This window comes from Malikia granosa (assembly GCF_002980595.1).
Taxonomy (GTDB): Bacteria; Pseudomonadota; Gammaproteobacteria; order Burkholderiales; family Burkholderiaceae_C; genus Malikia; species Malikia granosa.
Genome location: NZ_PVLQ01000015.1, coordinates 1 through 56,171 on the forward strand (window position 1 = coordinate 1; position 56,171 = coordinate 56,171).

At 68.9% G+C, this 56,171-nt stretch carries 51 protein-coding genes and 1 riboswitch (1 of these 52 running past the window's edge); of the genes, 30 read left to right on the plus strand and 21 right to left on the minus strand.

What is annotated here, in order from left to right; all coding sequences use genetic code 11:
• Nucleotides 1-16: 16 nt before the first annotated feature.
• Entirely contained in the window at nt 17-868 is an 852-nt protein-coding gene (gene panC, locus C6P64_RS05035) for a pantoate--beta-alanine ligase (protein WP_105747503.1), read from the minus strand.
• A gap of 53 nt (nt 869-921) precedes the next feature.
• On the minus strand, nt 922-1,797 hold the full coding sequence (gene panB / locus C6P64_RS05040) for a 3-methyl-2-oxobutanoate hydroxymethyltransferase (RefSeq protein ID WP_105747504.1): 876 nt from the start codon (nt 1,795-1,797) through the stop codon (nt 922-924).
• A 213-nt stretch (nt 1,798-2,010) separates the two neighbouring features.
• Here panB and nadA point away from each other — a divergent pair, with 213 nt between their 5' ends.
• Both nadA and pabB read left to right on the plus strand, forming a co-directional pair.
• A complete protein-coding gene (nadA, locus tag C6P64_RS05045) occupies nt 2,011-3,108 on the plus strand; it encodes a quinolinate synthase NadA (RefSeq protein WP_105747505.1) in 1,098 nt (365 codons plus the stop codon).
• Nucleotides 3,105-4,877, plus strand: a complete 1,773-nt coding sequence (pabB, locus tag C6P64_RS05050) for an aminodeoxychorismate synthase component I (protein WP_105747506.1) — start codon at nt 3,105-3,107, stop codon at nt 4,875-4,877. Before nadA ends, pabB begins: the two co-directional genes overlap by 4 nt.
• On the opposite strand, the gene panD is transcribed toward pabB, so the two are convergent.
• Complete coding sequence (gene panD / locus C6P64_RS05055; protein ID WP_105747507.1) at nt 4,878-5,258, minus strand: aspartate 1-decarboxylase; 381 nt, start codon at nt 5,256-5,258, stop codon at nt 4,878-4,880.
• A gap of 91 nt (nt 5,259-5,349) precedes the next feature.
• Nucleotides 5,350-7,269 carry a phosphomethylpyrimidine synthase ThiC gene (thiC, locus tag C6P64_RS05060; RefSeq protein WP_105747508.1) on the minus strand — a complete coding sequence of 640 codons (1,920 nt, stop codon included), beginning with the start codon at nt 7,267-7,269 and terminating at the stop codon, nt 5,350-5,352.
• A gap of 96 nt (nt 7,270-7,365) precedes the next feature.
• Nucleotides 7,366-7,470: riboswitch (TPP riboswitch) on the minus strand.
• A 141-nt stretch (nt 7,471-7,611) separates the two neighbouring features.
• On the opposite strand from thiC, the gene C6P64_RS05065 reads away from it, so the two are divergent.
• On the plus strand, nt 7,612-7,995 hold the full coding sequence (locus C6P64_RS05065) for an MAPEG family protein (protein WP_105747509.1): 384 nt from the start codon (nt 7,612-7,614) through the stop codon (nt 7,993-7,995).
• Between the two features lie 36 nt (nt 7,996-8,031).
• Here the strand turns inward: C6P64_RS05065 and C6P64_RS05070 are convergent, their stop codons facing one another.
• From C6P64_RS05070 to C6P64_RS05090, 5 genes are read right to left on the minus strand one after another with little or no spacing between them, the layout of a single operon-like run.
• The gene (locus C6P64_RS05070) at nt 8,032-8,484 is read right to left on the minus strand and encodes a PaaI family thioesterase (RefSeq protein WP_105747510.1); all 453 of its coding nucleotides are present in this window, start codon (nt 8,482-8,484) and stop codon (nt 8,032-8,034) included.
• Nucleotides 8,481-9,332, minus strand: coding sequence for a fumarylacetoacetate hydrolase family protein (locus C6P64_RS05075; RefSeq protein WP_105747511.1), 852 nt, complete (start codon nt 9,330-9,332; stop codon nt 8,481-8,483). The genes C6P64_RS05070 and C6P64_RS05075 overlap by 4 nt, the downstream gene beginning before the upstream one ends.
• Before the next feature lie 30 nt (nt 9,333-9,362).
• On the minus strand, nt 9,363-10,115 hold the full coding sequence (locus C6P64_RS05080; RefSeq protein WP_105747512.1) for an IclR family transcriptional regulator: 753 nt from the start codon (nt 10,113-10,115) through the stop codon (nt 9,363-9,365).
• A gap of 17 nt (nt 10,116-10,132) precedes the next feature.
• Entirely contained in the window at nt 10,133-11,638 is a 1,506-nt protein-coding gene (gene mhpA, locus C6P64_RS05085; RefSeq protein ID WP_105747513.1) for a bifunctional 3-(3-hydroxy-phenyl)propionate/3-hydroxycinnamic acid hydroxylase MhpA, read from the minus strand.
• Nucleotides 11,635-12,150 carry a VOC family protein gene (locus tag C6P64_RS05090; protein WP_105747564.1) on the minus strand — a complete coding sequence of 172 codons (516 nt, stop codon included), beginning with the start codon at nt 12,148-12,150 and terminating at the stop codon, nt 11,635-11,637. Before C6P64_RS05090 ends, mhpA begins: the two co-directional genes overlap by 4 nt.
• Nucleotides 12,151-12,341: 191 nt before the next feature.
• On the opposite strand from C6P64_RS05090, the gene C6P64_RS05095 reads away from it, so the two are divergent.
• From C6P64_RS05095 to C6P64_RS05105, 3 genes are read left to right on the plus strand one after another with little or no spacing between them, the layout of a single operon-like run.
• Nucleotides 12,342-13,319, plus strand: coding sequence for a Bug family tripartite tricarboxylate transporter substrate binding protein (locus C6P64_RS05095; RefSeq protein ID WP_105747514.1), 978 nt, complete (start codon nt 12,342-12,344; stop codon nt 13,317-13,319).
• 3 nt (nt 13,320-13,322) lie between these two features.
• A complete protein-coding gene (locus C6P64_RS05100) occupies nt 13,323-13,700 on the plus strand; it encodes a nuclear transport factor 2 family protein (RefSeq protein ID WP_105747515.1) in 378 nt (125 codons plus the stop codon).
• Nucleotides 13,701-13,741: 41 nt separating this feature from the next.
• Entirely contained in the window at nt 13,742-14,266 is a 525-nt protein-coding gene (locus tag C6P64_RS05105) for a carboxymuconolactone decarboxylase family protein (protein ID WP_105747516.1), read from the plus strand.
• A 99-nt stretch (nt 14,267-14,365) separates the two neighbouring features.
• On the opposite strand, the gene hepT is transcribed toward C6P64_RS05105, so the two are convergent.
• The 5 genes from hepT to metG all read right to left on the minus strand — a co-directional run bounded on the left by hepT (nt 14,366) and on the right by metG (nt 19,761).
• Nucleotides 14,366-14,782: a type VII toxin-antitoxin system HepT family RNase toxin gene (gene hepT, locus C6P64_RS05110; protein WP_105747517.1), complete on the minus strand. Its 417-nt coding sequence runs from the start codon at nt 14,780-14,782 to the stop codon at nt 14,366-14,368.
• Between the two features lie 32 nt (nt 14,783-14,814).
• A complete protein-coding gene (gene nadB, locus C6P64_RS05115; RefSeq protein ID WP_105747518.1) occupies nt 14,815-16,431 on the minus strand; it encodes an L-aspartate oxidase in 1,617 nt (538 codons plus the stop codon).
• 11 nt (nt 16,432-16,442) lie between these two features.
• Nucleotides 16,443-17,303 (minus strand): segregation and condensation protein A, encoded by an 861-nt coding sequence (locus tag C6P64_RS05120; RefSeq protein WP_105747519.1) that lies wholly within the window; start codon nt 17,301-17,303, stop codon nt 16,443-16,445.
• Nucleotides 17,304-17,321: 18 nt separating this feature from the next.
• Entirely contained in the window at nt 17,322-17,534 is a 213-nt protein-coding gene (locus C6P64_RS05125) for a DUF3460 family protein (RefSeq protein WP_105747520.1), read from the minus strand.
• Nucleotides 17,535-17,685: 151 nt separating this feature from the next.
• A complete protein-coding gene (gene metG, locus C6P64_RS05130; RefSeq protein ID WP_105747521.1) occupies nt 17,686-19,761 on the minus strand; it encodes a methionine--tRNA ligase in 2,076 nt (691 codons plus the stop codon).
• A gap of 125 nt (nt 19,762-19,886) precedes the next feature.
• On the opposite strand from metG, the gene apbC reads away from it, so the two are divergent.
• The 12 genes from apbC to C6P64_RS05190 all read left to right on the plus strand — a co-directional run bounded on the left by apbC (nt 19,887) and on the right by C6P64_RS05190 (nt 31,796).
• Complete coding sequence (gene apbC / locus C6P64_RS05135) at nt 19,887-20,999, plus strand: iron-sulfur cluster carrier protein ApbC (protein ID WP_425436728.1); 1,113 nt, start codon at nt 19,887-19,889, stop codon at nt 20,997-20,999.
• 3 nt (nt 21,000-21,002) lie between these two features.
• Nucleotides 21,003-21,617: a DUF3305 domain-containing protein gene (locus tag C6P64_RS05140; protein WP_105747523.1), complete on the plus strand. Its 615-nt coding sequence runs from the start codon at nt 21,003-21,005 to the stop codon at nt 21,615-21,617.
• Nucleotides 21,614-22,288 (plus strand): DUF3306 domain-containing protein, encoded by a 675-nt coding sequence (locus tag C6P64_RS05145; protein ID WP_105747524.1) that lies wholly within the window; start codon nt 21,614-21,616, stop codon nt 22,286-22,288. The genes C6P64_RS05140 and C6P64_RS05145 overlap by 4 nt, the downstream gene beginning before the upstream one ends.
• Nucleotides 22,285-24,402 (plus strand): 4Fe-4S dicluster domain-containing protein, encoded by a 2,118-nt coding sequence (locus C6P64_RS05150; protein ID WP_105747525.1) that lies wholly within the window; start codon nt 22,285-22,287, stop codon nt 24,400-24,402. The genes C6P64_RS05145 and C6P64_RS05150 overlap by 4 nt, the downstream gene beginning before the upstream one ends.
• A gap of 17 nt (nt 24,403-24,419) precedes the next feature.
• Nucleotides 24,420-25,022, plus strand: a complete 603-nt coding sequence (locus C6P64_RS05155; RefSeq protein WP_245911629.1) for a TorD/DmsD family molecular chaperone — start codon at nt 24,420-24,422, stop codon at nt 25,020-25,022.
• A 138-nt stretch (nt 25,023-25,160) separates the two neighbouring features.
• Nucleotides 25,161-25,373, plus strand: a complete 213-nt coding sequence (locus C6P64_RS05160) for a formate dehydrogenase (protein WP_105747527.1) — start codon at nt 25,161-25,163, stop codon at nt 25,371-25,373.
• A 56-nt stretch (nt 25,374-25,429) separates the two neighbouring features.
• Nucleotides 25,430-28,399, plus strand: a complete 2,970-nt coding sequence (locus C6P64_RS05165) for a formate dehydrogenase subunit alpha (RefSeq protein WP_105747528.1) — start codon at nt 25,430-25,432, stop codon at nt 28,397-28,399.
• Between the two features lies 1 nt (nt 28,400).
• Nucleotides 28,401-29,012, plus strand: a complete 612-nt coding sequence (fdh3B, locus tag C6P64_RS05170; RefSeq protein WP_105747529.1) for a formate dehydrogenase FDH3 subunit beta — start codon at nt 28,401-28,403, stop codon at nt 29,010-29,012.
• A complete protein-coding gene (locus C6P64_RS05175; protein ID WP_105747530.1) occupies nt 29,009-29,251 on the plus strand; it encodes a hypothetical protein in 243 nt (80 codons plus the stop codon). Before fdh3B ends, C6P64_RS05175 begins: the two co-directional genes overlap by 4 nt.
• Before the next feature lie 13 nt (nt 29,252-29,264).
• Complete coding sequence (locus tag C6P64_RS05180) at nt 29,265-30,494, plus strand: formate dehydrogenase subunit gamma (RefSeq protein ID WP_105747531.1); 1,230 nt, start codon at nt 29,265-29,267, stop codon at nt 30,492-30,494.
• Entirely contained in the window at nt 30,491-30,847 is a 357-nt protein-coding gene (locus tag C6P64_RS05185; RefSeq protein WP_105747532.1) for a hypothetical protein, read from the plus strand. The genes C6P64_RS05180 and C6P64_RS05185 overlap by 4 nt, the downstream gene beginning before the upstream one ends.
• 76 nt (nt 30,848-30,923) lie before the next feature.
• Entirely contained in the window at nt 30,924-31,796 is an 873-nt protein-coding gene (locus C6P64_RS05190; protein ID WP_105747565.1) for a formate dehydrogenase accessory sulfurtransferase FdhD, read from the plus strand.
• Nucleotides 31,797-31,839: 43 nt separating this feature from the next.
• On the opposite strand, the gene C6P64_RS05195 is transcribed toward C6P64_RS05190, so the two are convergent.
• Both C6P64_RS05195 and C6P64_RS05200 read right to left on the minus strand, forming a co-directional pair.
• Entirely contained in the window at nt 31,840-32,739 is a 900-nt protein-coding gene (locus C6P64_RS05195; RefSeq protein WP_105747533.1) for an SH3 domain-containing protein, read from the minus strand.
• 55 nt (nt 32,740-32,794) lie between these two features.
• Nucleotides 32,795-33,892, minus strand: a complete 1,098-nt coding sequence (locus C6P64_RS05200) for an extracellular catalytic domain type 2 short-chain-length polyhydroxyalkanoate depolymerase (RefSeq protein WP_245911630.1) — start codon at nt 33,890-33,892, stop codon at nt 32,795-32,797.
• A 212-nt stretch (nt 33,893-34,104) separates the two neighbouring features.
• Between C6P64_RS05200 and C6P64_RS05205 the strand changes: the two genes are divergently transcribed.
• The 5 genes from C6P64_RS05205 (at nt 34,105) to C6P64_RS05220 (ending at nt 40,059) form a co-directional block, all read left to right on the plus strand.
• On the plus strand, nt 34,105-35,412 hold the full coding sequence (locus C6P64_RS05205) for a replication-associated recombination protein A (RefSeq protein ID WP_105747535.1): 1,308 nt from the start codon (nt 34,105-34,107) through the stop codon (nt 35,410-35,412).
• Nucleotides 35,409-35,570 (plus strand): hypothetical protein, encoded by a 162-nt coding sequence (locus C6P64_RS18160; protein ID WP_170073044.1) that lies wholly within the window; start codon nt 35,409-35,411, stop codon nt 35,568-35,570. The genes C6P64_RS05205 and C6P64_RS18160 overlap by 4 nt, the downstream gene beginning before the upstream one ends.
• A 46-nt stretch (nt 35,571-35,616) precedes the next feature.
• Nucleotides 35,617-37,161: a lysine--tRNA ligase gene (gene lysS, locus C6P64_RS05210; RefSeq protein WP_105747536.1), complete on the plus strand. Its 1,545-nt coding sequence runs from the start codon at nt 35,617-35,619 to the stop codon at nt 37,159-37,161.
• A 104-nt stretch (nt 37,162-37,265) separates the two neighbouring features.
• The gene (locus C6P64_RS05215; RefSeq protein WP_105747537.1) at nt 37,266-38,810 is read left to right on the plus strand and encodes a methyl-accepting chemotaxis protein; all 1,545 of its coding nucleotides are present in this window, start codon (nt 37,266-37,268) and stop codon (nt 38,808-38,810) included.
• A 214-nt stretch (nt 38,811-39,024) separates the two neighbouring features.
• Nucleotides 39,025-40,059 carry a hypothetical protein gene (locus C6P64_RS05220; RefSeq protein WP_105747538.1) on the plus strand — a complete coding sequence of 345 codons (1,035 nt, stop codon included), beginning with the start codon at nt 39,025-39,027 and terminating at the stop codon, nt 40,057-40,059.
• 57 nt (nt 40,060-40,116) lie between these two features.
• On the opposite strand, the gene rpoH is transcribed toward C6P64_RS05220, so the two are convergent.
• The 5 genes from rpoH to C6P64_RS05245 form a co-directional block, all read right to left on the minus strand.
• The gene (rpoH, locus tag C6P64_RS05225; protein WP_105747539.1) at nt 40,117-41,061 is read right to left on the minus strand and encodes an RNA polymerase sigma factor RpoH; all 945 of its coding nucleotides are present in this window, start codon (nt 41,059-41,061) and stop codon (nt 40,117-40,119) included.
• A 131-nt stretch (nt 41,062-41,192) separates the two neighbouring features.
• A complete protein-coding gene (locus tag C6P64_RS05230) occupies nt 41,193-43,046 on the minus strand; it encodes a TRAP transporter large permease subunit (protein WP_245911631.1) in 1,854 nt (617 codons plus the stop codon).
• Nucleotides 43,047-43,048: 2 nt separating this feature from the next.
• Nucleotides 43,049-44,080, minus strand: coding sequence for a TRAP transporter substrate-binding protein (locus C6P64_RS05235; RefSeq protein ID WP_105747540.1), 1,032 nt, complete (start codon nt 44,078-44,080; stop codon nt 43,049-43,051).
• A gap of 14 nt (nt 44,081-44,094) precedes the next feature.
• Nucleotides 44,095-44,994: a TRAP transporter TatT component family protein gene (locus C6P64_RS05240; protein ID WP_105747541.1), complete on the minus strand. Its 900-nt coding sequence runs from the start codon at nt 44,992-44,994 to the stop codon at nt 44,095-44,097.
• A 177-nt stretch (nt 44,995-45,171) separates the two neighbouring features.
• Entirely contained in the window at nt 45,172-46,455 is a 1,284-nt protein-coding gene (locus C6P64_RS05245) for a chloride channel protein (RefSeq protein WP_105747542.1), read from the minus strand.
• 122 nt (nt 46,456-46,577) lie between these two features.
• Between C6P64_RS05245 and C6P64_RS05250 the strand changes: the two genes are divergently transcribed.
• The 7 genes from C6P64_RS05250 to C6P64_RS05280 all read left to right on the plus strand — a co-directional run.
• A complete protein-coding gene (locus C6P64_RS05250; RefSeq protein ID WP_245911632.1) occupies nt 46,578-47,546 on the plus strand; it encodes a hypothetical protein in 969 nt (322 codons plus the stop codon).
• A gap of 10 nt (nt 47,547-47,556) precedes the next feature.
• Nucleotides 47,557-48,102: an RNA 2',3'-cyclic phosphodiesterase gene (thpR, locus tag C6P64_RS05255; RefSeq protein WP_105747543.1), complete on the plus strand. Its 546-nt coding sequence runs from the start codon at nt 47,557-47,559 to the stop codon at nt 48,100-48,102.
• The gene (locus C6P64_RS05260) at nt 48,099-49,577 is read left to right on the plus strand and encodes an efflux transporter outer membrane subunit (protein WP_245911633.1); all 1,479 of its coding nucleotides are present in this window, start codon (nt 48,099-48,101) and stop codon (nt 49,575-49,577) included. Before thpR ends, C6P64_RS05260 begins: the two co-directional genes overlap by 4 nt.
• Before the next feature lie 5 nt (nt 49,578-49,582).
• Nucleotides 49,583-50,881 carry an efflux RND transporter periplasmic adaptor subunit gene (locus C6P64_RS05265; RefSeq protein WP_105747544.1) on the plus strand — a complete coding sequence of 433 codons (1,299 nt, stop codon included), beginning with the start codon at nt 49,583-49,585 and terminating at the stop codon, nt 50,879-50,881.
• On the plus strand, nt 50,878-51,660 hold the full coding sequence (locus C6P64_RS05270; protein ID WP_105747545.1) for an ABC transporter ATP-binding protein: 783 nt from the start codon (nt 50,878-50,880) through the stop codon (nt 51,658-51,660). The genes C6P64_RS05265 and C6P64_RS05270 overlap by 4 nt, the downstream gene beginning before the upstream one ends.
• Nucleotides 51,660-52,874: an ABC transporter permease gene (locus tag C6P64_RS05275; RefSeq protein WP_105747546.1), complete on the plus strand. Its 1,215-nt coding sequence runs from the start codon at nt 51,660-51,662 to the stop codon at nt 52,872-52,874. Before C6P64_RS05270 ends, C6P64_RS05275 begins: the two co-directional genes overlap by 1 nt.
• 198 nt (nt 52,875-53,072) lie before the next feature.
• Nucleotides 53,073-56,171: the 5' portion of a response regulator gene (locus C6P64_RS05280; protein WP_105747547.1), read on the plus strand. 870 nt of this gene lie beyond the right edge of the window; only the first 3,099 of its 3,969 coding nucleotides appear in the window; its start codon is at nt 53,073-53,075; its stop codon lies beyond the right edge, outside the window.

The following is a 56,171-nucleotide window of genomic DNA, read 5'->3' on the forward strand; positions in this document are numbered from 1 at the left end:
ATTGTGTTAACAGGCCCTAGAACTCGAGGTTGTCGATCAGGCGGGTGCTGCCCAGCCGTGCCGCGCCCAGCGCGACCAGCTCGCCGGGCTGGAACTCGTGGCCCTGCGGGACCTGCAGGTCGACGCGGCGGCGCACCGTCAGGTAGTCGGGCTGCCAGCCGCGCGCGGCCAGCGCCTGCATCGCCTGCTGCTCGAGCGGGGCCAGGTTGTGCTCGCCGCCGAGCACGGCCGCGATCAGGGATTTCAGCGCGAGCGAGAGCTGGGTTGCCTCGCTGCGCTCGGCCTCGGACAGGTAGCCGTTGCGCGAGCTCAGGGCCAGGCCGCTGGCGGCGCGCTCGGTGTCGACGCCATGCACCGTCACCGGCAGCGCGAACTGCTGCACCAGCTGGCGGATCACCATCAGCTGCTGGTAGTCCTTCTTGCCGAACACCGCGTGGCGCTGGCCCTTGGCCTCGCTGAACACGCACTGGAACAGCTTCATGACCACGGTGCTGACGCCGGTGAAGAAGCCCGGGCGGAAATGGCCTTCGAGGATGTCGCCTAGCGCTGCCGGCGCGTGGACCTTGAAGGTCTGCGGCTGCGGGTAGAGCTCCTTTTCCGACGGCGCGAACACGATGTCGCAGCCTGCTGCTTCGAGCTTGGCGCAGTCGGCTTCCAGCGTGCGCGGGTAGCTGTCGAAGTCCTCGTGCGGCAGGAACTGGAGCCGGTTGACGAAGATGCTGGCGACGGTCACGTCGCCCAGCTGGCGGGCATGGCGGACCAGCGCCAGGTGGCCGTCGTGCAGGTTGCCCATGGTCGGCACGAAGGCGGGCGAATCGAAGCGGGCCAGCTGCTGGCGCAGCTCGGCGAGGGTATGGATGACTTGCATGGAGTCTGTGAGCGGAGTCGGTCTGGAGGCGACGGAATGAGGGGTGGCCGGGTTTACCAGGCGTGCAGCCGGTTGTCGGGGAAGCTGCCGTCCTTGACGGCGGCGACATAGGCGGCCATCGCGTCGCGCACGCTGTCGTTGCCGGCCATGAAGTTGCGCACGAACTTGGGCGTCTTGCCCAGGCCCATGCCGAGCATGTCGTGCATCACGAGCACCTGGCCGGCCGTGCCATTGCCCGAACCGATGCCGATGGTGTGGCAGCGCGACAGCTCGGGCGTCAGTTCGGCCGCGAGCAGCGCCGGCACCATCTCGAGTACCAGCATGTCGGCGCCGGCATCCTGCAGTGCCAGCGCATCGCGGCGCAGCCGCTGGGCGTCGCTGTCGCTGCGGCCCTGGACGCGGTAGCCGCCCAGTGCATGCACTGTCTGCGGCGTCAGTCCGAGGTGGCCGCAGACCGGGATGCCGCGCTCGACCAGGAAGGCCACGGTCTCGGTGGTCCAGCCGCCGCCCTCGAGCTTGATCATGTGCGCGCCCGCATGCATCAGCGCCGAGGCGCTGCGGATGGCCTGTTCCTTCGATTCCTGGTAGCTGCCGAAGGGCAGGTCGGCAACGATCCAGGCCGTGCCCTGGACCCGGCGCAGGCCGCGCGCGACGCTCTCGGTGTGATAGCACATGGTCTCGAGCGTGACCCCGACGGTGCTGGAGAGGCCCTGGCAGACCATGCCGAGCGAGTCGCCGATCAGCAGGGTCTCGACCCCGGCGCTGTCGGCCGCGGCGGCGAAGGTGGCGTCGTAGGCGGTCAGCATGGTGATTTTCTCGCCACGCTCGCGCATCTCGTGCAGGCGCGGCAGGCTGACCGGCTTGCGCTGCGGCAGCGAAGCAGCCGTGGGCAGGGTGCCGTAGGGGGTGCTGGCTAGCGTCTCGCTCATGTGTGAATTTCTTCCGATTGTGTCCCGTGAGGCCCAAAGTCTAGTCTATCCGTGGGCGCTTCTGCCGCAGCAGCTTCTTGTCCGCTGCGCCACGCGGGCGCCGCCGATGCGGGACAATAGCGGTCCAGAGCGGTCGTCGATTCCGGAGGGCGTACCGCATGCATGGCCGGCTCCCGCTGCCGGCAGCCAAAGCCCAACAGAGAGCATAGAGAGATGGACAAGGTCATCGAGGTCGATTACGAGCAGCCGGCTTGCACCACGCGCCATGCCTGGGCGCGCGTGCCCGAAGAGCCGAGCCAGCAGGAGCGCGCCGCGCTCAAGGACAAGATCCGCCGCCTGCTGAAGGAAAAGAACGCGGTCCTGGTGTCGCACTACTATGTGCACCCGGACCTGCAGGACCTGGCCGAGGAGACCGGCGGCATCGTCAGCGACAGCCTGGAGATGGCGCGCTTCGGCCGCGACCACGCGGCGCAGACCCTGGTGGTGTCGGGCGTGCGCTTCATGGGCGAGACGGCCAAGATCCTCTCGCCCGAGAAGACCATCCTGATGCCCGACCTCGACGCCAACTGCTCGCTCGACCTGGGCTGCCCGGTCGATGACTTCGCGGCCTTCTGCGACCAGCACCCGGACCGCACGGTGGTGGTCTATGCCAACACCAGCGCGGCGGTCAAGGCCAGGTCCGACTGGCTGGTGACCTCGAGCTGCGCGCTCGAGATCGTCAGCGCCTTGAAGGACAAGGGTCACAAGATCCTGTGGGCACCCGACAAGCACCTGGGCGGCTACATCCAGCGCGAGACCGGCGCCGACATGCTGATGTGGCAGGGCTCGTGCATCGTGCATGACGAGTTCAAGGCCTTCGAGCTCGAGGCGCTGATCCAGCAGCATCCGGGCGCCAAGGTACTGGTGCACCCCGAGAGCCCGGCCGAGGTGGTCGCGCTGGCCGATGCGGTCGGCTCGACCTCGGCGATCCTGAACGCCGCCAGGACCATGGACGCCAAGGAGTTCATCGTCGCGACCGACAACGGCATGATGCACAAGCTGCGCCAGCTCAACCCGGGCAAGACCTTCATCGAGGCGCCGACCGCCGGCAACAGCGCGACCTGCAAGAGCTGCGCGCACTGCCCCTGGATGGCGATGAACAGCCTGGCCGGCGTCGCGCGCGTGCTCGAGACCGGCCTCAACGAGATCCACGTCGACCCCGAGCTGATCCCGCGCGCGCGCCAGCCGATCGACCGCATGCTGGCCTTCACCGCCGCGCACAAGGCTGGCCAGGACGCCGGCGCGCTGGTGCCCAACATCGGCGCGGCATGACGGCGGTTGCCGTCACGGCGCTGATCGACTTCGCCCAGCCGCAGGGCGCAGCGGGCGAGCGCCTGCGCTACGCCTTCGGCGCGCCGCTGCGCCTGCTGCAGGCCGACACGCTGGCCGAGGTCAAGCCGCTGCTGGAACAGGTGCAGGCCGAGGCGCTGGCCGGGCGCTGGTGCCTGGGCCATGTCGCCTACGAGGCCGCGCCGGCCTTCGACGCGGCGCTGCGCGTCCATCCGGCCACGGGGCCGCTGGCCTGGTTCGCGGTCTTCGATGCCGCGCTGCCCTGGCCGGAGGATGAACTGCTGCCGTCCGGCGCCGCTGCAGCCGTCCAGCAGCCGGTCAAGATCCGCTGGGACAGCGGCCCCGAGCGCGCGGCCTTCACGCGCGACATCGAGGCGATCCAGGCCGCGATCGCCGCCGGCGACTGCTACCAGATCAACCACACGGCCCAGCTCGAGGGCCAGCTGCTGCAGGGCAGCCCGCTCGCGCTGTACGCGGCCTTGCGCCGGGCCCAGCCGGGCGGCTATTCGGCCTTCCTCGATACGGGGACGCGCCAGCTGCTGTCGGTCTCGCCCGAGCTGTTCTTCGACTGGGACGGCTCGAAGTTGCTGGTGCGCCCGATGAAGGGCACGGCCGTGCGCGGCGCCACGCCCGAGCAGGACCAGGCCCATGCCGACGCCTTGCTCAGCTCCGCCAAGGAGCGGGCCGAGAACGTCATGATCGTCGACCTGATCCGCAACGACCTGTCGCGCATCGCGTTGCCGCATTCGGTCAAGGTGCCGCGCCTGTTCCACCGCGAGGCGTTGCCGACCATCTGGCAGATGACCTCGGACGTGACGGCCGACAGCCGGCCCGGCACCACCCTGGCCGATGTCTTCGGCGCGCTGTTTCCCTGCGGCTCGATCACGGGCGCGCCCAAGGTGCAGGCCATGCGGCTGATCCATGAGCTCGAGCCGGTGCCGCGCGGCGCCTATTGCGGCGCCATCGGCGTGCTGCGACCGGGTGGCCACGCGACCTTCAACGTCGCGATCCGCACCGTGACGGCGCAGGGCCAGCGCTTAAGCTGCGGCATCGGCAGCGGCATCACCTCGGGTGCCACCGCCGAGGGCGAATGGCAGGAATGGCGCCACAAGCTCGCCTTCCTCGATCGGGCCAGCGAGCCGTTCGAGCTGCTCGAGACGCTGGCGCTGGCCGACGGCCAGCTGCGCCATCGGTCCGAGCACCTGGCGCGGCTGCAGCGCGCCGCCGACCATTTCGGCTATCCGCTCGACCAGGCGGCCTTGCTGGCCCAGCTGCAAGCGCTGGTGGCGGCCCATCCGCAAGGGCTGTGGCGGGTGCGCCTGCTGCTCGACGCGCAGGGCAGGGCCCAGGTCCAGGCCTTCGCGATGGAGGCCAGCCCGGCCCAGGTCACGCTGGCGCTGGCGCCGCAGCCCTTCGAGGCCGCACAGGGCGAGTTCGTGCGCTACAAGACCACGCGCCGCGCGCACTACGACGCGGCTGCGCCGACGCAGCCGGGGGTGTTCGATGCCATCCTGTGGAACTCGCGCGGCGAGCTGACCGAGTGCACGCGCGGCAATCTCGCGCTGCAGATCGACGGCCAATGGCTGACGCCAGCGCTGTCCTGTGGCCTGCTCGACGGCGTCGGGCGCGAGACCGCGCTGCGCGAGGGCCGGCTGCAGGAGGCCGTGCTGCGGGTCGAGGACCTGCAGCGCGCGACCGGCCTGGCCTTCCTCAACAGCCTGCGCGGCTGGATTCCGGCCCGGCTGGCCTGATCACATCTGCTGCACCGCGACCTTGTCGCGCAGCTCGACCTGCTGGTTCTGGTCGTTGACGAACACCAGCTTGGGCTTGTGGCTGGCGATCTGGTCCTCGTGCACCTGGGCGAAGGCCGCGATGATCAGCAGGTCGCCGACGGCGGCGCGGCGCGCCGCCGAGCCGTTGACCGAGATCATGCCGGTGCCGCGCTGGCCCTTGATCGCATAGGTCACGAAACGCTCGCCGTTGTCGACGTTCCAGATATGGATCTGCTCGTTCTCGACAATGCCGGAAGCATCGAGCAGGTCCTCGTCGATCGCGCAGGAGCCTTCGTAGTGCAGTTCGGCATGCGTGGTCTTGACGCGGTGGATCTTGGATTTGAGCAGGGTACGGAACATGGTGGTCTCTGGCAAATGGAGCGCTATTTTGACAGAAGCGCAGAAACGGACCGCCTTGACGGTCCGTTTCCTTGCAAAAGCCTGACGCGGATCAGACCTGGCGGTAGACCTCGGCGCCCATCTTGACGAACTCGATCGCCTTGACTTCCATGCCCTTCTCGATCGCCTGCGACTCGGCCAGACCCTGCTTGGCCGCGAAGTCGCGCACATCCTGCGTGATCTTCATCGAGCAGAAATGCGGGCCGCACATCGAGCAGAAATGCGCCACCTTGGCCGACTCCTTGGGCAGGGTCTCGTCGTGGAACTCGCGCGCCTTGTCGGGATCGAGGCCGAGGTTGAACTGGTCGTCCCAGCGGAACTCGAAGCGCGCCTTCGAGAGCGCGTTGTCGCGGATCTGCGCGCCCGGGTGGCCCTTGGCCAGGTCGGCGGCATGGGCGGCGAGCTTGTAGGTGATGATGCCGGTCTTGACGTCGTCCTTGTCGGGCAGGCCCAGGTGCTCCTTGGGCGTCACGTAGCACAGCATGGCGCAGCCGTACCAGCCGATGGTCGCGGCGCCGATGCCGCTGGTGATGTGGTCGTAGCCCGGCGCGATGTCGGTGGTCAGCGGGCCCAGGGTGTAGAAGGGCGCTTCACTGCACTGCTCGAGCTGCAGGTCCATGTTCTCCTTGATCAGGTGCAGTGGCACATGGCCTGGGCCCTCGATCATCACCTGCACATCGTGCTTCCAGGCGATCTGGGTCAGCTCGCCCAGGGTCTTGAGTTCGCCCAGTTGCGCCTCGTCGTTGGCGTCGTAGATCGAGCCCGGACGCAGGCCGTCGCCCAGGGAGAAGGCCACGTCATAGGCCTTCATGATCTCGCAGATCTCCTCGAAATGGGTGTAGAGGAAGTTCTCCTGGTGATGCGCCAGGCACCACTTGGCCATGATGGAGCCGCCGCGGCTGACGATGCCGGTCATGCGGTCGGCGGTCAGCGGCACGTAGCGCAGCAGCACGCCGGCGTGGATGGTGAAGTAGTCCACGCCTTGCTCGGCCTGCTCGATCAGCGTGTCCTTGAAGATTTCCCAGGTCAGGTCCTCGGCCTTGCCATTGACCTTTTCGAGTGCCTGGTAGATCGGCACGGTACCGATCGGCACCGGAGAGTTGCGGACGATCCACTCGCGCGTCTCGTGGATGTTCTTGCCGGTCGAGAGGTCCATCACCGTGTCGCCGCCCCAGCGGATGGCCCAGGTCATCTTGTCGACTTCCTCGTTGATCGAGCTGCCGAGCGCCGAGTTGCCGATGTTGGCGTTGATCTTGACCAGGAAGTTGCGGCCGATGATCATCGGCTCGGATTCGGGGTGGTTGATGTTGTTCGGGATGATGGCGCGGCCGCGCGCGATCTCGCTGCGCACGAACTCGGGCGTGATCTCGGCCGGGATGCTGGCGCCAAAGGATTGGCCCGGGTGCTGGCGGGTCAGCAGGCGCGCCATCTTCTCGCCCGTCGGGCCGCTGCGTTTCAGCGACTCGACATATTCCTGGCGCTTGAGATTCTCGCGGATGGCGACGAACTCCATCTCGGGCGTGATGATGCCGCGACGCGCATAGTGCATCTGCGTCACGTTGGCGCCGGCCTTGGCGCGGCGCGGCTGGCGCTGCAGGCCGGGGAAGCGCAGCTCGTCGAGCCTGGGGTCGGCGGCGCGCGCGCGGCCGAACTCGCTGCTCAGGTCGGCCAGCAGCTCGGTGTCGCCGCGCTCTGCTATCCAGTTGGCGCGCAATGCGGCCAGGCCGGAGCGGATGTCGATCTGTGCGTCGGGGTCGGTGTAGGGACCCGAGCAGTCGTAGACGGTGACCGGCGGGTTCTTCTCGCCGCCGAAGCCGGTCGGCGTGTCGGACTGCACGATCTCGCGCATCGGTACCCGGAGGTCGGGGCGCGAACCCTGGACGTAGATCTTGCGCGAGTTTGGCAGCGGCGCGATGGCGGCCGAATCCACCTGGGCCGAGGCGGCGAGGAATTTGTCAGCGGGGGCGTTCATGGGGCGGGTCTCCTTCGGTGTGACGGGTTTGCTCCGAAGGTCGCCCCGCTGGCTGGATGGGTTGCCGGCGCAAGCCAGGCCTGGTCATCCGAGACCAAGGGGTAAGACAGCTCTTCTTCCGCCGGTATGAACCGGATCAAGTTCGCGGGTTTGGCGCTGGCCATCTCAGCCCGCAATATGCGGACACCCCGGAGCAGTTGCCATTGTAAGCATTTGCCCACCACTGCGGGGGACGGCTGCCTGGCTGCTGCTCTGGAAGATGGGGGATTCGCTGCCAGCGGTCCAGAATCTCCCAACGGCCCCGACAATCGCGAGTCAACATTGCAACAGGAGTATCCCGCGATGAAATGGTCCTACCTCTGCCTGCTGGTCGCGGGCCTGCTGCCGGTGGTCTGCGCTGGCATCGCCAAGGCCGGCCTCAAGGGCTACGACAACCACAACCCGCGTGCCTGGCTGGCCCAGGTCACGGGATTCCGGGCGCGCGCCAATGCCGCCCAGGCCAACAGTTTCGAGGCCTTCCCGTTCTTTGCCTCGGGCGTGCTGCTGGCGCTGCATGCCGGCGTCGACCCAGTGCGGGTGGACGCGCTGGCGATTGCCTTCGTGCTGGCCCGCCTGGGCTATATCGCCTGCTATCTGGCCGACAAGGCCACGCTGCGTTCGCTGGTCTGGACGGTGGGCATGGGCTGCGTGGTGGCGCTGCATGTGGGCGCGTTGCTGGTGGGGTGAGGGGGCGGACCCCTGGCCCTACACCAGCCCCCGGTTCTAGCGTGCCGGGACCAGCATGATTTTGCAGACCGTCACGGCGGTCGCGATTTCCTTGCCGTCCTGCAGCAGCGTGCCCATGACATGGCAGACCTCGCGCCCGCGCCGCAGCAGGCGGGCTTCCCCCGTCAGCTGGCCGGCCATGGCCGGGCGCAGGAAGGACACGTTCAGGTTCAGCGTGGCCACGCCCTGTCCGGCGCCCAGGGTGGCGTCGACCAGGCTGGCCGTCAGGTCGTCCAGCATCGCGCTGAGCATGCCGCCCTGGACCTGGCCCGCCGGATTCAGGAAGTCGGCCCCGGCCTGATAGGTCGAGGTCAGCGTGCCGGCTGCCGCATCCACGCCCTGCAGGCGGCTGTCCAGCAGATCCAGCACCGGCGCCCTGGCCGCTTCGCCGCGCAACATGCGGCTCAGATAGCCGCTGGCGTCAGCGGTGGCGAAAGGTCCCGTGCTCATGCGTCGTCGCGGATGCCGTTGCGCAGCGTGCCGATGGCATCGACCACGATCTCGCAGATGTCGCCGGGCTTCATGAAGATCTGCGGGCTGCGCTTGTTGCCCACGCCGCCCGGGGTGCCGGTGACGATCACGTCGCCGGGCGATAGCGGGGTGAAGCTGGAGATGTAGGCGATCTGGCGCGGGATGCTGTGGATCATCTTGTCGGTGGTGGTGTCCTGCAGCACCTGGCCGTTCAGGATGGTCTGCATGTGCATGACCTGGCCGGGGGCGATCTCGTCGCTGCTGACCAGCCAGGGGCCGAAGCCGCCGGTCCTGTAGAAGTTCTTGCCTGGCGTCCACTGCGAGGTGGCAACCTGCCAGTCGCGCACCGAGCCGTCGTTGTAGCAGCTGTAGCCGGCAATGTGGTCCCAGGCGTCCTCTTCCTGGATGCGGCGGCCGCCCTTGCCGATCACGATCGCGATCTCGGCCTCGTAGTCGAGGCGGTGCGATTCGGCCGGGCGCAGGATGTCCTGGCCATGCGCCACCTGCGACTCGGGCAGGCGCAGGAAGATCGCGGGCGCCTCGGTCACCTTGTGGCCGGTCTCCTGCACATGCTCGCCGTAGTTCAGGCCGATGCAGAAGATCTGGCCCGGGTTCGGGATCACGGGCAGCAGCTCGAGCTGCGAGAACTTGAGCGTGGGCTGGTGGGTCTTAGCCGCTTCGGCCGCAGCGCCCAGCAGGTCCTTGGCGATCAGGGTCTTGAGGTCAGGCGCCTGGGTGCCGAGGATGGGAGTCAGGTCGAGCACCTCGTCGCCGTCGACGATGCCGTAGGAGGGGACGCCCTGGTTCAGGAAGCTGATGAGTTTCATGGTCTGGTTTTCAAGTGGAGAAGGAAAGGGTCAGCGCAGCCGGGCGGCGATTTCCTGCGCGGCGCGCTGGATCAGCGGGGTGAGCTTGTCGAGGTCGATCACCGCCATGCGCTGCACCGTGGTCACGAGCGAGAGGGCGCCGATCACGCTGCCGTCGGCGTCGTGCAGCGGCACCGCCAGGGCGGCGAGCTGGGGCTCGAGTTCACCGTTCGAGAAGTAGCGGCCGTCCTTGCGGATCTGGCTGTAGTAGCGCCGAAACGTGGGCCAGTCGGTCGGCAGTCCCGCGGCGGCCACTTCGTCCCGATGGCTGTCGAGCAGCCGGTGCAGCTGGGGCGTGGGCAGGCCGGCCAGGATCACCTTGGCGGCCCCGCCCAGGAACAGCGGCCGTGGCCGGCCCCGGCCGTAGCTCAGGTCCGCCGGCATGCTGCCGTACTCGCGGTGGGTGTCGAGCAGCTGGTCGCCGTACAGGCTGGAGACCACGCAATCGAAGCCGGTCTGCTTCACCAGCTCGCGCATGAAGGGAATGCCGCGCTGCAGCACCGGATCGGCCTGGCGGATGTAGTGGTCCAGCACGACGATGCGCGGCCCCAGCGTGAACTGCGCGTCCGGCCCGCGCCGCAGCAGGCCCGCGTCGCCGAGCGTCTTCACGTAGCGGTAGCTGGTCGGCAGGGACACGCCCAGCGCCTCGCTGATGTCCTCGGCGCTCCAGTGCAGGCGCTGGTCGGAGAACAGGTCGAGCACGCTGAGCATGCGCGCGAGGCTGGAGTCGGCTTTGTCGGTCATGGGTGGTCAGGAAAACATCAGTGGACGAGAGCTGCCGCAGCGGGCAGACAGGCACTGATGCTATCGAGCTCGCTGCTCGAGCGGGCCACCCCCATCAGGTAGCGGTCCGGGCGCAGCATCACGGCGCGCACGCCATGCTGCTCGAGCCAGGCCTGCAGTTCCGGGTCTCTGGCCGGCAGCCGGACCAGGCCCTGGGCCTGCCAGCGCGCCTCGGTGTCCTCGCTCACACCCGACAGCACCGACTCGTCGCCGATGACCGCGAAGTTCAGTCCCAGCGCGGCATCGAGCCGGCGGCCATCGGCCAGCAAGGGCTGCGGGAACACCTGCGCCACCGGTGCCTGCTCGCCCTGCCAGATGCCGGGGCCCAGGCGCGGGGCCGGGAACTGAAAGATCTCGGGCTGGCCGGCCTTGAAGCGGGCATCGCGCTCGCGCGCGGCCTGCGGGTCGGTGGTCTGGATGATGTCGCCGAGCTTGACCGCCAGCTCGATGAAGGCGTGCACATGCGGCGAGCGTTCGCTCTCGTAGCTGTCGAGCAGTGCCGGGTCGGCGCGGCCGCGCAGCACGGCATCGAGCTTCCAGGCCAGGTTCGAGGCATCCCGGATGGCCGCGCACATGCCCTGACCCAGGAAGGGCGGGGTCTGGTGCGCGGCATCGCCGGCCAGCAGCAGGCGACCCTGGCGCCAGTCCTCGGCGATGAGCGAGCGGAAGGTGTAGATCACGGCGCGCTCGATGTCGGCCTGCTCGGGCGTGACCCACTTGGCCACCAGCCGCCACAGCGTGTCGGGCTGGACCAACTGCTCGGGGTCGTCGCCCGGCATCAGCATGATTTCCCAGCGGCGACGCTTGCCCGTGACGTTGCAGTAGGTCATGGGGCGGGCCGGGTCGCAGTGCTGCACCGTGTGGTCGGGCAGGCTGGGCACCTCGGTCTTGAGCTGGACGTCGAACACCAGCCAGGACTGTTGCAGTCCCAGGTCCTTCATGGTCGAACCCATCACCTTGCGCACCATCGAGCGGGCGCCGTCGCAGCCGACGACATAGCGCGCCCGCACCGCCTGGGACTGCCCGGCTTGCAGGTCGGTCACCTGCAGGGTGGCGACGTCGGCACCGTCCTCGATCGCCGTGACCTCGTGGCGGGTGCGCACCTGTACCCGGGGGTAGCGGCGCAGGCCGTCGCGCAGCACGGCTTCGAGTTCGGGCTGGTGGAAATAGTGGTTGTTGGCGCAGCCGTGCGGGCCGCGCGCGCTGGTGCCGGCGCGGATCAGCAGGGTTTCGCCGGCGGCATTGTTGAAATGCATGCCCTTGAGCCCCGGGCGCGAGATGGCCTCGACCTCGGAGCGCAGGCCGGCGGTCTCGAACACGCGCATGACTTCGCCGTCGAAGTGGATGGCGCGCGGTAGCGGATAGATGCCGGCCTCGCGCTCGAGCACCAGTACCGACAGACCGTACTGGCCCAGCAGGTTGGCCAGCGTCGCACCCGCCGGGCCATAGCCGATGATGGCCACGTCGTAAACCGTGTTGTTCATGCCTGGTATCCCATGAGTTGCTCCATCTCGGCCTGCCACTGGGCGCGGCTGCGGAACTTGGGCCGGCTGCGTGCCAGCGCTTCGGCGGCGGCCAGCACGGCTTCGTCGCTCTGGGACAGGTCGATCGGCTCGCGCAGCGGCTGCTCACAGTACCAGGGCATGTCCAGGAACACCTCCAGCCGATTGCCTTCCGGATCGCGGAAGTAGATCGACACCGCGTTGCCATGGGTGGCGCTGACGAGTTCGCTCACGTCCGGCTCGGCTGACACGCGGCGCTGCACTTCGCGCAGCGTGGCCAGGTCAGGCACGCGCAGCGAGATCTGGTTGATCACGCTGAATGACAGGTCAGCCGGGCGGCCGCTGGCCAGCACGATCTGGTGGTGCTCGGACGGGTCGCGGCTCAGGAACACCAGCTGCACCGGACCCAGGTCGCCGCGATCGGTCTCGAAGAAGCACAGCACTTCCTTGTAGAAGCGCGCCATGCGTTCCAGATCCTGCACATAGAAGCCCATGTGGCTGAACACCAGCGACTGGCGCTGACTGAAGGGACGGGTCACTGCTATCTCCTCTTAAGAATTTGAGAAATTCTATGATTTAAAAATCATAAAAAACTAGTGGATTATCCTAATATGAGAAAAAACAGTTTTTTAGAGAATGTGACCTGACCGCTAGCCACTACCCAACCGATACAGGAGACTTCTGCATGAACCGCATCACCCGCCGCCTGGGCCTGGCCGCCCTGACCCTGGCCTGTCTCAGTGCCTGGCCTGCCTTGGCGCAGGACTACCCGAGCAAGCCGATCCGGATCATTGCGCCATTCCCCGCGGGCACCGGACCTGATGCCAACACCCGCGAGATCGCCACCGAATTGGGCAAGGTGCTGGGCAGCTCGGTGATCGTGGAGAACCGCCCGGGCGCGTCCAGCATGATCGGCATGGAAGCTGCGGCCAAGGCAGCCCCCGATGGCTACACCCTGGTGATGGGGCCGACCACCGCCCTGTCGGTGGTGCCCCACCTCTACAGCAAGGTGCCCTACAAGGCCGACCGCGATTTCACCCCGGTCAGCATCGTCGGCCTGCTCAACACCGCCTTGACCGCCCACCCCAGCGTGAAGGAGGGCAGCGCCAAGGAGCTGATCGAGCGCCTGAAGAAGCAACCGGGCTCGGTGGTCGCCGCGACCTCGGGCATCGGCAGCTATTCGCATCTGGCAGGGGAGTGGTTTGCCGCCAATGCCGGGGTCAAGATCGATTTCGTGCCCTACAACACCAGCAGCCCCTACGGCGACCTGGTCGGCGGCCAGGTGCAGGTGATCTTCGATGCGCTGCCGGCAGCGATCGGCAATGTCAAGGCCGGCAAGCTCAAGATCCTGGCCATCACTGGCAAGAGCCGTCACCCGAACTTCCCGGAGGTGCCGACCTTTGCCGAGGCCGGACTGCCCGACTACAGCCCCACCGCCTGGATCGGCCTGTTTGCCCCGGCCGGCACGCCAGCGCCTGTCGTCAACAAGCTGGCCGATGCGATGCAGAAGGCCACGGCGCAGAACCCCAACCTGATCGCCAAGTGGCGCTCCTATGGCGGCGAGCTCAAGGCGCAGACGTCGGCCGAGTTCACGGCCTTCCTCAAGCAGGACAGCCAGCTCTGGGGCCAGGCCATCCGTGGCACCGGCATCAAGCTGGACTGAGCCATGAGCAGCGTTCCCATGCTGCTGGCGCTGGAGGAGCGCCGTCGGCAGGCGCTGTTGGCGGGCGACCTGCCCGCCTTGCAGCGGCTGCTGGCCGAAGGGCTGGTCTACGTGCATTCCACCGGAGCCTGCGACCGGCGCGACAGCTACCTGGCCAAGCTCGCGGGCGGCAGCCTGCGCTACCTCGAGCTCGATTTCTCCGAGCTGCAGGTGCAGCTCCTGCAGCAGGCGGCGACGGTCAGCGGCCGCATGAGCGCCCTGGTCAGCAAGGACGGCCAGCGCAAGAGCGTCGCCAGCCTGTTCATGACGGTCTGGGCGTGCGGCGCCGACGGCGAATGGCGCCTGCACGCACACCAGGGCACGCCCCTGCCTGCGGCCTGAGGCCGGCGCGCCACATGCCGAGGCATTCCAAGGTATCCGCGATGCAATCCCGCCTTCCCCTGCCCGAAACCAGCCGCTTCGATGCCGCGCAGCGCGCGGTGCATGACTCGATCCTGTCGACCCGCGGCAACCTCAGCGGCCCCTTCCTGGCCTGGATGCACAGCCCGGCGCTGGCCTCGCCCGCCGAAAAGCTCGGGGCCTTCTGCCGCTACCAGACCGGGTTCGCGCTGGTCGAGTCCGAGCTGCTGATCCTGTGCGTGGCAGCGCATTTCCACTGCCCGGGCGAGCAGCAGATCCACGAGCCGATCGCGCTGCAGGCCGGGCTGTCGCCCGAGGCGATCGCGAACATCCGCGCTGCTGCCAGCCCCGTACTCACGGACGAGCGCCAGCGCCTGCTGCATCGGCTGGCGACCGAACTGCTCGCTACCCACCGCATCGGCGACGCGCTGTACCGCCAGGGCATTGCCGCCTTTGGCGAGCGCGGCATGGTCGAGCTGGTCGGCATCGTCGGCTACTACGCCTTTGTGGCGATGACGCTCAATGCCTTCGAGATGCGGCTGGCCTGACGGCGTCTGGGGCTGGCTGAAGCGTTCAGCAGGCGGCTAGCACCTGCTGTATCGCTGCTATGGATTGGGCCGGCTGGCCGGTGCGCGCGGCCAGATCGCTCATGCAGCGTCGCGCCGGATCAACGCAGCGCTGTAGTCCAGGAACTCACCGAGGTGCTGTGTGATCACGCGCGCGGTGATGGGTAGCAGCAGGCTCTGGTAGTCGTGCACCGCCAGGTTGCGGAATCCGACCATTTTCTGCAGCGAATTGGCCAGCTTCGCTTCGATCCAGCCGGCGCGCGCCAGCAGTTCAAACACGTCACGTGAGCTCTGGGGTAGTCCGAGCTTCTCGCGCCGGACCAGGTGCTGCCCCATGTCGAGCGCCGCTTCGCAGGCGCGCTGGATGTTGAGTACCGCGGCATCCTGGCGCGTGTAGTCGGTGTCGAAATGCTCGCCGGCGGCCGCGTATTCCTCGCGTGCGCGACTCACGCTACGCTCGATCAGCGCTGCTTTGTGGGCCAGCACTTCGTCAGTCATCGGTCTTCCTGACCTGGTAGAGCACTCTTATTTCAGGGCACCAGCACCGTCGGCACTGCCTCGGCCAGCAGCTCGGGGTAGTCGCGGCTGAAGTGCAGGCCGCGGCTTTCCTTGCGCGCCTGGGCCGAGCGCACGATCAGGTCGGCCACCTGCAGCAGGTTGCGCAGCTCGAGCAGGTCGCGCGAGACATGGTAGCTTTTGTAGAACTCGGCGATCTCGGCCTGCAGCAGCGCGATGCGGCGCGCGGCGCGCTCGAGCCGCTTGGTCGAGCGCACGATACCGACATAGTCCCACATGAAGCGGCGCAGCTCGTCCCAGTTGTGCGATAGCACGACCTGCTCGTCGGCGTCGATCACGCGGCTGTCGTCCCAGGGCTTGATGGCCGGGATCTCGGCCACCGGCTGGGCGGCCATGTCGGCCACCGCGGCGCGCGCGAACACCATGCACTCGAGCAGCGAGTTGCTGGCCAGCCGGTTGGCGCCATGCAGGCCGGTGCAGCTGGCCTCGCCGACCACGTAGAGGCCGGCCAGGTCGGTGCGCGCATTGAGGTCGGTGACGACACCGCCGCAGGTGTAGTGCGCCGCCGGCACGACCGGGATCGGCTCCTGGGTGATGTCGATGCCGAGCTCGGCGCAGCGCGCCAGGATGTTGGGGAAATGCTCGTGCAGGAACTCCGGGCTCTGGTGCGAGATGTCGAGGTAGACGCAGTCCAGGCCGTGCTTCTTCATCTCGAAGTCGATCGCGCGCGCGACCACGTCGCGCGGCGCGAGCTCGGCGCGCTCGTCATGCGCCGGCATGAAGCGGGTGCCGTCGGGCAGCTTGAGCAGGCCGCCTTCGCCGCGCACCGCCTCGCTGATCAGGAAGCTCTTGGCGTCGGGGTGGTACAGGCAGGTCGGGTGGAACTGGATGAATTCCATGTTGCCGACCCGGCAGCCGGCACGCCAGGCCGCCGCGATGCCGTCGCCGGTCGCGGTGTCGGGGTTGGAGGTGTAGAGATAGACCTTGCCCGCGCCGCCGGTGCACAGCACGGTGTGCGGCGCGACGAAGGCCTCGACCTCGTCGGTGTCCTCGTTGAAGGCGTAGGCGCCCAGGCAGCGGCGCTCCGCGCCGACGCCGTCCGAGCTGCCCACGGCATGCTTGTCGCTCAGGATCAGGTCGGCCAGCACATGGCTCTCGAACACCTGGACATTGGGCGCCAGCCGCACGCGGTCGATCAGGGTGTGCTGGACCGCCGCGCCGGTCGCGTCGGCCGCATGCACGATGCGACGGTGGCTGTGGCCGCCCTCGCGCGTCAGGTGCAGCTCGCCGTCATGCTGGGTGAACTCGGTGCCCATCGCGCGCAGCCAGGCGATCGCCTCGGGCGCGTGCTCGACCGTGAAGCGGGTCGCGGCCGGGTCGCACAGGCCGGCGCCAGCGACGAAGGTGTCCTGCACATGGGCTTCGAAGCTGTCGTCGTCGGCCAGCACGGCCGCGATGCCGCCCTGCGCCCAGCCGCTTGAGCCGTCGGCGATGGTGCGCTTGGTCAGGATGGCGACCTGCAGATGGGGCGGCAGCAGCAGGGCGGTGCTCAGGCCGGCCAGGCCGCTGCCGACGATGACGACGTCGAAGCGGCGGGTGGTGGGGGCGGACGGGTGTGGGGTGGCGTTCATGGTGGCAAGCTTCAGGCCGGCGTGTAGGCCAGCCGGACATAGATGGGGGCGAAGGCTTCGGCCTGGGTGATCTCGATCAGGGTTTCCTTGGCCAGCTCAAGCATCGCGATGAAGGTGACGACCAGCACCGGAATGCCCTGGTCGAGTTCGAACAGCTCGGCGAATTCGACGAAGCGCCGGCCCTGCAGCCGGCGCAGCACCAGGCTCATGTGCTCGCGCACCGAGAGCGCCTCGCGGCTGATCCTGTGGTGCTGCACCAGCTTGGCGCGGCGCAGGATGTCGCGCCAGGCCTGTTGCAACTCGGCCGGGCTCACGTCCGGCAGTCGCAGGTCCTGCGCTTGCTCGACATGGACGCAAGCGGCCAGGAAGTCGCGCCCGAGCTGTGGCACCTCGGCCAGCTGGCGCGAGGCGATCTTGATCTGTTCGTACTCGAGCAGCCGGCGCACCAGCTCGGCGCGCGGGTCCTCGACTTCCTCGCCGGCGGCGGCCTGGCGCTGTGGCAGCAGCATGCGCGACTTGATCTCGATCAGCATCGCGGCCATCAGCAGGTATTCGCTCGCCAGCTCGAGGTTGCGCGCGCGCACCTGCTCGACATAGCCCAGGTACTGGCGCGTGAGCTCGGCCATCGGGATGTCGAGGATGTTGAAGTTCTGGCGCCGGATCAGGTACAGCAGCAGGTCGAGCGGGCCCTCGAAGGCGTCCAGGAAGACCTCGAGCGCGTCGGGCGGGATGTAGAGATCGGTCGGCAGCGCGAACAGCGGCTCGCCGTACAGGCGTGCAAAGGCCACCGGATCGACCGGTCCGGGCGCGCCGCTAGGCCGGTCGGCCAAGGCTTCGGGCAGCTTGTCGTCCAGGGTGGGCGCGTCGTTCATTCAGGCCCGCGCCGGGGTTCAGCGCAGCGTCGGTTCGGTCTGGTAGACGTAGGGTTGCTGCTTGACGCGGCCTTCGTTGGCGTCGGCATTCCAGTCACGGTCCACGCTTTGCTCCCACAGCAGGGCGCGGCCTTCGCGTTGCTGGGCGTCGAGTTCGGGCCGCTTGGCCTTGAGCGATTCGATGAACTGCGTGGCTTCGGAGGTGTAGTGGGGGCGTGCGAAGAGGCTCATGTCAGTATCGGACCACGGTGTGAAAAATGGGATTCTACCCAGCGGCCCGTTCATGGGCCAGCCAGGGTTTTGCCAATCGCTTGGCGCCAGGCTCGGGAGCTGGCGCCGCTGGAGCCGCCCCGGTCCTGGGGCCGGAGGCGGTCACGACGGTTCAGTGGATGCGCATGCCCGGCTGCGCGCCCGGCCAGGGCTGCAGCACATGGATGCCGGGTTGCGCCTTCTCGTCGGCGTGGCTGGCGGCCAGCACCATGCCCTCGCTGACACCGAACTTCATCTTGCGCGGCGCCAGGTTGGCGACCATCACGGTCAGCTTGCCGATCAGGTCCTCGGGCTTGTACATGCTGGCGATGCCGGAAAACACGTTGCGCGTGCGGCCCTCGCCGACGTCGAGCGTCAGGCGCAGCAGCTTGGTCGAGCCCTCGACCGGCTCGCAGTTCTCGATGCGCGCGATGCGCAGGTCGACCTTGGCGAAGTCGTCGATCGAGATGGTCGGCGCGATCTCCTCGCCGCCCGGGATCAGCTTTTCCGGCTCGGGCGCGGCCGGCGGCTCGAACAGGGCTTCGAGCAGCTTGATGTCGACGCGCTGCATCAGGTGCTGGTAGTTGCCGATGACATGGCCGGCGCCCAGCACGCGGGTCGCGTTGTCGAAGTCCAGCGGCACGCATTGCAGGAAGGCCTCGACGTTGGCGGCCAGCGCCGGCAGCACCGGCTTGAGCAAGGCGGTCAGCACGCGGAAGGCCTCGACGCAGGTGGTGCAGACATCCTGCAGCCGGGCTTCCATGCCTTCCTTCTTGGCCAGCTCCCAGGGCTTGTTGGCGTCGACATACTCGTTGACGCGGTCGGCCAGCGCCATCACCTCGCGGATCGCCTTGCCGTACTCGCGCTCGGCGTAGAGTTCGACGATAGCCGGTACCGCGGTCTGCAGCTGATCGAGCAGGGTCTCGCCGTCGGGCGAGATGGCCGCCAGCTGGCCGCCGAAGCGCTTGGACAGGAAGCCGGCCGCGCGCGACGCGATGTTGATGTACTTGCCGACCAGATCCGAGTTGACGCGGGCCGCGAAGTCGTCCGGGTTGAAGTCGACGTCCTCGTTGCGGCTGTTGAGCTTGGCCGCCAGGTAGTAGCGCAGCCACTCGGGGTTCATGCCCAGTTTCAGGTACTTGAGCGGGTCGATGCCGGTGCCGCGGCTCTTGCTCATCTTCTCGCCGCCGTTGACGGTGATGAAGCCGTGCACATTGATCTGGCTCGGGGTCTTGCGGCCGCTGAAATGCAGCATCGCGGGCCAGAACAGGGTGTGGAAGTAGGTGATGTCCTTGCCGATGAAGTGCACCTGCTCGACCGCCGGGTCGGCGATGTAGCGGTCGTAGTCGACGCCGATCTTGCCCAGGTAGTTCTTCAGCGAGGCCAGGTAGCCGATCGGCGCGTCGAGCCAGACGTAGAAATACTTGCGCGGCGAGCCCTCGGGCAGGTCGGGAATCTCGATGCCGAAGTAGGGCGCGTCGCGGCTGATGTCCCAGTCGCCCAGGCCACCATTGCCTTCCTCGTCCTTGGCGAACCATTCCTTGATCTTGTTGAGCACCTCGGGCTGCAGCCGGCCCGGCTCGGAAGTCCAGTTCTCGAGGAACTCGATGCAGCGCGGGTCGCTGAGCTTGAAGAAGTAGTGCTCGGAGGTGCGCAGCACCGGCGTCGCGCCCGACAGCGCCGAGTAGGGGCTCTTGAGCTCGGTCGGCGCGTAGACCGCGCCGCAGCTCTCGCAGCTGTCGCCGTACTGGTCCTTGGCGCCGCATTTCGGGCATTCGCCCTTGATGAAGCGATCCGGCAGGAACATGCTCTTCTCGGGGTCGAAGAACTGCTCGATGGTCTTGCTGCTGATCAGGCCGTTGGCTTTCAGGTCGCGGTAGATCTGCTGCGCGAGCTCGTGGTTCTCGGGGCCGTCGGTGCTGTGCCAGTTGTCGAACCTGACGTTGAAGCCGTCGAGGTACTGCGCGCGGCCGGCCGCGATGTTGGCGACGAATTGCTGCGGCGTGATGCCGGCCTTCTCGGCCGCGATCATGATCGGCGCGCCATGCGCGTCGTCGGCGCCGACGAAATGCACCTCGTGGCCCTGCAGGCGGCGCAGGCGCACCCAGATGTCGGCCTGGATGTACTCCATGATGTGGCCGATGTGGAAGTTGCCGTTGGCGTAGGGCAGGGCGGTGGTGACGAAGAAGCGGCGATTCGGACTGGGCATGCGGTTTGAACCTGTCGGCGTTGACTAATCCGATGATTTTATCGGTGCGCGCCCTGCGATTGCCCTGGTCCGCGCTGGGGGCATGGGTATCGGGCCTGAGGCGGGATGCGGGCACAATCGCTTCCATGTTCAGCTGGAGAAAAAACTTGGCCATCGACCAACAGGCGCTGCTGGCAGCGCTGCAAACCGTCATCGACCCCAACACCGGCCGCGACTTCGTGTCCAGCAAGGCCTTGAAGAACCTGCAAGTCAAGGGCGACAGCGTCGCCTTCGAGGTCGAGCTCGGCTATCCGGCACAAAGCCAGATCCCGGCGCTGCGCGAGGCGCTGGTCCAGGCCGCGCGCGGCGTCGCCGGCGTCGGCAATGTCTCGGTGTCCATCCACAGCAAGGTGACCGCGCACCAGGTCCAGCGCGGCGTGCAATTGCTCCCGGGCGTCAAGAACATCATCGCGGTGGCCTCCGGCAAGGGCGGCGTGGGCAAGAGCACCACCGCAGCCAACCTGGCGCTGGCGCTGGCCGCCGAGGGCGCGCGCGTCGGCATCTTGGATGCCGACATCTACGGCCCGAGCCAGCCCACCATGATGGGCATCACCGGCCGCCCCGAGAGCCTGGACGGCAAGCTGATGGAGCCGCTGCGCAACTACGGCGTGCAGGTCAACTCGATCGGCTTCCTGGTCGACAAGGACGAGGCCATGATCTGGCGCGGCCCGATGGCGACCCAGGCGCTGGACCAGCTGTTGCGCCAGACCAACTGGGACGACCTCGACTATCTGATCGTCGACATGCCGCCCGGCACCGGCGACATCCAGCTATCTTTAAGCCAGCGCGTGCCGATCACCGGCGCCGTCATCGTCACCACGCCGCAGGACATCGCGCTGCTCGACGCGCGCAAGGGCGTCAGGATGTTCGAGAAGGTCGGCGTGCCCATCCTGGGAGTGGTCGAGAACATGGCAGTCCATGTCTGCTCCAACTGCGGCCATGTCGAGCATTTGTTCGGCGCCGATGGCGGCCAGCGCATGGCGGCCGAGCTCGGCCTCGACTACCTGGGCGCGCTGCCGCTGAAGCTGCAGATCCGCGAGCAGGCCGACAGCGGCTGTCCGACCGTGGTCGCCGATCCCGATGGCGAGGTCGCCGGCCTGTACAAGGCGGTGGCGCGCCAGGTCGCGGTCAAGGTCGCGCAGCGGGCCAAGGACTTTTCGTCCAAGTTCCCGACCATCACCATCTCCAAGGACAGCTGAACCATGCAGGCCGGCGCGCCGAACCGGGTCGAGGTCGCCGTGGTGATGCGGCGCGAGCCCGTCAGCGGTCCGATGAGCCGCTGGCAGAGCTGGCGCTGGGTGCTGGCCGATGTGTTGAGCGGCGAGGCACTGTTGTCGCTCGATGCGCAGGATCTGCCGGCTGCTGCCGGTCCGCTGCCGCTCGAGTCCGCGGCCGGCGCATCGGGCGCGTCGGATCAGGCCAGCCACTGGCTCTATCCGGGTCTGGCGCTCGAGCTTCATCCCGACGATCTCGAGGGCTACTACCTCAACCTGAGCTCGCCCCAGCCCTGTTGCTGGGTGATGTGGCGGCCCGATGAGGCCGTGCTGCCCGATGGCTCTCCCGCGCCGCTGCCGCAGATCGCGACCCTGAGCTACCACGACGCCGGCCGCTGGCTCGACGCGCAGGAGCGGGTCGACCAGGTGCCGGCGCCGGCGGCTGTCGTCGCCTGGCTGGCGGCCTATGTCGAGGCGCGCTACCGGCCCGAGCCCAAGCGCCGCCAGCGGCCCGCCAGCTTCCAGCCGCTGGCCGACCGCTTCGGCAATCCGGTCAGCATCAGCACCGGGGAGCGCCGCCGCCGTGGCGGCAATGCCGCATGACGGGGGACTCCGACGGCTTCCTGGGCCGCTGGGCCAAGCGCAAGGCGCAGGCGCGCTCGGGCGCGCCGCTGCCGCCCGAGCCTGAGTTCGCACCCACAGCGCCTGCGCCCAGGCCCCCAGTTCCGGCATCAGTCCCGGCTTCGTTCCAGGCCCGCGCGACACCGGCCCCAGGCAGCCTTGCCGCCGACCCCGCCGCCTCGCCTGGATCTGCCGGATCGACCGGCCAGGCGGAACCAGCGCTGCCAGCACCCACCCTGCATGACGCGCGGCAGCTCACGCCGGACTCCGACTTCCGGCCCTTCGTCGCGCGCGCGGTCGCGCCCGAGGTCCGCAACGCCGCCTTCAAGCAGCTGTTCAGCGATCCGCATTTCAACGTGATGGACGGTCTCGACATCTACATCGACGACTACTCCAAGCCCGACCCGCTGCCGCTGGCGCTCGCGCGCGAGTTGCTCGAGGCGCATTTCCCGACGCCGTCCAGTACCCGCGCTGCCGCTGCTGCGCCTGACCCCGCCAGTCAGCCAGCGCCGCTGGCCGAGGCGGCTGCCCCCAGTGCCAGCCAGGCCAGCGCCGCCGCCCGGCCCGAGCCCCACCAGGCAGCTGCCGACGCGCTCGATCCCGCACCCGAAGCACCCGCAAGGGCCCAGCCGTCTTCCGATCCCGCCCCATGACCACCCTGATCTGCAACTGCAACCGCACCCTCCCGCTCGACGTGCCGGCCTTGGGTCGCGCCTTGGGCGAAACACTGGTCGAGCACAGCACCCTGTGCCGGCGCGAGGCCCCCGCCTTCCAGCGCGCAGTCAGGGATGGCAGTCCGCAACCCCTGGTGGTCGCCTGCACCCAGGAGCGCCGCCTGTTCAACGAGCTGGCGGCGCAGACCGAAGGTGCGCCCGAGTCGCGTCCGATCCGCTTCGTCAACCTGCGCGAGACCGGCGGCTGGGGCCGCGAGGGCAAGCAGGCCAGCCCGAAGATGGCGGCGCTGCTCGCGCTGGCCCGGCTGCCCGAGCCCGATCCGGTGCCGAGCGTGAGCTTTCGCAGCGAGGGCCGGCTGCTCGTGATCGGTCCGCTCGAGCGCGCCGAGGCGCTGGCCGAGCGGCTCGACGACGCGCTCGAGCTGACCCTGTTTGCCACCGGCGGCGCCGGGCGCCAGGAGCGGCGCCATCCGGTGCTGGCCGGCCAGCTGCAGCGCCTGAGCGGACGGCTCGGCGCCTTCGAGCTCGAATGGAGCGCGAACAATCCCATCGCGCTCGACCTCTGCACCCGCTGCAACGCCTGCATCGATGCCTGCCCCGAAGGCGCGATCGGCCTCGACTACCAGGTCGACCTGCAGGCCTGCAGCGGCCACCGCGACTGCGTGCGCGTCTGCGAGGCGGCCGGCGCGATCGACTTCCAGCGCGCGCCGCAGTCCCAGAGCGAGCGCTTCGACCTGGTGCTGGACCTGCGCGAGACCCCGGCCTTCAGCCAGCACCAGAAGCCGCAAGGCTATTTCCACCTGCCGCCCAAGGCCGATGCCGAGAAGCAGCTCGCCGCGCTGCTGAGCCTGCGCGAGCTGGTCGGCGAGTTCGAGCAGCCGCGCTTCGTCCAGTACCAGTCCCGCCTGTGCGCCCATGGCCGCAACGGCAAGACCGGCTGCAGCGCCTGCATCGACATCTGTTCGGCCTCCGCCATTTCCAGCCGCAGCAGCGGCGCCGACCGGGCGCGGGCCCAGATCCAGGTCGATCCGCACCTGTGCGCCGGCTGCGGCGCCTGCAGCACGGTCTGCCCGAGCGGGGCGCTGTCCTACGGCTACCCCAGCCTGGCGCACCAGGGCGACAAGCTGCGCCGCCTGCTCTCCACCTATGCCCGCGCGGGCGGGCGCGATGCCGTCCTGCTGCTGCACAGCGACGAGGCCGGCAGCCGTCTGATCGACGACTGGGGCCGCGCCGCCCGGCTCGACCGCAGCCTCAACGGCGTGCCGGCGCGCGTGCTGCCCTGGCCGCTGCGCCATGTCGCCAGCCTCGGCATCGAGTTCTGGCTCTCCGCCATCGCGCAGGGCGCCAGCCAGGTCTGGCTGCTGGCCACCGACGCCGAAGCACCCGACTACCTGCGCGCGCTGCGCGAGCAGCTCGAAGTCGCCCAGTCGCTGCTGGCCGGACTGGGCTATGCCGGCGAGCATTTCCGCCTGCTGCAGGCGCGTGATGCGCGCGACATCGCCGCGCTCGACGCCGAGGCGCAAGCCGCGCCGGCGCAGGGCGTGCGCGAGCCGGCCCGCTTCGCGCTGCAGGCCGACAAGCGCGCCACCCTCGAGATGGCGCTCGAACAGCTGCAGCGCCAGGCGCCGCTGGCCCGGCTGCCGCAGGCCATCCCCTTGCCGGCGGCGGCACCGCTGGGCACCGTGCGCGTCGATGCCGATGCCTGCACGCTGTGCCTGAGCTGCGTCAGCGCCTGCCCGGCCGGCGCGCTGCAGGACAACCCCGGCCAGCCCCAGCTGCGCTTCACCGAGAAGAACTGCCTGCAATGCGGCCTGTGCGTGCGCACCTGCCCCGAGCAGGCGATCACGCTCGAGCCGCGCCTGCTGCTCGAGCCCAGCCGGCGCGAGCCGCGCGTGGTCGCCGAGCAGGCGGCCTTCCACTGCATCCGCTGTCACAAGCCCTTCGGCACCGAGCGCGGCATCGCCGCCATGATCGCGCGGCTCGGCGCGCACCCGATGTTCCAGGGCGCTGCCGCCGACCGGCTCAAGATGTGCGGCGACTGCCGCGTCATCGACATCCACACCGGGCCCGAGTCCCGCATTACCGACCTGTGAGCCCCGCGATGAACCCCATGCCCCAGTCCTCCGCCCTCGACGAGGAAACCGCCCGCGCCGAGCTCTACGGCTTGCTGGCTGCGCTGTTCTACGCGCCGCCCGCGCCCGAGCTGCTGGCGCAACTGCGCGTGGCTCCGACCGAGGCGCCCAGCGCCGGCGCCTACCTCGAGGAACCCTGGCGCGCGCTGGTCGGCGCCGCCCGCGCCGCCGATGATGCCGCGATCCAGGACGAGTTCGATGCGCTGTTTGGCGGCGTCGGCAAGCCGGCGGTCAGCGTCTACGGCTCCGAGTACCTGAGCGGTTTCCTGAACGAGAAGCCGCTGGCCGCGCTGCGCGAGGACCTGGCCCGGCTCGGCCTGGCGCGCGACGCCGCCATGCCCGAGACCGAGGACCACTTCGCCTGCCTGTGCGAGGTGATGCGCTACCTGATCGCGGGCGACGAGGTCGAGGTCTGCAACCTGACCCAGCAGCAGGCCTTCTTCGCGCGCCATCTCCAGCCCTGGACCGAGCGCCTGTGCGACGCGCTCGCGGCGCAAGCCCTGCCTTTCTATGCCGCGCTGGCGGGCTTCACGCGCGCCTTCATGGCCGTCGAGGCCCAGGGCTTCGACCTGCTCGACTGAGGCGATCCCGGGCCGCCGAGCCCGCTTTGCTGCAGCGCAGGATTGCCGCCGGTCCCGGCCAGCGCTACAGTAACATATGGATGCCGTGCATAAGTGTGGTCACGGCCATTGCAGTCTCGCAGGCTGCCGGAGAACCATATGAAGAACGATTCCTCCAATTCCGGCTTCAGCCGCCGGCGCTGGTTTGCCGGCGCCGGCACGGTGGGTGCCGTCGCGGCCGTGGCCGCCGTCCTGCCCGGCACCGGCCTGGTCGCCAAGGACGCCAGTCCGTCCGATCCGGCCCAGCCCGAGCCGAGCGGCTACCGGCTCTCGGCCCATGTCCAGCGCTACTACCAGACCACTCGTCTCTGAGCTGGCCTCCTTCCGCAGGCCTGAGCAGGCCTCTCATCCACGGGCGAGGTGATTCCATGATGTTGACCCGAAAGACCACTCGCGGCGCCAGCGGCGCAACTTCCCATGGCGGCGCCCTGGTGCAGCGCCTGCAGCACGGCCTGGCGCAGGCGCTGCCGACGATGGACCGGCGCGGTTTCCTGCGCCGCTCCGGCCTGGGCCTGGGCGTCGGCCTGGCGGCTGGCCAGCTCAGCCTGGTGCGCAAGGCCGAGGCCGCCGCTGATGCCAAGGCCGATGGCGCGCGCAAGATCGAGGTGCGCCGCACCGTCTGCAGCCATTGCTCGGTCGGCTGCGCCGTCGATGCCGTGGTCGACAACGGCGTCTGGGTGCGCCAGGAGCCGGTGTTCGACTCGCCGATCAACCTCGGCTCGCATTGCGCCAAGGGCGCCTCGCTGCGCGAGCATGGTCATGGCGAATACCGGCTGCGCTACCCGATGAAGCTGGTCAAGGGCAAGTACCAGCGCATCAGCTGGGACCAGGCGCTGAGCGAGATCTCCGACAAGATGAAGGCGCTGCGCGCGGCCAGCGGCCCCGACAGCGTCTACTTCATCGGCTCGTCCAAGCACAGCAACGAGCAGGCCTATCTGCTGCGCAAGTTCGTCAGCTTCTGGGGCACCAACAACTGCGACCACCAGGCGCGCATCTGCCACTCGACCACCGTCGCCGGCGTGGCCAACACCTGGGGCTACGGCGCGATGACCAACTCGTACAACGACATGCAGAACAGCAAGGTCGCGTTGTACATCGGCTCCAACGCCGCCGAGGCGCACCCGGTCTCGATGCTGCACATGCTGCACGCCAAGGAGCATGGCTGCAAGATGATCGTGGTCGATCCGCGCTTCACCCGCACCGCGGCCAAGGCTGACGAGTACGTGCGCATCCGCTCCGGCTCCGACATTCCCTTCCTGTTCGGCATCCTGCACCACATCTTCAAGAACGGCTGGGAAGACAAGGCCTACATCAAGGACCGGGTCTGGGGCATGGACAAGGTGCGCGACGAGGTGTTGTCCAAGTGGACGCCCGACAAGGTCGAGGAGGCCTGCGGCGTCAAGGAGGAGCAGGTGCTGCGCGTCGCCACCCTGCTGCACCAGCACCGCCCCGGCACCGTCGTCTGGTGCATGGGCCAGACCCAGCACACCATCGGCAACGCCATCGTGCGGGCCTCCTGCCTGCTGCAGCTGGCGCTGGGCAACATCGGCAAGAGCGGCGGCGGCACCAACATCTTCCGTGGCCACGACAACGTGCAGGGCGCGACCGACGTCGGCCCCAACCCCGACTCGCTGCCGGGCTACTACGGCCTGGCCGAAGGTTCGTGGAAGCATTTCGCTGCCGCCTGGGGCGTCGATTACGAGTGGATCAAGGCCCAGTACGCCGAAGGCCAGATGACCAAGCCCGGCATCACGGTCTCGCGCTGGATCGACGGCGTGCTCGAGAAGAACGAGCATATCGACCAGGGCCCGAACCTGCGCGGCGTCTTCTACTGGGGCCATGCACCCAACTCGCAGATGCGCGGCCTCGAGATGAAGCGCGCGATGGACAAGCTCGACCTGCTGGTGGTGGTCGATCCCTATCCGTCCGCCACCGCCGCGATGGCGGCCATGCCGGGCGATGCCGCCGACCTCAATCCCGACCGCGCGGTCTACCTGCTGCCGGCGGCGACCCAGTTCGAGACCAGCGGCTCCTGCACCGCGTCCAACCGCTCGCTGCAGTGGCGCGAGAAGGTGATCGACCCGCTGTGGGAGAGCCGCAGCGACCACATGATCATGTACCAGCTGGCGCAGAAGCTCGGCTTCGACCAGGAGCTGGTCAAGAACGTCAAGCTGCAGCAGGTCAAGGGCCAGGACGAGCCGGTGATCGAGGACATCCTGCGCGAGATCAACCGCTGCGTCTGGACCATCGGCTACACCGGCCAGAGCCCGGAGCGTCTCAAGGCGCACATGCGCAACATGCACGCCTTCGACGTCAAGACGCTCAAGTGCAAGGGCAAGGTGGTCGATGCCGAGACCGGCTACGACCTGACGGGCGACTATTTCGGCCTGCCCTGGCCTTGCTACGGCACGCCCGAGCTCAAGCACCCGGGATCGCCCAACCTCTACGACACCTCGGTGCACGTGATGGAGGGTGGCGGCAACTTCCGCGCCAACTTCGGCGTCGAGAAGGACGGCGTCAGCCTGCTGGCCGAGGACGGCTCGCACTCCAAGGGCGCCGACATCACGACCGGCTACCCCGAGCTCGACCATGTGCTGCTCAAGAAGCTGGGCTGGTGGGACGAGCTCACCGACGCCGAGAAGGCCAAGGCCGAGGGCAAGAACTGGAAGACCGACTCCAGCGGCGGCATGATCCGCGTCTTCATGCAGAACCACGGCTGCCACCCGTTCGGCAACGCCAAGGCGCGCGCCGTGGTCTGGAACTTCCCCGACGCGATCCCGCAGCACCGCGAGCCGATCTTTGGCATCCGGCCCGACCTGGTCGCCAAGTATCCGACCCATGACGACCAGAAGAACCGCTGGCGCCTGCCCATCCTCTACAAGTCGCTGCAGCAGAAGAACGTCGAGGAGAAGCTGCACGAGAAGTTCCCGCTCATCATGACTTCGGGCCGCCTCGTCGAGTACGAGGGCGGCGGCGAGGAAACCCGCTCCAACCCCTGGCTGGCCGAGCTGCAGCAGGAGATGTTCGTCGAGATCAACCCGGCCACCGCCGCCGCGCGCGGCATCCGCAATGGCGGCCGGGTCTGGGTCAGCAGCCCGACCGGCGCGCGGCTCAACGTGCAGGCGCTGGTGACCGAGCGCGTCGCGCCCGACACCGTGTTCCTGCCCTTCCACTTCTCGGGCCGCTGGCAGGGCAAGGACCTGCTCGAGCATTACCCCGAGGGCGCGCACCCGATCGTGCGCGGCGAGGCGGTCAACACCGCGACCGGCTATGGCTACGACATCGTGACCATGATGCAGGAAACCAAGACGCAGATCTGCAACGTCGAAAGGGCTTGAGATGGCACGCATGAAATTCATTTGTGACGCCGAGCGCTGCATCGAGTGCAACGGCTGCGTCACCGCCTGCAAGAACGAGCACGAGGTGCCCTGGGGCGTCAACCGCCGCCGCGTCGTCACCCTCAATGACGGCGTGCCGGGCGAGAAATCGATCTCGGTCGCCTGCATGCACTGCAGCGACGCGCCCTGCATGGCGGTCTGCCCGGTGCAATGCTTCTACCGCACCGACGAGGGCGTGGTGCTGCACGACAAGGATGTCTGCATCGGCTGCGGCTACTGCAGCTACGCCTGTCCCTTCGGCGCGCCGCAGTTCCCGGGCCAGGGCACTTTCGGCGTGCGCGGCAAGATGGACAAGTGCACCTTCTGCGCCGGCGGTCCGGAGGAGAACGGCAGCCAGGCCGAGTTCGAGAAATACGGCCGCAACCGCCTGGCCGAAGGCAAGCTGCCGGCCTGCGCCGAGATGTGCTCGACCAAGGCGCTGCTCGCGGGCGACGGCGACGTGGTGGCCGACATCTTCCGCACCCGGGTGGTGCAGCGCGGCAAGGGCGCCGAGGTCTGGGGCTGGGGCACCGCCTACGGCAGCAAGCCGGCCAAGCCAGGAGACGCCTCATGAAGCCGAAGCTGCTGACCCTGGGCGCCTTGTGCGCCGCCTTCGCGCTGTCGGCCTGCGGCGAAAAGCCGCAGCAGCTCGGCGGCGGCATCAAGTCCGACCAGCCAGCCCATCAGGGCGTGGGCCAGAGTCCCTATGCGCAGCCGGGTTGGCAGGCGGGCGATGCCAACGGCTGGACCCAGCAGCTGCGCGCCCGCGCCCAGTACGGCCAGAACGAGTACAGCCGCACCAGCCAGCCCTGAACCGGAGCGAGCCATGAACCGGATTTCCTTCCATGCCCACGCGCCGCTGCGCGCCGGCCTGCTCGCCGCGCTGCTGCTGACGGGCGGTGCAGTGCTGGCCGCCGAGCCAGGGCCAGCGGCTGCAGCGGCGCCTGCGCCCGTTGCCGCGCCGGCCCCGCTGGCTGGCACGCCTGCCATCCGCAGCGCCAACATCCTGACGCTGCAGGATGCCAGCGCCGAGCCCGGCTATGCCGAGCAGAGCAATGCCCAGCGCGCCCAGGTCCAGCCCGGCAACAACGCGCCGGTCTGGCGCCAGGTCGGGCAGGGCGTCAGCGGCACGGTCAACATGCCCTATGCCGAATATGGCACCCTGATCCAGCCCACGGTGCAGTATCCGGGTGTGCGCAAGGCCAGCGCCGGCGAGGCCTGGCGCCAGCTGCGCAACCAGGTGCTGCTGCCCTACGGCGCCGCCCTGCTGCTGATCGTCGCGCTTGCGCTCGGGCTGTTCTACTTCGCCAAGGGGCCGCTCGGCCAGGAGCATCCGCCGGGCCAGGGCCAGCCGATCGAGCGCTTCACGCCCTTCGAGCGTGCCGCACACTGGAGCAACGCTGCCGCCTTCCTGACGCTGGCGCTGTCGGGGCTCGTGATGGCGTTCGGCAAGTTCTTCCTGCTGCCGGTGCTGGGCAGCACGCTGTTCGGCTGGCTGGCCTATGCGCTGAAGAACCTGCACAACTTCATCGGGCCGCTGTACGCGGTCTCGCTGCTGGTGATGATCGCGACCTTCGTCAAGGACAACATCGCCAACCGGGCCGATTTCCAGTGGCTGCTGCGCGCGGGCGGCATGCTGGGCCAGGGACAGGTACCCTCGCACCGCTTCAACGCCGGCGAGAAGGGCATCTTCTGGTGGGCCGTGACCATTCCCGGCCTGCTGCTGGTCGCCTCGGGCCTGGTGCTCGACAAGCTGGTGCCGGGGCTGGACTATTTCCGCGCCGACATGCAGCTCGCGCACATGGTCCATGCCGCGCTGGCGCTGCTGTCCTGTGCGCTGATCGCAGGCCATATCTACATGGGCACGGTCGGTACGCGCGGCGCCTACCGCGCCATGAGGACCGGCTATGTCGAGCCCGGCTGGGCCCGCGAGCACCACGAGCTCTGGTACCAGGACATCCAGTCCGGCAAGATCCCGGCCCAGCGCAGCCAGAAGGCTGCCGCCCGGCCGCAGGTGCCGATCTCCGTGAATCCCGTCTCCAGGAGCCCGTCATGACAGCGACACCCGCGAAACTTCTCCTGCTGCTGGCCTGCCTGCCGATCGCCGCGCTGGCCAAGCTGCCGACGCCCGAGCTCAGTCCGGAGGAGCAGGCCAAGGCCGCCGAGACCAAGGCCAAGGCGGCGCATCAGGCCAAGGTCGATGGCTACCAGACCTGCCTGGCCTCCGAGAAGGCGGCGGCGCATTACTTCAAGACCCATCCCCAGGCGGCCAAGCCGGCGGCAGCGCCCGCCTGCACCGACCCGGGTCCCTTTGTCGCACCCGCACCGGCGCCTGCTGCGGCCAGCGCAGCGGCAGCCCCCGCTGCCCCGCCCGCACCGGCGGCCAAGACCAGTGCCAAGAAGCCCTGAGGTGGAAGGAGCCTTCATTGCCGCCAGCGCTGACGGTGCGAGCGCTGCCGCCGCATCGAGTCCGGCGCCCAAGGGCCTGCCGCGCCAGCCCAGGCTGAGCCAGGCCAGCGCGCCGCAGACCTGCCAGGTCACGGTGCATGACGAATTCGGCCAGGCGCGTGAGATCGCGATTCCGGCCGAGCGCGACCTCACCATCTATGTCGACAAGCGCGAGTTGGTCACGCTGATGACGCTGGGCGCCCATCCCGAGTGGCTGGTGCTGGGCTATCTGCGCAACCAGCGCCTGCTGCGCTCGGTCGACGAGATCGAGTCGATCACGGTCGACTGGGAGGTCGGTGCCGCCGCGGTCAAGACCCGCCACGGCATCGCGGCGATCGAGGACCGCACTTCGCGCCGCGTGGTTACGACCGGCTGCGGCCAGGGCAGCGTCTTCGGTGGCCTGATGGACGAGGTCGACCGCATCGAGCTGCCGCCCGAGGCCCGGCTGCGCCAGTCCGACCTGTACGCGATCGTGCGCCAGATCCGGCAGCAGGACTCGGTCTACAAGCGCTCGGGCTCGGTCCATGGCTGCGCGCTGTTTCGCGGCCCCGAGCTGCTGCTGTTCGTCGAGGATGTCGGGCGCCACAACGCGGTCGACACCATCGCGGGCTGGATGTGGCTGCAGGACCCGGCAGCGATGCAGGGCTTCGACAAGGCCTTCTACACCACCGGCCGGCTGACCAGCGAGATGGTGATCAAGTCGGCCCAGATGGGGATTCCGGTCGTGGTCTCGCGCAGCGGCACGACCCAGATGGGGCTGGCCGTGGCCGAGCAGGTCGGGCTGTGCGCGATCGGCCGCGCGACCAACGAGCGCTTCCTGTGCTTCTCGCATCCGCAGCGGCTGCTGCGCGATGTCGAGCCCGGCAGCGAGCCGGCGCGCTCGGCGGCGCGTCTGGCGCAGCCGGCCTGAAGCGCGCGCCGTCCCGCTGGCCTGGCGCCCGACCGCCATCCGCTCAGCAGCGGATCGGACGGCGCTTCTGGGTATAGACCTCCTCCCAGATCTCGGTCTCGACATAGTGGTTCTTGTCGATCTGGTCGGCCACCTCGTAGAGCGAGAACTGCATGTTCTGCAGCTCGGCCAGCAGGTCTTCCAGCGGCCGTTTCTCGCCCAGTCGCTCGGCCACCTGATGTCCGAGCAACTGCATCACGTCGATGGTCATCGGCATCACGTAGAGCATGTTGTCCTTGATGCCGGTCATCAGCTCGCGGTCGTACAGCTCCTCGTCCCAGTGCGCCAGGGTGGTGCCTGGGCCGTAGTCGGTCTCGACCCGGTAGTTGGCCAGCGCTGGCAGCCTGGCCACGGACGCGGGCGTGAAGCGGCCGGTCTGCGGGTCGAACAGGGTCAGCCAGCGCTCCCAGCCCATGCCCAGCGTGTGGCCGATCTCGTGGATCAAGGTGCCGGCGATCTCGACATCGCTGAAGATGCCGAGGAAGTTGGTGTTGAACTCGACCGCGCCGTAGACCACGCCCTTCTCGGCATAGGGTTTCCAGGCCCGCGCGATGGTGTTGCCGAAGCTCGTGAAGACGCCGATCCGGATCACGATCGACTGCTGCGGGATCAGGTAGCGGTTCCAGAAGTTGCAGGCCAGCCGGGCCAGGGCCTCGAGCTTGCCGCTGCTGTCCGAGGTGATCTTGTAGGTGATCAGCGTGGTCTTGGCTACCGGAGCCGCCGGTTCGAGGTAGGCGCTGTAGCACCAGCCCTCGAGCGCGCCGCAGCGGATGTAGAACCATTTCTGCTCGACCTTGAGTTTCTCGACCTTTTCGCCGCGCGGCAGCACGCCGACTATCGAGCCCTTGAGTTCGGGGCGCTGGCGCACGTTGAGCGCCGTGGCGGTGACCTGGTACTGGTTCATGCGGATACTCCTCGGTTGAGACAGGCTGGCTCCATGGCCGGCGGCTGGCGACAGCTCAATTCCCGGTTGGCGCCTGGGTCAGGCGGTAGACCATCTGCATGATGGCCTTCATCTGCGGCGCCGACTTGTAGGCGTAGTGGCTGCCGCTGTAGCCCCACCAGTCCCAGCAGCCCTTGGGGTTGTAGGGCCTGGAGGCCGACGGGTTGACCTGGGGGTAGAGCACCAGCATGTGGTTGCTGTCGGCCCAGCGGTTGTAGCCGGCCTCGGTGTAGAAGCGGTCGCCCACCGACTCGGCCGACTGCGCGCAGCCGTGCAGCGCGACATGCACCTTGCAGCCCGCCCCCGCCTCGCTGCAGCTCTGCGGCACATAGAGGTAGCCGGTGTCGGCCATGCTGGTGGCGCTGTTGGCATAGGCGCGCTGGTCGAAGGCGACGATCTGGCCCCTGGGCTTGTCAGCCGCTGCGCTCAACGGGCCGTAGATCTGCTGCAGCAGGGCGCCGGCCTGGTCGTAGGACTGCTCGTGCCCCTTGTCGCCGACCTCGCAGTGGCTGATGTAGGGGCTCTCGTTGGCCGCGCAGTCGTTGCCCTGGCCCGGGGCGATCACCGCGTGGCCGGCCGGAAAGTCGTTCACGTACTTGAGGTTCTGCGGCTTGACCCCGACCTGTTCCAGGAAGGCCACCGTGGCATCGACCGCCGGCTGGCGCTGGATCTTGTCCTCGGTGCCGCTGAACACGTAGACCCGGTCGTCCGCCAGGTGGCTGAGCGGATCGATCTTGCGCGCGCGCGCGAAGTCCTTGGCAAAGCCGGCCATGATGGCCGGGTTGGGCGGGAAGAAGGGCACCTGGCCCATGCAGAGGCTGGCGTAGGCGATGTTGTTGGCCGCGCAGTAGTAGGGCCCGCCCGCGATCACGCCAGCGCCGACGATGTCCTTCGAATAGGCCACTTGCAGCTGCACCGCCATGTAGGCCCCGGACGAGAGCCCCGAGACCGAGGTCTGGGTCGGGTCGGCGCCATAGGCCTCGAGTGCTGGTGCCTTGGGCTCGGCCAGCGCGCCGGCGCACAGCAGCGGCAGGCAGAGGGCGGCCAGCATCCGGCCCAGTCCGGGCTTCTGGCCGCAGGGGCTTGCCGTGGTGGTCTTTGTCGGTGATTTCATGTGTTTTCCTCCCTGGCGGGACGATGCGGCAGCCGGCTGCCTTCACGTCCTGGGGCGTCGATGAAAAGGGACACCCGCCGGTCATCCTAATGGGATAAGGTAGATCTGACAATCTTTGGCTGGGTGATGCCGAGAGCCCTCGTTTTCTTTTTCCGCCTGGACTGGTCCGCCGGATAATCTGGGTTTATCCATGCTCCTGAAGGGAGCCTGCCATGTCCGATCTGTTTGCCCAAGAGCCCGTAGCTCCCCTGGCTGAAGCCCTTCGCCCCAAGACCTTGGACGAGGTCATTGGTCAGTCGCATTTGCTGGGTGACGGCAAGCCCCTGAGGCTGGCCTTCCAGTCGGGCAAGCCGCACTCGATGATCTTCTGGGGGCCGCCGGGTGTCGGCAAGACCACCTTGGCCCGGCTCACTGCCACCGCCTTCAAGTGCGAGTTCATCGCCCTGTCCGCGGTGTTCTCGGGTGTGAAGGACATCCGTGCGGCCATGGAGCAGGCCCAGCAGAACCTGGCCATGGGCAAGCACACGATCCTGTTCGTCGACGAGATTCACCGCTTCAACAAGTCGCAGCAGGATGCGCTGTTGCCCTATGCGGAAAGCGGTCTGGTCACCTTCATTGGCGCCACCACCGAGAACCCGTCCTTCGAGGTGAACTCGGCCTTGCTGTCGCGCGCCCAGGTCTATGTGCTGCAGTCGCTGTCCGACGAGGAACTCAAGCAGTTGCTGCAACGGGCGCAGGAGAAGGCGCTGGGCGGGCTGGAGTTCGACGACCTGGCGCGGGACACCATCATCGGCTATGCGGACGGCGATGCCAGACGATTCCTGAACCTGCTGGAACAGTGCCAGACGGCTGCCGGTGCCGCCGGCGTGAAGAAGATCGATGCCGACTTCGTGCAGAACGCCCTGACCTTGAATTCAAGGCGTTTCGACAAGGGAGGCGACAGCTTCTATGACCAGATCTCGGCCTTGCACAAGTCGGTGCGGGGCTCCCATCCGGACGCCGCGCTCTACTGGCTGACCCGGATGCTGGACGGCGGGGCCGATGCGCGCTATCTGGCGCGGCGCATCGTGCGCATGGCCTGGGAGGACATCGGCCTGGCCGATCCCAGGGCCATGCAGATCGCCAACGATGCGGCACTGACCTATGAGCGGCTGGGCAGCCCCGAGGGCGAGCTGGCGCTGGGCCAGGCCGTGATCTACCTGGCCGTCGCGGCCAAGAGCAATGCGGGCTACAAGGCCTACAACGCTGCCAAGGCCTTCGTGAAGCAGGACAAGAGCAGGGAGGTGCCGGTCCATCTGCGCAATGCGCCCACGAAGCTGATGAAGGAACTGGGCTACGGCCACGAATACCGCTATGCCCATGACGAGCCCAATGCCTATGCGGCGGGCGAGACCTACCTGCCCGACGGCATGGCCGAGCCGGGCTGGTATCAGCCGGTGCCCAGGGGGCTGGAGCTCAAGATCGGCGAGAAGCTGGCGCTGCTGAAGCAATGGGATGAGGCGGCCTGGAGGGATAAATGACAGATGTCGGCTTCGCGTCCGGCAAGAGCTACCTGCCCAAGGGCCCGTCAAGTCCCTGCTTCCACCGTCCGGTCGAGCGCGGACTCGAGATCCGGATCGTAGCCAAGCTGTGCGAGCGGCAAGAGTTGAACCGCCTGCCGCGCGAAAAATTAGAATAGATGGTTTGTGCGCAGGCCGCGCACGCCGCAACCCCCATCCAGCCCCATGACGCAAGAACACCACGCCCCCCAGGCCGAAGACCACAACCAGCTGATCGCCGAGCGCCGCGAGAAGCTCAAGGGCCTGCGCGAAGCGCAAGCCGCCGGTGGGGGCGCTGCCTTCCCGAACGACTTCAAGCCGCAGCACCGTGCCGAGCAACTGCAGGCCGAATACGGCCACCTGAGCAACGAGCTGCTCGAGCCGTTGAAGGTGCGCGTCAGCGTGGCCGGCCGCATGATGCTCAAGCGCGTGATGGGCAAGGCCAGCTTCGCGACCGTGCAGGACTCGTCCTTCGGCCCGACCGGCGGCCGCATCCAGGCCTACATCAACAACGAGGGCGTCGGGGCCGAGGTGCACGCCGCCTTCAAGCACTGGGACCTGGGCGACATCATCGCGATCGAGGGCGAGCTGTTCAAGACCCGCACCGGCGAGCTCACCGTCAAGGCCGACAAGATCCGCATGCTGACCAAGAGCCTGCGTCCGATGCCCGACAAGTTCCACGGCATGCAGGACCAGGAGATGAAGTACCGCCAGCGCTATGTCGACCTGATGATGGACGAGCAGGCACGCAAGCGCTTCATGGCGCGCAGCCTGGCTGTGACCAGCATCCGCGAGTTCATGGTGCAGAACGACTTCCTGGAAGTCGAGACGCCGATGCTGCACCCGATCCCGGGCGGCGCCAATGCACGTCCCTTCGTGACGCACCACAACGCGCTCGAGCAGGACATGTACCTGCGCATCGCGCCCGAGCTTTACCTGAAGCGCCTGCTGGTCGGCGGCTTCGAGCGCGTGTTCGAGATCAACCGCAACTTCCGCAACGAAGGCATCAGCGTGCGCCACAACCCCGAGTTCACCATGATGGAGTTCTACGCGGGCTACTGGAACTACCTCGACCTGATGGTGTTCACCGAGGAGCTGATCCGCCATGCCGCCCAGCGCGTCTGCGGCGGCGCCAAGCTGAGCTACCAGGGCCGCGATGTCGACCTGGAAGCACCGTTCGAGCGCCTCACCATCCGCGAGGCCATCCTCAAGCACACCGAGGCCGGCGACCAGGTTGACGACCGCGACTGGCTGATCGCGCAGCTGCGCAAGCTCGGCATGGACCCGGTCAAGGACCGCCTGGACAGCCGCAGCCTGGCCGGCCTGCAGGTGATGTACTTCGAGGAGACGGTCGAGGACAAGCTCTGGAACCCGACCTTCATCTGCAACCACCCGACCGAGATCTCGCCGCTGGCGCGCGCCAGCGACAACGATCCGAGCGTGACCGAGCGCTTCGAGCTCTACATCACCGGCCGCGAAGTCGGCAACGGCTTCTCCGAGCTCAACGACGCCGAGGACCAGGCCGCGCGCTTCCACGCCCAGGTCTCGAACAAGGATGCCGGCGACGACGAGGCGATGTACTACGACCACGACTTCGTGCGCGCGCTCGAGCACGGCATGCCGCCGGCCGGCGGCTGCGGCATCGGCATCGACCGCCTGATCATGCTGCTGACCGACAGCCCGAGCATCCGCGACGTGGTGCTGTTCCCGGCGCTGCGCCGCGAGAGCTGATCGCTGCGGCCGGCCATCCCTGGCGGGTGGCCGTTTCACGCCCATGCAGGGGATCGGTCCCCAGGATTTCTTAGAATGACCCTTTTCATATCTGGGGCATTGCCATGCATGGGGCGAAATACAGAATCTGGGTCCAACTGCTGCTGACCATCGCGGCAGCCCTGGTCGTGGTCTGGTCGGGCGTGATCGTCTGGCAAGGTTATGCCTACCGCGAGGCCGCGATCAAGCAGGCCGAGGATTATTCGCTCAGCATGCACAGCGCCACCATGGCCGGCCTGACCGGCATGATGGTGACCGGCACGGTCGCGCAGCGCGACGTGTTCCTCGACCAGGTCAAGCAGCTCGGCACCATTCGCGATGTGCGGGTGCTGCGCGGCGACAGCGTGATCCAGACCTTCGGTCCCGGCAACGACAAGGATGACCGCCAGCCCGATGCCGCCGAGCAATGGGTGCTGAAGAACGGCCAGCCGCTGGTCCAGGTCGAGACCGATGCCCAGGGCGAGTACCTGCGGGCGATCCGACCCGCCCTGGCCAAGCCCAACTACCTGGGCAAGAACTGCATGCAATGCCACCTGGTGCCGGAGAACACGGTGCTCGGCGTCGTCGGCATGAAGGTGTCGCTGGAAAAGGTCAATGCCGAGCTGGCCGACCAGCGCTTCAAGTCGATCCTGATGGCGGTCATCACCAGCATCCCGGTGCTGATGCTGATCTATCCCTTCATTCGCCGCGTCGTGACGCAGCCGCTGGCGCAGGGGGTCGAGGTGGCCAAGGGCATCGCCGACGGGGACCTGACGCAGGCGATCAAGGTCGATTCGGGCAACGAGATCGGCGAGCTGCAGCAATCGCTCAAGGACATGAACGCCAGCCTGGTCCGTGTCGTGGGGCAGGTGCGTGCCGGCACCGACACGATCTACCAGGCCGCGAGCGACATCGCCACCGGCAACGCCGACCTGTCGGAGCGCACCGAGGCGCAGGCTGGCGCGCTCGACCAGGCGGCCGTGTCGATGCGGGAGCTGACCACCATCGTCAACCAGAACGCCGACAGCGCCAGCCAGGCCAACCAGCTCGTGCTGGCGGCGTCCGAGGTGGCGCACCGGGGCGGGGCGGTGGTGTCCGAGGTCGTCGACAAGATGGAGGCGATCAATGCTGCCTCGAGCCGGATCGTCGACATCATCGGCGTGATCGACTCGATTGCCTTCCAGACCAATATCCTGGCGCTCAATGCCGCGGTGGAAGCGGCCCGCGCCGGCGAGCAGGGGCGTGGCTTTGCCGTCGTCGCCTCCGAGGTGCGCAGCCTGGCGCAGCGCTCGGCCAGCGCGGCCAAGGAGATCAAGCAACTGATCGACGCCTCGGTCGAGCAGGTGGGTGCCGGGCGGGCGCTGGTGCATCAGGCCGGCAGCACGATGCAGGATGTCGAGGCGAGCATTCGCCAGGTGACCGAAATCATGGGCCGCATCGCCATGGCCAGCGCCGAGCAGACCACCGGCATCGAGCGCGTCAATGGCGTGATGTCCGAGATCAACGACGTGACGCACCAGAACGCCGCGATGGTCGAGCAGGCCTCGGCCGCAGCGAAGTCGCTGCAGGACCAGGCGGCGCACCTGGAGGAGCTGGTCGGGGTGTTCAAGCTGTCCGCCTCAGCCTCTTGATTCCCGCTTCCTGAATCCCGCGGGCGCGCTCGGCATCGAGGTCGCAGCGCTCCGCCCCGATCGGTTGCCAAGGCATGGCCTTCCCATCGGACAGTGCCTCCGCTACGATGGACTCGAAGGGGAGGGTTCAGACTGCTGGCCTGGCTGTGGCAGCCAGGTGGTCAGGCCGCGTCCTCCCCTGGATAACAAGACCAGGCCGTCCAAGGGAGGAAGAATGCACAAGCAGCTGGGAAGGGCTCCGTCAGGCGGACGGGACGAGGGGCGGGTCAACAGGCGGCTGGCGCTGCTGGGCCTGCTCGCGCTGGCGGGTTGTGGCGGTGGCGGAGCGGCCGCGCCGCTGACCTTGAACGAGGCCGCCCGCCGGGTCGCCGACCTGAGTTCCCGCATGGACCTCACGGCGGCCGAGGTCGCCAGCCTGCAGACCGAGGTGCAGGCGAGCGGTGTGCAAGCCAGGGCGATCGAGAGAATCTTCGTCGACGGGGCCGGCTTCATCGCGGCCTCCGACAAGGCGCTGTCCGCCTTCCTGGCCGAGGTCGCGGCCCTGAAGAAGGTGGCCGAGCAGTTGCAGCTCGATCCGAGCAATGCCGCGCTGGCCGATGCGCTGGCGCTGGCGGCCCAGAAGGTCGATGCGCAGGCGATCCAGATCGAGTCGGCCTCCGACGGCATCCTGGGCTTGCTGGCGGACGCCAGGATCTCGGTGGCCTCGAGCCGCGCGGACCGCCTGGCTCCGGCCTATGACGCCTCCACCTGTCGCGGCCTGCTGGAGCAGCTGGGCCAGATTGCCCAGGCGATTGCCAACAACCAGAACAATCTCAACGCGCTCTCGACCCAGCTGGCGGGCGACCGGCAGCGGCTCCAGAATGCCCAGGCACAGCTGCCGCAAATGCGCAGCAACCTCGAGACGGCCCGGCTCAGGGCGCTCGATGCCGTCGAGGCGCTCAGGGTGGCGTTGCTCGCCGTAGGCGCGGCGTGCGCGAGCGGATCGATCCGGGCCTGCGCGCTCGCGGTGATAGCCCTGGACCAGGCGGCCAGCCGGGCCCAGCGGGCATCATCGAACTATGCCAGGGCGCGCGATGCCCTGCGCGATGTGGAAAACCGCATCGCGGCCTTGACCACGGGCATCGCCAATGCCGAAAACGCGATTGCCAACCTGCAGGCCGCGATCGCGATACTTGAGCGGGATGCGCAGGCGCTGAATCCGCAGATCCAGGAGGCTTGTACCTCGGGTGGGGTCTGGATCGGCTTCTGACCGCAGCGGGGGGGGGCGAAGCGGTCCGCCGTCAGCGGCAGGCTGGGGCGGCTGCCGTCAGGCGTAGGCCTCGAGCGTCTTGCGCATCTTCTTCATCGCCGCAACCTCGATCTGGCGGATGCGCTCGGCGCTGACGCCGTATTCGGCCGCGAGTTCGTGCAGCGTCATGCCGCCCGAGCCGTCGTCGTTGACCTTGAGCCAGCGCTCGGCGACGATGCGGCGCGAGCGCGGGTCGAGCGCATCGAGTGCCTCGCTGATGCCTTCGCTGGCCAGCAGGTCGCGCTGGGTGGCCTCGAGCACGGCGGTCGGCTCGTGGCGCGCATCGGCCAGCCAGGCGATCGGGCCGTAGGCTTCCTCGCCGTCATCGCCCGGGCTCGGGTCGAGCAGCAGGTCGCCGCCCGACATCCGGGTTTCCATCTCGATGACTTCCTCCCGCTTGACCTTGAGTTCGCGCGCGACGACGTCGATCTCGTGCTCGCTCAGGCGCTCGCGGTGGGTATCGGCATCGACCGCGTCGGCCTTGAAGCCCTGCTTCATCGAGCGCAGGTTGAAGAACAGCTTGCGCTGGGCCTTGGTCGTGGCGACCTTGACCATGCGCCAGTTCTTCAGGATGTATTCGTGTATCTCGGCCTTGATCCAGTGCAGCGCGTAGCTGACCAGGCGCACGCCCTGCTCGGGGTCGTAGCGCTTGACCGCCTTCATCAGGCCGACGTTGCCTTCCTGGATCAGGTCGCCGTGCGGCAGGCCGTAGCCCAGGTACTGGCGCGAGACCGAGACCACCAGGCGCAGATGCGACATCACGAGCTTGCCGGCGGCCTCGAGGTCGCCATGCTTTTGCAGCCGGCGCGCATAGTCGCGTTCTTCCTCGGCCGAGAGCAGGGGGAGGCGGTTGACCGCGCTGATGTAGGCGTCCAGATTGCCCAGCGGGGGCAGCGTCAGCGAACTCCGGCCCCAGCCGCTTGCGGGTTGGGCCAGGGCGTGGGTGGTGGCGATGGCGGTCATGTCTTGGCTTCCTCCTTCCCTTGTGGGGATGCTCGAATATTAGCACTCTGTTGGATCGAGTGCTAAGAGGAAAGTTCCAATCCCGCAAGGCAGATTGGGGTCATTGCCGGCTTTTGCAAGCCTTGCCAGCCTCAGGGCAGCAGCAGCCCGGGCAATCCGGTCGCCAGCACCGGCAGCCAGGCGATCGCCAGCGTGCCGAGGAAGATCGCCAGCAGCGCGGGCAGCACGGCCTGGGCGACATAGCGCACCGGCTTGCCGAACATGGCCGACGAGAAGTAGATGTTCATTCCCGCCGGTGGACACAGGAAGCCCATCTCCATCGCGGCCAGGAAGATGATGCCGAAGTGCACCGCGTCGATGCCGTAGCTCAGGGCCACCGGCAACAGCAGCGGCACCAGCACCACGATGGCGGCGAAGATCTCCATCAGCGCGCCTGCCAGCAGCAGGAACAGCGTGAGGGCCAGCAGGAAGACGAACTTGTTCGGGATCAGTGCCTGCACCGCCTCGATCGCGGCGTCCGGGATGCCGGCATCGATCAGGTAGTTGGTCAGTCCGAGCGCCATGCCCAGGATCAGCAGCACGCCGCCGATGATCTGGGCCGATTCGCTCAAGGCCTGGCCCAGCAGGCGCCAGTACAGCTCGCGGTGCGCCAGCGCCTGGGTCAGCACGGCGTAGAGCGCGGTCAGCGCGGCGCTCTCGGTCGGCGTGGCCAGGCCGCTGACCAGCGAGCCGATCGCGACGAAGGGGGCCAGGATTTCCCACTTGGCGCTCCAGGCTGCCGCCAGGATCAGGCGTCGGTCGCGCGGGGCCGCGGTGACTTGGCTGGCCGGGAGGGCCGAACTGGCAGCTTCAGAGGCCTGGCCGCGCCTGAGGTAGCCACCGCAGATCAGCAGGAAGCCCACCATCACGGCTGCCGGCAGCAGGCCGGCCAGGAACATGGTGTTGATCGGCACCCGGGCGATGATGGCGTACATGATCAGCGGCACCGAGGGCGCGAGCAGCACGCCCAGCGCGCTGGCGCTGGTGACCAGGCCGATGCCGCGCCGCTCGGGGTAGCCGGCCTGCTTGAGCAGGGGCAGCAGCAGGCCGCCGAGGGCCAGGATGGTGACGCCGCTGCCGCCGGTGAAGGCGGTGAAGCAGGAGCACAGCACGGCGGCCGCCAGCACGGTGCCGGTCACGCCCTGGCCGAACAGCGCGACGAACAGGTCGCCCAGCCGGCGCGCGGCGCCGGTACGGGCAAACACCAGCCCGGCCAGCGTGAACAGCGGCAGCGCGGGTAGCGAGGGGTTGACGGTGATCTGGTAGTGCGACAGCGCGACCGAGGCCAGCGGCATGCCGTCCTGCCAGAACAGCAGCAGCGCCAGTCCGCCCAGCGCCGCGAAGATCGGTGCCCCGGCCAGCAAGGCGGCCAGCAGCAGCAACAGGCCGGGCCAGATCGGCAGCGCGCTGCCGTCGAACTGCCAGGCCAGCAGCAGGCCGGCCAGCGGACAGAGCAGGCTGCCCGCCAGCTTGCCCCAGGCCATGGGCAGGCAGCGCGCGCCCAGCTTGAGCCCCAGCAGCGCGAAGCCCAGCGGCATGCTGGCCTGCACCCACCACAGCGGGATGCCGTATGCCAGCACATGCGAGACCTCCATCTCGCTGGCGACCAGGCGCCAGCTCGCCACCGCCAGCATGCCGCAGACCAGCGCGGCCACGGCATGGGAGAAGGCGTGCAGCAGCGGGTTCGGACGGGCGCCGTCGACGCGGGCGCCACCGGCCAGCGTCGTCAGGTGGCCATGCCGCTCGGCGGCGAGCGCACCGAACATCGCCAGCACCAGGCCCAGGTGCTGGACCAGCACCGGGGCGTTCTCGATGCCGCGTCCCATCAGCGGGCGCAGCAGGATCTCGACGGCCGGGATCAGCGCCATCAGCACCAGCGCCAGCGAGGACAGCAGCTCGTCGGCGCGCTCGATTCGCTTCAGGCGGGCAGAAAATGCAGCGCTCACGGTCACTTGCCCTTGCCGGCGCGGTAGGCCTTCAGGTGGGCCATGACTTCATCGAAGGTCTCGGCCGGCACCATGGTGCCGCGGATGCGCGGGTAGAGCTGTTCGGCCAGCGCGGTCCATTCCTTCATCTGCTCGGCATTCGGGCGGTGCACGACCAGGCCGCGCTTCTTCATCGCATCGACCGCTTCCTCGACTTCCTGCCTGGCCTTGGCGCGCAGCTGGACGCCGGCCTTCTCGCTGGCGCTGCGCAGGGCATCCTGGGTGGCGGGGTTCATCTCGTCCCAGGACTTCTTGGTCACCACCAGGGCGCCGACGATGGGTGCCCAGTTGATCTCGAGCATGTGCGGTGCGCTGGTGTAGATCTGGGTCGCGAGCGCGAAGTAGGGCGTCGAGGGCACGACGTTGATCATGCCGGTCTGGATCGCCGGCAGGATGTCGGTGGTCTCGAGCGGCACCGGGGTGTAGCCCAGGCTCTTCATGATGCCCTGCTGGTCGGGCTCCGAGCCCCAGGCGAAGAACTTCATCTTTTTGTAGTCGTCGGGGCGCAGCGCGGCTTCCTTCGAGAAGAAGCGGACCCAGCCCGCGTCGCCCCAGGTCAGCACGACGAAGCCCTTGTCGAGGAACTTCTTCTCCATCGCCGGGCGCATCTTCTCGCGCACGTAGTCGACTTCCTCCCAGTTGCGGAACAGCAGCGGCATGACCTGCAGCGCGGCGATCGAGGGCTCGATCTCGCGCAGGCCGACCACCGACAGCAGGGCGCCCTGGAGCTGGCCGATGCGCATGCGGCGCGCCATCTCGGCCTCGCCGCCCTGGCTGCCGTCGGGATAGACCAGGTACTTGCCGTTGCCGCCCTGGGCCGCGCGCCAGCTTTCGCCGATCTCGAGCAACTGGCGGTGATAGAGCGAGTTCTTCGGCACCAGGGTGCCGATGCGCAGCGACTGGGCCGCCGCGGGCAGGCTGGCGAGCGCGGCGACGGCGAGCAGGGCGGAGGAAGCGATTGTTTGCCAGCGGCGCTGGCGTGGGAAGTTGGTCATGGCTAGGGCTCGGGTCAGAACAGGTCGTCGGCGCTTTCCAGCAGCCATTGGGCACGCTGCTGCATCACCTGGTTGGACAGGTCGCTGCGCCGGGCGCTGGCGGCCAGCCCCTGGCGCAGCAAGGCCTCGAAGGCGGTCCGGTCGCCGGCGGGCAGGGCGATGGTTTCGGCCTTGGCGACATAGGGGCCGGCGTTGCGGCCGGCACCGGCCGCGATGGCCTGGTCGAAATAGCGTTCGGCCTGCTCGCGCGAGCCGCCGGCGCGCGCCGCCTCGAAGTTGCCCATCAGGCTGGCGAGCGCGCCGTCGCCAAAATTCGGTTCTGCCTGCCAGGCCAGTCCGGCCAGGCGCACCGCCAGCGGCAGGTCGGCCACCACCTCGGGATCGTCCTTGGACAGCGAGATATAGGCGCCCCAGGAGGCGGCCGCCCAGTAGGCCAGGCCGGCTTGCGATTCGGCGATGCGGGGCCAGCGCTGCGGATCGGGCTGGGCCAGGGCCTGGGCAAAGCCAGGCCGGGCCTGCTCGAGTGCGGCCATGGCATGGCGGTGCGCGCGCAGGTAGAGGCGTCGGGCGCGCTGGTCGAGCTGCTGCGCCTTTTTCGCGTCCTGCGCGGCCAGCTTCTCGGCCTCGAAGGCGACGAAGGCATAGGCGTACTGGGTGAAACCGGCCGCGACCGCTTCGGCCAGCTTGGTCTGGCCCGGGGATTCGCGCAGCAGCGATTCCGACAGCTTCAGATAGAAGGCGCTGGCCTCGCGCGCGAGCTCGAGGTCTTCCTCCTGCGCCTGGCCCTGGCTGGCGAGCGCGTCGCCCACGCCCTGGACGATGAGCTGGCGTGGCGAACAGGCGGCCAGCGCGCAACACAGCGTCAGCAGGGCCAGCGAGAGAAAACGGTTCAGGTAGCCGCAAGGCATGGTCATTCGGCTCCCTGTGGGGCAGTCGACAAACGATGGGGTCGCGCAGGGTCGGCCTGCTCGATTCAAGCCGTCGAATCTATCTGGGCTGCGTGAAGAAATCGTGACTCGTCAAGCGCGGCGCCGCCGCGCCATGCCGCCCTGCAGTCCCAGCTGGCGCCAGCTGCCGCGCGCTACCGTTCCTCAGGTCGCTGGGGGAGCCGGCGGAGCCGGTGGGGCAGTGGGCAAGGGCCTGGCGGCCTTGCCGGCACCGGGGCGCTGGGCATGGTAGATGCCTTGCGGGCCCGAGCAGAGGTAGCTGGCCGCGCAGCCCAGGGCCGCCGGCATGCCCAGCGCGGTGCCGAACAGCTCGATGGCCATCAGCGTGCAGGCCAGCGGCGTGTTGGCCGCGCCGGCGAACACCGCGACCAGGCCGACCGCCGCCAGCAGGTCCAGCGGCAGCTGCAGCAAGGGCGCCAGCGCATTGCCCAGGGTGGCGCCGATGAAGAACAGCGGCGTGACCTCGCCGCCCTTGAAGCCGGAGCCGATCGAGGCGATGGTGAACGCGAGCTTGCCGACGAAGTCCCAGGCTGGCAGCGGCTGCTCGAAGGCCTGTCCTATCACCGGCAGGCCCAGGCCCAGGTAGCGCTCGGCGCCCAGGCTCCAGGCGAGCGCGGCGATCACGCAGCCGCCCAGCAGCGGGCGCAGCGGCGCCCAGGCGATGCGGCGCTTGAACTGCGCGGCCAGCGCATGGCTGGCACCCGCGAACAGCCGCGCCGTCAGGCCGAACAGCGCGCCGGCCAGCAGCAGTGCGCCCAGCTGCAGCAGCGACAGTTGGCCGAAGGGCGCGACCGCGTAGTGCGAATGGCTCGCGCCCCATAGCAGCGCGACCCGGTCGGCCAGCAGCGCGGCGACCAGGCAGGGCAGCAGGGCGGCATGCTGCAGCCGACCGATGGCCAGTACCTCGAGCGCGAACAGCGCGCCGGCCAGCGGCGTGCCGAACACCGAGCCGAAGCCGGCCGCGATGCCGCACATCAGCAGCACCGGGCGTTCCTCGCGCGCCAGCCGGAAGGCGCGCGCGAGCTGGTCGGCCAGCGCGCCGCCCATCTGCACCGCCGTGCCTTCGCGCCCGACCGAGGCGCCGAACAGGTGCGAGACGACGGTGGCCAGCAGCACCAGCGGCGCCATGCGCAGCGGCAGCGTCTGGCGCGGCTGGTGGATCTCGTCGATCAGCAGGTTGTTGCCGCCGTCCGAGCGGCCGCCGAGCTTGAGATAGGCCCAGCCGACCGCAAAGCCCGCCAGCGGCAGGCCGGCCAGCAGCCAGGGGCTGGCCAGGCGCGTGGCCGTGGCCCAGTCGAGCGCGTGCAGGAACAGCGCCGAGGCGCTGCCCGCCAGCAGCGCGACCGCGGCGGCCAGCAGCAGCCCGCGCCCGAGCGCGCTCAGGCTGGCGATGGGCGGGAGGCGGGAATGGGCGCGATCGGGCTTCATGGGAGGCCCCGATCTTATCGGCAGCGCTTACCCGATCGATCCGCCGAGCCCCGGAGGAGACCGGCTGCTGCCAGGCCGCCGGCCGACCTAGAATGGCTTGTGCCGCATTCAGGGAGTGCTCCATGCCGATTGCCGCCATCACCGCTGTCACGGCCAGGGCGGGTCGATTCCGGTCGACCGGCTTCATCCGTCCCAGGCCTCGCATCCCTTGCCTGCCGGCCTGGCTGCTGCTTGCGTCGGCTGGCCTGTGGCTGGCTCCGTCGGCCTGGGCGCAGGATGGCGCTGCCCTGCGCGCACGCCAGTCCGAGCTGCGGTCGGCCCTGGCCGACAGCGCCTTCGGCCGCCCGCTGCTGCTCGAGTCGGTGCAGCGCGGCGACCGCCTGAGCGGCGAGATCCATGCCGTGATCGCGCAGCCGTTCGCGCTCGCGGCGCCGGCACTGCAGTCGCAGCAGGCCTGGTGCGACATCCTGATGCTGCACCTCAATGTCAAGCATTGCCTGGCGCTGGGATCGGGCGCCGACCGCCGGCTGCAGATCGCGATCGGGCGCAAGCATGAGCAGCCGGTGGAGGACGCCTTCGACCTGGGACTCGGCTATCGCATCCTGACCAGCCAGCCCGACTACCTGGCGCTGCGGCTGGAGGCCGCCGAGGGCCCGCTGGGCACGCGCGACTTCCGCCTCATGCTCGAGCTGGCGCCGCTGGCCGAGGGTGGCAGCTTCCTGCGGCTGAACTATTCCTACCGCCATGGGCTGGCGGCCCGGCTGGCGCTGCAGGGCTATCTGGCGACCCTGGGCCGGGACAAGGTGGGCTTCAGCGTCGTCGCTCGCAAGGCCGATGGCAGCCCGGTCTACATCGAAGGCCTGCGCGGCGCGGTCGAGCGCAACACACTGCGCTACTACCTGGCGGTCGAGGCCTATCTGGACGCGCTGGCCCTGCCGGCGTCGCAGCGGACCGAGCGCCGCCTGCAGGCCTGGTTCGACGCGACCGAGCGCCATGCGCGCCAGCTGCACGAGCTCGACCGCGACGACTACCTGGCGATGAAGCGGCGCGAGCTCGCGCGCCTGGCCGCCGACCGCGCGGCGGCGAACTGAAGGCCCGTCCATGCCGCCACCGACCCTGCGCCTGTTCCTGGCCCTCTGGCCCGATGCCGAAGTGCGCGCGGCCCTGCGCGAGCAGGCGCTGTGCTGGGGCTGGCCCGACGCCGCCCGGCGCTACGACGAATCCGACTGGCACCTGACCCTGCATTTCCTGGGCAACTTGCCAGCCGAGCGGCTGGCCGGGTTGCGCGCCGGCCTGGCAGTCGAGGTCGAACCCTTCGAGCTGCTGCTGGACCGGGCCGAGCTGTGGCGCGGCATCGCGGTGTTGACCTGCGAGCAGGTTCCGCCTGCACTGCTGCGCCTGCACCAGGCGCTTGGCCATGCCATGCAGTGCCTGGACCTGCTGCCCGATGCCAGGCCCTACCGGCCGCACCTGACGCTGGCGCGCTCGGCCGTCGGGGCGCAGCTGCCGCTCGAGCCGCCGCGGATCGCCTGGCCGGTGCGGGGCTATGCCCTGGTCCGTTCCACGGCTGATCCGCGCTGGCGTTACGATGCGGTGCAGCAATATCCTGTCCATCGATGCAAACCCGAACCTCCCTCGATCCGATGACGCTGCCGCTCCGCAAGACTCGCTTCGCTGGTGCTGCCGGCTGGGCGCTGGGCGGACTGGCGCTCGCGCTGGCCCTGGTGCCCGGATGGGCGAGGGCCCAGACCGCCATGGCCAAGCCGGGCGATGCCCCCGCTGTCGTGACGCCGCTCGAGCTGCCACAGCAGTGGTCGCAAGCGCCGGCCATCGCTGCCGGCCGGACCCGCACTGCGCCTGGCCCGACCGGGCTTGCGCTCTGGTGGCGCGGCTTCGGCGACCGCGAACTGGTGGCCCAGGTCGAGCAGGCGCTGCAGGCCGGCACCAGCGTGCGCAGCGCGCGGGCCGCGGTCGAGCAGGCGCGTGCGTTGCGCGATGTCGCGCAGGCCGGCCGCTGGCCCGAAGTCGGCGCCAGCGCCTCGGTCCAGCGCGGCCGCAGCGGCGATGCCGCGGTCGGCAACAGCTGGCGCGCCGGGCTCGACGCCGCCTGGGACCCCGACCTGGCCGGCCGCCAGCGTGCCAGCATCAGTGCCAGTGAGGCTGAGCTGCAGGCGGCGCGCTACGACCTCGAGCAGGCGCGGGTCGACCTGGCAGCCGAGGTCGCGCTGAGCTACATCGAATTGCGCGGCCTGCAGGCCAGGCTCGCGATCGCGCGCGCCAACCTGGCGGCGCAGGAAGATACCCTGCAGATCACCGACTGGCGGGTGCAGGCCGGCCTGGCCTCGTCGCTCGATCTCGAGCAGGCGCGTGCCGCGGCCGAGCAGACCCGGGCCCAGATCCCGGCGCTGCGCGCCAGCCTGAGCAAGACCGCGCACGCGCTGGCGCTGCTCGGCGGCCAGGTGCCGGCGGCCAGCCAGCCGCTGCTCGAGACGGTGCGGCCGGTGCCGCTGCCGCCAGCGGATCTGGCCCTGTCCTTTCCGGCCGATACGCTGCGCCAGCGCGCCGACCTGCGCGTGGCCGAGCAGCGGGTGCTGGCGGCGCTGGCGCGGGTCGAGCAGGCCGATGCGGCGCGCTGGCCCAGCTTCCAGCTCGCCGGTTCGCTCGGGCTGGCGGCGGCGCGGCCGGCCGACCTGTTCGAGCTGAGCTCGCTGACGCGCAGCCTGCTGGCGGGATTGAGCGCCTCGCTGTTCGATGGCGGCGCGGCGCGCGCGCAGGTGCGCGCCCAGCAGGCCGCGCTCGAGCAGTCGCGCCTCGGCTACGAGACCGCGCTGCTCGCCGCGCTGCAGCAGGTCGAGGACGGGCTGGCCGCGCTGGCCGGCGACCGCGAGCGGCTGCTGCGCCTGCAGGCCGCGGCCGAGGCGGCCGCCAATGCCGAACTGCTGGCGCGCCAGCGCTATGCCAGCGGCCTGATCGATTTCCGCACCGTGCTCGACACCCAGCGCACCCTGCTGTCCGCGCAGAGCGAGCTCGAGACCACCCGCGCCGCGCTCAGCGCCGACCATGTGCGCCTGTACCTGGCGCTCGGTGGCGGCTGGACGCCCGATGCCGCCTCCCATCCCTGACTCCCATGACCACCCCTGACGCCTCCGCTCCGTCCACCCCCGATCCCGTCGCCCAGCTGCTCGGCAATGACCGCCCGCCGCGCGGCTGGCGCCGTCCGTTCTGGTGGGTGCTGGCGCTGGTCCTGCTCGCCCTGGCCGCGGGCCTGTACTACTGGTCGGGCCGCCAGGCGCAGCAGGCCCGGCCCGCCTATGTGACCGAGCCGGTCGGGCGCGGCGACCTCACGTTGACGGTCTCGGCCAACGGCACGGTGCAGCCGACGCGCTCGGTCAACATCGGCAGCGAGTTGTCGGGCACGGTGCGCCGGGTTTCGGTCGATGTCAACGACAAGGTCAAGCAGGGCCAGCTGCTGGTCGAGCTCGACACCGCCAAGCTGTCGGACCAGGTCAGCCGCTCGCGCGCCGCGCTGGCTGCTGCCCAGGCCCAGCTCGCGCTGGCCACCGCCACCCTCAAGGAGTCGCAGGCCAGCCTGGCCCGGCTGGAAGAAGTCGCGCGCCTGTCGGGCGGCAAGGTGCCGTCGGCGGCCGAGCTCGATGCCGGCCGCGCCGCGCTCGATCGCGCCCGCGCCAGCGAGGACAGCGCACGCGCCGGCATCAAACAGGCCCGCGCCACCCTCTCGACCGACGAGACCAACCTGTCCAAGGCCTCGATCCGCTCGCCGATCGAGGGCATCGTGCTGTCGCGCGCGGTCGAGCCCGGCAACGCGGTGGCGGCCTCGCTGCAGGCGGTCACGCTGATGACGATCGCCGAGGACCTGCGCCGCATGCGGGTCGAGGTCAGCGTCGACGAGGCCGATGTCGGCGCGGTCCAGGTTGGCCAGAAGGCGCGCTTCAGCGTCGGCGCCTACCCGACACGCCAGTACCCGGCCGAGGTCACCCGGGTCGCCTTCGGCCCGACCAAGACCGACAACGTCGTCACCTACACCACCTACCTCGAGGTCGACAACCAGGACCTGAGCCTGCGCCCGGGCATGACGGCCAGCGCCAACATCGTCGCGACCGAGCGCCAGGGCGTGCTGCTGGTGCCCAACACCGCGCTGCGCTTCACGCCGGTCAACGGCCAGGCCCAGGGCGGCGGCGTGCTGTCGATGATGATGCCGCGCCCGCCCACCAGCGCGCGCAAGACCGCGCGCGCCGACAGCAAGGCCGGCGCCAAGAAGGTCTGGGTGCTGCGCCAGGGCCAGCCGGTCGCGGTGGCGGTCGAGGCCGGCATCAGCGACGGGCGCATGACCGAGGTCGTCGGCGGCGAGCTCAAGGAAGGCGACCAGGTCATCACCGACCAGCGCGGCAGCGGAGGCAAGCCTTGACCTCGACCGTCGCCACGCCAGGCCGTGCCGACCCGGCCCAGCCGCTGATCCGCCTGCGCGGCATCAGCAAGACCTATGGCTCGGGCCAGACCGCATTCCAGGCCTTGAAGAGCGTCAACCTCGACATCCAGGCTGGCGAGTTCGTCGCCATCATGGGGCCGAGCGGCTCCGGCAAGTCGACCACGATGAACATCCTGGGCGGGCTCGACCAGCCCAGCGGCGGCCGCTACCTGTTCCGCGGCGTCGAGGTCCAGTCGCTCGCGCGCGACGAGCGCGCGCGGCTGCGGCGGCGCTACTTCGGCTTCGTGTTCCAGGGCTTCAACCTGCTGGCGCGCACCTCGGCGCTGGAGAACGTCGAGCTGCCGCTGGTCTACCGCGGCGAGCCGGCCGCCAGCCGCCATGCGGCGGCGCAAAAAGCGCTCGAGCAGGTCGGCCTGCTGCCCTGGGCCGGCCACACGCCGGCCGAGCTCTCGGGCGGCCAGCAGCAGCGGGTCGCGATCGCGCGCGCGATCGTCACCCAGCCGCAGGTGCTGCTGGCCGACGAGCCGACCGGCAACCTCGACAGCCAGCGCGGCCACGAGATCATGGAGCTGATCCAGCGCCTGAACCTCGAGCAGGGCATCACGGTGCTGATGGTCACCCACGAGGCCGACATCGCGGCCTATGCCGGGCGCATCGTGCGCTTCGTCGATGGCCGGATCGAAAGCGACCGCCTGAACCCGGACCGGGTCGGGCTGCAGCCGGTGCGGGCCGATGCGGCTGCCACGGAGGCGCACTGATGTTCTTCACCACCTTCGTGCTGGCCTGGCGCTCGATCCGGCGCAACCTGCTGCGCAGCTTCCTGACCGTGCTCGGCATCGTGATCGGGGTCGCGGCGGTGATCACCATGGTCACGCTGGGCCAGGGCGCGACGCTGGCGATCCAGAACCAGATCGCGGGCCTGGGCAGCAACCTGCTGCAGGTGCGCCCCGGCCAGCGCCTGATGGGCGGGCCCGGCAGCACCGGCTTCTACGGGCCTTCCTTCCGCGAGTCCGATGCCGAGGCGATCGCGACCCAGATCGGCGGCGTGCGCGCGGTCGCGCCCGAGGCGCGCACCAGCACCACCGTGGTCGCCAACGGCCGCAACTGGAGCAGCAGCGTGATCGGCAGCCACAACGGCTGGCTGCAGACCGGCAACTGGCAGCTGCGCGAAGGGCGCGAGTTCAGCGCCGACGAACTGCGCGCTGGCGCTGCCGTCTGCCTGATCGGCGAGACGGTGCGGCGCGAGCTCTACGGCAGCCGCAGCGGCGTCGGCGAGCAGCTGCGCGTGCGGCAGATGTCCTGCGAGGTCATCGGCCTGCTCGAATCCAAGGGGCAGGGCGCCTTCGGCAACGACCAAGACGACCTGGTGCTGCTGCCGATCAGGACGCTGCAGCGCCGCGTCACCGGCAATACCCGGGTCCAGACCCTGCTGGTGTCGATGCAGGACGGCAGCGACGCGGCGCGCGTGAGCGCCGGCATCACCGAGCTGCTGCGCGAGCGGCGCAAGCTCGCCGAGGGCGACGACAACAACTTCAACGTGCTCGACACCAAGCAGCTGGCCGATACCCTGTCGGGCACGACCCGGGTCATGACCACCCTGCTCGGCGCGGTGGCGGCGGTCAGCCTGCTGGTCGGCGGCATCGGCATCATGAACATCATGCTGGTCAGCGTGACCGAGCGCACGCGCGAGATCGGCCTGCGGCTGGCGATCGGCGCGCTCGAGCGCGAGGTGCTGCTGCAGTTCCTGGTCGAGGCGGTGGTGCTGTCCAGCCTGGGCGGCCTGATCGGCATGGCGCTGGCGGCGCTGGCCAGCTTCGGCCTGGCCGGCGTGATGGACATGCCCTATGTGTTCCAGCCCGGCATCAACCTGCTGGCCTTCCTGTTCTCGGCCGGCATTGGCGTGCTGTTCGGCTATTTCCCGGCCCGGCGCGCGGCGCGGCTGGATCCGATCGAGGCGCTGCGCCACGAGTGAGGCGCCGCTTGCCCGGCGCGCCCGGGCCAGTCGACGTCGCTTGCCTTCCTGTCTCCCGGGATGTTACAGGGATAACCCTGGGGCATTGCCCGGGACATCGATCGCGCGGGCCCGAATCCATAATGGACAATAGTGGCAAGCCGGGCATGACAATTGCCTGTCCGAAGCCGACCGAGTCCCGAGACAGAAGTCCAACGCATGAGCCTGATGCCCGCCTTCAAGCGCACCGCCAGCCGGGTCCTGCTGGTGGCCCTGCTGTCCGGGCTCTCGTGCGCCGCGCTGGCCGGGCGCGAGGTGCGTCTCGGGGTCTACGAGAACGACCCGAAGATCTTTTCCGACGCGAAGGGCCAGCCCTCGGGCATCTTCGGCGAGCTGATCCAGGAGATCGCCCGGCGCGAGGACTGGACCCTGGTCCCGGTGCGCTGCGCCTGGGACGACTGCCTGCAGGCCCTGCAGGAAGGCCGCCTCGACCTGATGCCCGATGTCGCCTACAGCGAGGCGCGCGCGCGCCTGTTCGACTTCCACCATGTGCCGGCCCTGAACAGCTGGTCGCAGCTGTACCGGCACGAGGGGTCCGGCATCGTCTCGATGATGGACCTGCAGGGCAAGCGGGTGGCGGTGCTCGACGGCTCGGTGCAGCAGGACTACCTGAAGTCCCTGCTCGAGGGCTTCGGCCTGCGCACCGAGCTGGTGCCGGTGTCCTCGCTGCGCGAGGGCTTTGCCCGCGTCGAGTCGCGCGAGCTCGATGCCGTCGCGGCCAACCACCATTTCGGCGACCGCAACGCCCGTGCCTATCAGCTGCAGGAAACGCCGATCATGTTCCTGCCTTCGCGCCTGTTCTTCGCGACCGGACGGGAGCGCAATCCCGAGCTGCTGGCGGCGATAGACAAGCACCTGGCGCAGTGGCAGAACGATCCGTCCTCGCTCTACTTCACGCTGCTCAAGCGCTGGGGGCTGCCACCCGAGCCGTCCCGGATTCCACCCTATCTCTGGTGGAGCCTGTTCAGCGTGGCCGGCCTGCTGGTGCTCGCGCTGGGCGCGGCTGCCTGGCTGCGGCGCGAGGTCGCGCGCCAGACCGGCCGCTTGCGCGCCAGCGAGGACAAGCTCGCGACCATACTCAACAGCGTCGATGGCTACATCTTCATCAAGGACAGGGACGGGCGCTACCAGTATGTCAACCAGAAGGTGGCTGAGCTGTTCGGACATCCGGTGGACGCGATCATCGGCCGGGGCGACGACGCCTTCTTCGATGCCCCGACCGCACAGGCCTTGCGCGTGATCGACCGGCGCGTCATCGAGGATGGCGAGCGCGTGGCCGGCGAGGAGGTCAACACCACCCAGGACGGAGGCTGCCGCCTCTACTACGCGGTCAAGCTGCCGCTGCGCGATGACCAGGGCCGGATCTACGCGCTGTGCGGCATCTCGACCGACATCACCGAGCTCAAGCAGGCGCAGGCCGAGCTCGAACGCTACCGCGCGCATCTGCAGCAGCTGGTCGATGAGCGCACCGCCGAGCTCGAGGCCACGACCGCCGCCCTGCGCGAGGCCGGCGCCGAGCAGCAGGCCATCTTCGATGCCGCCACGGCCGGCCTGCTGGCGGTCAAGAACCAGCTGATCCACCGTTGCAACCGGACCCTGGAGGAGATGTTCGGCTACGCGGCCGGCGAGCTGAACGGAAAGAGCACCCGGATCTTCTGTACCGACGACGCGGCCTGCTCCGAGTTCAGCGCGCGCCTGGATGCGACGCTGCTCGAGCAGCACCGCTTCATCGAGGAGCGCGAACTGGTGCGCCGCGATGGCAGCCGCTTCTGGGTCCGCCTGTCGACGCAGGCGATCTATCCCGGCGACCCGGCGGCGGGCTTCTTCGGCATGGTGCAGGACATCACGGCCGAGCGCGAGGCGTTCGCGGCGATGCGCCGCGCCAAGGAGCTGGCCGAGCAGGCCACCCATGCCAAGGCCGATTTCCTGGCCAACATGAGCCACGAGATCCGCACGCCGATGAATGCCGTCATCGGCATGACCTATCTGCTGCAGAAGACCGCGCTCACGCCGCAGCAGCTCGACCACCTGCACAAGATCCAGTCCTCCAGCCAGCACCTGCTCGGCGTGATCAACGACATCCTGGACTTCTCCAAGATCGAGGCCGACCGGCTGAGCCTGGAGCAGATCGAGTTCGAGCTCGAACCGGTGCTCGGCAATGTCATCAACCTGCAGGCCGAGCGCGCCGCGAAGAAGTCGCTCGAGCTGGTGCTCGAGCTCGCGCCCGAGGTGCCGACCCGCCTGGTCGGCGACCCGCTGCGACTTGGCCAGGTGTTGATCAACCTGGTCAACAACGCGGTCAAGTTCACCGAGCGCGGCACGATCCGCCTGTGCCTGCGGCTGCAGCAGCGCGACGAGGCTGGCGTGCGGCTGCGCTTCGAGGTCAGCGACACCGGCATCGGCCTTTCGCCCGAGCAGCAGGCGCGGCTGTTCCACAGCTTCGAGCAGGCCGACAGCTCGACCACGCGCAAGTACGGCGGCACCGGCCTGGGGCTGGCGATTTCCAAGCGCCTGGTCGAGCTCATGGGCGGCGAGATCGGCGTCGAGAGCGTGCTGGGCCAGGGCTCGAGCTTCTGGTTCACGGTCCGGCTCGGGGTCGTCAGCGGCGTGTCGCAGCAGCCGGCGCTGCAGCCCTGCCTGCGCGACCGGCGCATGCTGGTGGTCGATGACAACGAGCCCGCGCGCGAGGTGCAGGCCGGCATGCTGCGTTCGATGGGCTTTCACGTCAGCGCGGTCGAGTCCGGGCCGCTGGCGCTGGCCGAGCTCGAGCGCAGCGAGCAGGCCGGACAGCCCTACGACATCGTGTTCCTGGACTGGAAGATGCCCGACATGGACGGATTGGCGGTCGCGCGCGCGATCGCCCGGCTGCCCCTGCGCCAGCAGCCGATGGTGCTGATGGTCACCGCCTACGATCGCGACGCGCTGCTGCAGGCCGCCGCCGATCTGCGCCTCAGCGACGTGCTGGTCAAGCCGGTGACGCCCTCGATCCTGCTCGACGCCGTCATGCGCCTGCTCGGTGCCCGGCAGGCCCAGCCTGCCAGCCTGGCCGAGGGCGGCGGTGCTGCGGCCCTGGATGCCTCGGTCCTGCGCGGCGCCAGGGCCTTGCTGGTCGAGGACAACGAGGTCAACCAGGAGGTGGGCCAGGCGCTGCTGGAAGAACTCGGCTTGCAAGTCGAGATCGCGCCCGATGGCGCGGTCGCGCTGGAACGGGTGCAGCGCCAGGCCTACGAGGTCGTGCTGATGGACATGCAGATGCCG

Coding starts and splice junctions, on each gene's coding strand:
- panC (WP_105747503.1), bottom strand. CDS start 868: ATGCAAGTCATCCATACCCTCGCCGAGCTGCGCCAGCAGCTGGCCCGC.
- panB (WP_105747504.1), bottom strand. CDS start 1,797: ATGAGCGAGACGCTAGCCAGCACCCCCTACGGCACCCTGCCCACGGCT.
- nadA (WP_105747505.1), top strand. CDS start 2,011: ATGGACAAGGTCATCGAGGTCGATTACGAGCAGCCGGCTTGCACCACG.
- pabB (WP_105747506.1), top strand. CDS start 3,105: ATGACGGCGGTTGCCGTCACGGCGCTGATCGACTTCGCCCAGCCGCAG.
- panD (WP_105747507.1), bottom strand. CDS start 5,258: ATGTTCCGTACCCTGCTCAAATCCAAGATCCACCGCGTCAAGACCACG.
- thiC (WP_105747508.1), bottom strand. CDS start 7,269: ATGAACGCCCCCGCTGACAAATTCCTCGCCGCCTCGGCCCAGGTGGAT.
- C6P64_RS05065 (WP_105747509.1), top strand. CDS start 7,612: ATGAAATGGTCCTACCTCTGCCTGCTGGTCGCGGGCCTGCTGCCGGTG.
- C6P64_RS05070 (WP_105747510.1), bottom strand. CDS start 8,484: ATGAGCACGGGACCTTTCGCCACCGCTGACGCCAGCGGCTATCTGAGC.
- C6P64_RS05075 (WP_105747511.1), bottom strand. CDS start 9,332: ATGAAACTCATCAGCTTCCTGAACCAGGGCGTCCCCTCCTACGGCATC.
- C6P64_RS05080 (WP_105747512.1), bottom strand. CDS start 10,115: ATGACCGACAAAGCCGACTCCAGCCTCGCGCGCATGCTCAGCGTGCTC.
- mhpA (WP_105747513.1), bottom strand. CDS start 11,638: ATGAACAACACGGTTTACGACGTGGCCATCATCGGCTATGGCCCGGCG.
- C6P64_RS05090 (WP_105747564.1), bottom strand. CDS start 12,150: ATGGGCTTCTATGTGCAGGATCTGGAACGCATGGCGCGCTTCTACAAG.
- C6P64_RS05095 (WP_105747514.1), top strand. CDS start 12,342: ATGAACCGCATCACCCGCCGCCTGGGCCTGGCCGCCCTGACCCTGGCC.
- C6P64_RS05100 (WP_105747515.1), top strand. CDS start 13,323: ATGAGCAGCGTTCCCATGCTGCTGGCGCTGGAGGAGCGCCGTCGGCAG.
- C6P64_RS05105 (WP_105747516.1), top strand. CDS start 13,742: ATGCAATCCCGCCTTCCCCTGCCCGAAACCAGCCGCTTCGATGCCGCG.
- hepT (WP_105747517.1), bottom strand. CDS start 14,782: ATGACTGACGAAGTGCTGGCCCACAAAGCAGCGCTGATCGAGCGTAGC.
- nadB (WP_105747518.1), bottom strand. CDS start 16,431: ATGAACGCCACCCCACACCCGTCCGCCCCCACCACCCGCCGCTTCGAC.
- C6P64_RS05120 (WP_105747519.1), bottom strand. CDS start 17,303: ATGAACGACGCGCCCACCCTGGACGACAAGCTGCCCGAAGCCTTGGCC.
- C6P64_RS05125 (WP_105747520.1), bottom strand. CDS start 17,534: ATGAGCCTCTTCGCACGCCCCCACTACACCTCCGAAGCCACGCAGTTC.
- metG (WP_105747521.1), bottom strand. CDS start 19,761: ATGCCCAGTCCGAATCGCCGCTTCTTCGTCACCACCGCCCTGCCCTAC.
- apbC (WP_425436728.1), top strand. CDS start 19,887: ATGTTCAGCTGGAGAAAAAACTTGGCCATCGACCAACAGGCGCTGCTG.
- C6P64_RS05140 (WP_105747523.1), top strand. CDS start 21,003: ATGCAGGCCGGCGCGCCGAACCGGGTCGAGGTCGCCGTGGTGATGCGG.
- C6P64_RS05145 (WP_105747524.1), top strand. CDS start 21,614: ATGACGGGGGACTCCGACGGCTTCCTGGGCCGCTGGGCCAAGCGCAAG.
- C6P64_RS05150 (WP_105747525.1), top strand. CDS start 22,285: ATGACCACCCTGATCTGCAACTGCAACCGCACCCTCCCGCTCGACGTG.
- C6P64_RS05155 (WP_245911629.1), top strand. CDS start 24,420: ATGCCCCAGTCCTCCGCCCTCGACGAGGAAACCGCCCGCGCCGAGCTC.
- C6P64_RS05160 (WP_105747527.1), top strand. CDS start 25,161: ATGAAGAACGATTCCTCCAATTCCGGCTTCAGCCGCCGGCGCTGGTTT.
- C6P64_RS05165 (WP_105747528.1), top strand. CDS start 25,430: ATGATGTTGACCCGAAAGACCACTCGCGGCGCCAGCGGCGCAACTTCC.
- fdh3B (WP_105747529.1), top strand. CDS start 28,401: ATGGCACGCATGAAATTCATTTGTGACGCCGAGCGCTGCATCGAGTGC.
- C6P64_RS05175 (WP_105747530.1), top strand. CDS start 29,009: ATGAAGCCGAAGCTGCTGACCCTGGGCGCCTTGTGCGCCGCCTTCGCG.
- C6P64_RS05180 (WP_105747531.1), top strand. CDS start 29,265: ATGAACCGGATTTCCTTCCATGCCCACGCGCCGCTGCGCGCCGGCCTG.
- C6P64_RS05185 (WP_105747532.1), top strand. CDS start 30,491: ATGACAGCGACACCCGCGAAACTTCTCCTGCTGCTGGCCTGCCTGCCG.
- C6P64_RS05195 (WP_105747533.1), bottom strand. CDS start 32,739: ATGAACCAGTACCAGGTCACCGCCACGGCGCTCAACGTGCGCCAGCGC.
- C6P64_RS05200 (WP_245911630.1), bottom strand. CDS start 33,892: ATGAAATCACCGACAAAGACCACCACGGCAAGCCCCTGCGGCCAGAAG.
- C6P64_RS05205 (WP_105747535.1), top strand. CDS start 34,105: ATGTCCGATCTGTTTGCCCAAGAGCCCGTAGCTCCCCTGGCTGAAGCC.
- C6P64_RS18160 (WP_170073044.1), top strand. CDS start 35,409: ATGACAGATGTCGGCTTCGCGTCCGGCAAGAGCTACCTGCCCAAGGGC.
- lysS (WP_105747536.1), top strand. CDS start 35,617: ATGACGCAAGAACACCACGCCCCCCAGGCCGAAGACCACAACCAGCTG.
- C6P64_RS05215 (WP_105747537.1), top strand. CDS start 37,266: ATGCATGGGGCGAAATACAGAATCTGGGTCCAACTGCTGCTGACCATC.
- C6P64_RS05220 (WP_105747538.1), top strand. CDS start 39,025: ATGCACAAGCAGCTGGGAAGGGCTCCGTCAGGCGGACGGGACGAGGGG.
- rpoH (WP_105747539.1), bottom strand. CDS start 41,061: ATGACCGCCATCGCCACCACCCACGCCCTGGCCCAACCCGCAAGCGGC.
- C6P64_RS05235 (WP_105747540.1), bottom strand. CDS start 44,080: ATGACCAACTTCCCACGCCAGCGCCGCTGGCAAACAATCGCTTCCTCC.
- C6P64_RS05240 (WP_105747541.1), bottom strand. CDS start 44,994: ATGACCATGCCTTGCGGCTACCTGAACCGTTTTCTCTCGCTGGCCCTG.
- C6P64_RS05245 (WP_105747542.1), bottom strand. CDS start 46,455: ATGAAGCCCGATCGCGCCCATTCCCGCCTCCCGCCCATCGCCAGCCTG.
- C6P64_RS05250 (WP_245911632.1), top strand. CDS start 46,578: ATGCCGATTGCCGCCATCACCGCTGTCACGGCCAGGGCGGGTCGATTC.
- thpR (WP_105747543.1), top strand. CDS start 47,557: ATGCCGCCACCGACCCTGCGCCTGTTCCTGGCCCTCTGGCCCGATGCC.
- C6P64_RS05260 (WP_245911633.1), top strand. CDS start 48,099: ATGACGCTGCCGCTCCGCAAGACTCGCTTCGCTGGTGCTGCCGGCTGG.
- C6P64_RS05265 (WP_105747544.1), top strand. CDS start 49,583: ATGACCACCCCTGACGCCTCCGCTCCGTCCACCCCCGATCCCGTCGCC.
- C6P64_RS05275 (WP_105747546.1), top strand. CDS start 51,660: ATGTTCTTCACCACCTTCGTGCTGGCCTGGCGCTCGATCCGGCGCAAC.